Source organism: Shewanella sp. P1-14-1, assembly GCF_001401775.1.
Taxonomy (GTDB): Bacteria; Pseudomonadota; Gammaproteobacteria; order Enterobacterales; family Shewanellaceae; genus Shewanella; species Shewanella japonica.
In genome coordinates this window covers 115344-173014 of record NZ_LKTL01000003.1, presented here as the reverse complement: position 1 = coordinate 173014, position 57671 = coordinate 115344, and the positions used below count along the sequence as shown (strand labels likewise).

Annotated in this window: 51 protein-coding genes (2 of these 51 cut by a window edge); 29 read left to right on the top strand and 22 right to left on the bottom strand. The window is 40.7% G+C overall.

All coding sequences use genetic code 11. The features are described 5' to 3' along the window. Together AN944_RS03015 and AN944_RS03010 are read right to left on the bottom strand one after the other, a co-directional pair. On the bottom strand, positions 1-365 hold the 5' portion of the coding sequence (locus AN944_RS03015; RefSeq protein ID WP_055023104.1) for a Zn-ribbon-containing protein. 409 nt of this gene lie to the left of the window's left edge; the window shows 365 of its 774 coding nt (coding positions 1-365); the start codon lies at positions 363-365; its stop codon lies off the left edge, out of view. 79 nt (positions 366-444) lie between these two features. Beyond that, complete coding sequence (locus AN944_RS03010; protein ID WP_055023103.1) at positions 445-780, bottom strand: hypothetical protein; 336 nt, start codon at positions 778-780, stop codon at positions 445-447. Between the two features lie 194 nt (positions 781-974). Between AN944_RS03010 and AN944_RS03005 the strand changes: the two genes are divergently transcribed. Further along, positions 975-1361: a DUF3192 domain-containing protein gene (locus AN944_RS03005; protein WP_119968756.1), complete on the top strand. Its 387-nt coding sequence runs from the start codon at positions 975-977 to the stop codon at positions 1359-1361. A gap of 13 nt (positions 1362-1374) precedes the next feature. On the opposite strand, the gene AN944_RS03000 is transcribed toward AN944_RS03005, so the two are convergent. Continuing rightward, positions 1375-1605, bottom strand: coding sequence for a DUF2789 domain-containing protein (locus tag AN944_RS03000; RefSeq protein WP_055023101.1), 231 nt, complete (start codon positions 1603-1605; stop codon positions 1375-1377). Positions 1606-1732: 127 nt separating this feature from the next. Between AN944_RS03000 and AN944_RS02995 the strand changes: the two genes are divergently transcribed. Both AN944_RS02995 and AN944_RS02990 read left to right on the top strand, forming a co-directional pair. Then, positions 1733-2362, top strand: a complete 630-nt coding sequence (locus AN944_RS02995) for a GNAT family N-acetyltransferase (protein WP_055023100.1) — start codon at positions 1733-1735, stop codon at positions 2360-2362. 57 nt (positions 2363-2419) lie between these two features. Then, positions 2420-2743 carry a DUF962 domain-containing protein gene (locus AN944_RS02990; RefSeq protein WP_055023099.1) on the top strand — a complete coding sequence of 108 codons (324 nt, stop codon included), beginning with the start codon at positions 2420-2422 and terminating at the stop codon, positions 2741-2743. A 1660-nt stretch (positions 2744-4403) separates the two neighbouring features. Here the strand turns inward: AN944_RS02990 and AN944_RS02985 are convergent. Continuing rightward, positions 4404-4790 (bottom strand): DUF3301 domain-containing protein, encoded by a 387-nt coding sequence (locus AN944_RS02985; protein ID WP_055023098.1) that lies wholly within the window; start codon positions 4788-4790, stop codon positions 4404-4406. After that, the gene (locus AN944_RS02980; protein ID WP_055023097.1) at positions 4787-5812 is read right to left on the bottom strand and encodes a DUF3549 family protein; all 1026 of its coding nucleotides are present in this window, start codon (positions 5810-5812) and stop codon (positions 4787-4789) included. The genes AN944_RS02985 and AN944_RS02980 overlap by 4 nt, the downstream gene beginning before the upstream one ends. Positions 5813-5932: 120 nt before the next feature. Here AN944_RS02980 and AN944_RS02975 point away from each other — a divergent pair, with 120 nt between their 5' ends. After that, entirely contained in the window at positions 5933-6250 is a 318-nt protein-coding gene (locus AN944_RS02975; protein ID WP_055023096.1) for a YqcC family protein, read from the top strand. A 10-nt stretch (positions 6251-6260) separates the two neighbouring features. After that, a complete protein-coding gene (gene truC / locus AN944_RS02970) occupies positions 6261-7109 on the top strand; it encodes a tRNA pseudouridine(65) synthase TruC (protein WP_055023095.1) in 849 nt (282 codons plus the stop codon). A gap of 196 nt (positions 7110-7305) precedes the next feature. On the opposite strand, the gene AN944_RS02965 is transcribed toward truC, so the two are convergent. Next, entirely contained in the window at positions 7306-7488 is a 183-nt protein-coding gene (locus AN944_RS02965) for a hypothetical protein (protein ID WP_055023094.1), read from the bottom strand. 157 nt (positions 7489-7645) lie between these two features. Between AN944_RS02965 and AN944_RS02960 the strand changes: the two genes are divergently transcribed. From AN944_RS02960 to purU, 3 genes are all read left to right on the top strand, one after another. Next, a complete protein-coding gene (locus AN944_RS02960; protein WP_055023093.1) occupies positions 7646-8107 on the top strand; it encodes a flavodoxin in 462 nt (153 codons plus the stop codon). Continuing rightward, complete coding sequence (locus AN944_RS02955) at positions 8074-9531, top strand: PTS transporter subunit EIIC (protein WP_055023092.1); 1458 nt, start codon at positions 8074-8076, stop codon at positions 9529-9531. The genes AN944_RS02960 and AN944_RS02955 overlap by 34 nt, the downstream gene beginning before the upstream one ends. 259 nt (positions 9532-9790) lie before the next feature. After that, entirely contained in the window at positions 9791-10660 is an 870-nt protein-coding gene (gene purU / locus AN944_RS02950) for a formyltetrahydrofolate deformylase (protein ID WP_055023182.1), read from the top strand. Positions 10661-10765: 105 nt separating this feature from the next. On the opposite strand, the gene dapD is transcribed toward purU, so the two are convergent. The 3 genes from dapD to map are packed head-to-tail and all read right to left on the bottom strand — an operon-like array spanning position 10766 to position 15006. After that, positions 10766-11590 carry a 2,3,4,5-tetrahydropyridine-2,6-dicarboxylate N-succinyltransferase gene (gene dapD / locus AN944_RS02945; RefSeq protein ID WP_055023091.1) on the bottom strand — a complete coding sequence of 275 codons (825 nt, stop codon included), beginning with the start codon at positions 11588-11590 and terminating at the stop codon, positions 10766-10768. A 20-nt stretch (positions 11591-11610) separates the two neighbouring features. After that, positions 11611-14190, bottom strand: coding sequence for a bifunctional uridylyltransferase/uridylyl-removing protein GlnD (glnD, locus tag AN944_RS02940; RefSeq protein ID WP_055023090.1), 2580 nt, complete (start codon positions 14188-14190; stop codon positions 11611-11613). A 24-nt stretch (positions 14191-14214) separates the two neighbouring features. Next, positions 14215-15006, bottom strand: coding sequence for a type I methionyl aminopeptidase (map, locus tag AN944_RS02935; RefSeq protein ID WP_055023089.1), 792 nt, complete (start codon positions 15004-15006; stop codon positions 14215-14217). A 336-nt stretch (positions 15007-15342) separates the two neighbouring features. On the opposite strand from map, the gene rpsB reads away from it, so the two are divergent. The 17 genes from rpsB (at position 15343) to tilS (ending at position 35303) form a co-directional block, all read left to right on the top strand. Further along, on the top strand, positions 15343-16071 hold the full coding sequence (gene rpsB, locus AN944_RS02930) for a 30S ribosomal protein S2 (RefSeq protein ID WP_055023088.1): 729 nt from the start codon (positions 15343-15345) through the stop codon (positions 16069-16071). Positions 16072-16188: 117 nt separating this feature from the next. After that, positions 16189-17040 (top strand): translation elongation factor Ts, encoded by an 852-nt coding sequence (gene tsf / locus AN944_RS02925; RefSeq protein WP_055023087.1) that lies wholly within the window; start codon positions 16189-16191, stop codon positions 17038-17040. 67 nt (positions 17041-17107) lie between these two features. Continuing rightward, positions 17108-17836 carry a UMP kinase gene (pyrH, locus tag AN944_RS02920; protein WP_055023086.1) on the top strand — a complete coding sequence of 243 codons (729 nt, stop codon included), beginning with the start codon at positions 17108-17110 and terminating at the stop codon, positions 17834-17836. 127 nt (positions 17837-17963) lie between these two features. Continuing rightward, positions 17964-18521, top strand: coding sequence for a ribosome recycling factor (gene frr, locus AN944_RS02915; RefSeq protein ID WP_055023085.1), 558 nt, complete (start codon positions 17964-17966; stop codon positions 18519-18521). Positions 18522-18604: 83 nt separating this feature from the next. Beyond that, positions 18605-19429, top strand: a complete 825-nt coding sequence (locus tag AN944_RS02910) for an isoprenyl transferase (protein WP_055023084.1) — start codon at positions 18605-18607, stop codon at positions 19427-19429. A 21-nt stretch (positions 19430-19450) separates the two neighbouring features. Further along, entirely contained in the window at positions 19451-20308 is an 858-nt protein-coding gene (locus AN944_RS02905) for a phosphatidate cytidylyltransferase (RefSeq protein ID WP_055023083.1), read from the top strand. A 6-nt stretch (positions 20309-20314) separates the two neighbouring features. Continuing rightward, positions 20315-21505, top strand: coding sequence for a 1-deoxy-D-xylulose-5-phosphate reductoisomerase (gene ispC / locus AN944_RS02900; protein WP_055023082.1), 1191 nt, complete (start codon positions 20315-20317; stop codon positions 21503-21505). 14 nt (positions 21506-21519) lie between these two features. Beyond that, entirely contained in the window at positions 21520-22881 is a 1362-nt protein-coding gene (rseP, locus tag AN944_RS02895) for a sigma E protease regulator RseP (RefSeq protein WP_055023081.1), read from the top strand. Between the two features lie 30 nt (positions 22882-22911). Further along, positions 22912-25395, top strand: coding sequence for an outer membrane protein assembly factor BamA (bamA, locus tag AN944_RS02890; RefSeq protein WP_055023080.1), 2484 nt, complete (start codon positions 22912-22914; stop codon positions 25393-25395). A 56-nt stretch (positions 25396-25451) separates the two neighbouring features. Next, complete coding sequence (locus tag AN944_RS02885) at positions 25452-25949, top strand: OmpH family outer membrane protein (protein WP_055023079.1); 498 nt, start codon at positions 25452-25454, stop codon at positions 25947-25949. Further along, positions 25949-26968 (top strand): UDP-3-O-(3-hydroxymyristoyl)glucosamine N-acyltransferase, encoded by a 1020-nt coding sequence (gene lpxD, locus AN944_RS02880; RefSeq protein WP_055023078.1) that lies wholly within the window; start codon positions 25949-25951, stop codon positions 26966-26968. The genes AN944_RS02885 and lpxD overlap by 1 nt, the downstream gene beginning before the upstream one ends. A gap of 37 nt (positions 26969-27005) precedes the next feature. Beyond that, entirely contained in the window at positions 27006-27467 is a 462-nt protein-coding gene (fabZ, locus tag AN944_RS02875; RefSeq protein ID WP_055023077.1) for a 3-hydroxyacyl-ACP dehydratase FabZ, read from the top strand. Continuing rightward, on the top strand, positions 27464-28234 hold the full coding sequence (lpxA, locus tag AN944_RS02870) for an acyl-ACP--UDP-N-acetylglucosamine O-acyltransferase (protein ID WP_055023076.1): 771 nt from the start codon (positions 27464-27466) through the stop codon (positions 28232-28234). Before fabZ ends, lpxA begins: the two co-directional genes overlap by 4 nt. Positions 28235-28242: 8 nt before the next feature. Beyond that, positions 28243-29412, top strand: coding sequence for a lipid-A-disaccharide synthase (gene lpxB / locus AN944_RS02865; RefSeq protein ID WP_055023075.1), 1170 nt, complete (start codon positions 28243-28245; stop codon positions 29410-29412). Beyond that, complete coding sequence (rnhB, locus tag AN944_RS02860) at positions 29409-30038, top strand: ribonuclease HII (protein ID WP_055023074.1); 630 nt, start codon at positions 29409-29411, stop codon at positions 30036-30038. Before lpxB ends, rnhB begins: the two co-directional genes overlap by 4 nt. Positions 30039-30252: 214 nt before the next feature. Then, the gene (gene dnaE / locus AN944_RS02855) at positions 30253-33726 is read left to right on the top strand and encodes a DNA polymerase III subunit alpha (protein ID WP_055023073.1); all 3474 of its coding nucleotides are present in this window, start codon (positions 30253-30255) and stop codon (positions 33724-33726) included. A gap of 83 nt (positions 33727-33809) precedes the next feature. After that, positions 33810-35303, top strand: coding sequence for a tRNA lysidine(34) synthetase TilS (tilS, locus tag AN944_RS02850; protein WP_082419866.1), 1494 nt, complete (start codon positions 33810-33812; stop codon positions 35301-35303). Positions 35304-35478: 175 nt separating this feature from the next. On the opposite strand, the gene AN944_RS02845 is transcribed toward tilS, so the two are convergent. Continuing rightward, the gene (locus AN944_RS02845; protein ID WP_055023072.1) at positions 35479-36366 is read right to left on the bottom strand and encodes a GGDEF domain-containing protein; all 888 of its coding nucleotides are present in this window, start codon (positions 36364-36366) and stop codon (positions 35479-35481) included. 200 nt (positions 36367-36566) lie between these two features. Here AN944_RS02845 and AN944_RS02840 point away from each other — a divergent pair, with 200 nt between their 5' ends. Next, a complete protein-coding gene (locus AN944_RS02840; protein ID WP_055023071.1) occupies positions 36567-38519 on the top strand; it encodes a monovalent cation:proton antiporter-2 (CPA2) family protein in 1953 nt (650 codons plus the stop codon). A 114-nt stretch (positions 38520-38633) separates the two neighbouring features. Beyond that, positions 38634-41876, top strand: a complete 3243-nt coding sequence (locus AN944_RS02835; protein WP_055023070.1) for an SNF2-related protein — start codon at positions 38634-38636, stop codon at positions 41874-41876. A gap of 8 nt (positions 41877-41884) precedes the next feature. On the opposite strand, the gene AN944_RS02830 is transcribed toward AN944_RS02835, so the two are convergent. The 6 genes from AN944_RS02830 to AN944_RS02805 form a co-directional block, all read right to left on the bottom strand. Then, on the bottom strand, positions 41885-43105 hold the full coding sequence (locus AN944_RS02830) for a CDP-glycerol glycerophosphotransferase family protein (RefSeq protein WP_144430122.1): 1221 nt from the start codon (positions 43103-43105) through the stop codon (positions 41885-41887). A 106-nt stretch (positions 43106-43211) separates the two neighbouring features. Then, the gene (tagD, locus tag AN944_RS02825; RefSeq protein ID WP_055023069.1) at positions 43212-43604 is read right to left on the bottom strand and encodes a glycerol-3-phosphate cytidylyltransferase; all 393 of its coding nucleotides are present in this window, start codon (positions 43602-43604) and stop codon (positions 43212-43214) included. Between the two features lie 45 nt (positions 43605-43649). Then, positions 43650-45044: a sugar phosphate nucleotidyltransferase gene (locus AN944_RS02820; RefSeq protein WP_055023068.1), complete on the bottom strand. Its 1395-nt coding sequence runs from the start codon at positions 45042-45044 to the stop codon at positions 43650-43652. Between the two features lie 8 nt (positions 45045-45052). Beyond that, positions 45053-46966, bottom strand: a complete 1914-nt coding sequence (locus AN944_RS02815; RefSeq protein ID WP_055023067.1) for a WecB/TagA/CpsF family glycosyltransferase — start codon at positions 46964-46966, stop codon at positions 45053-45055. 266 nt (positions 46967-47232) lie between these two features. Further along, a complete protein-coding gene (locus AN944_RS02810) occupies positions 47233-48291 on the bottom strand; it encodes a glycosyltransferase (protein WP_055023066.1) in 1059 nt (352 codons plus the stop codon). 10 nt (positions 48292-48301) lie between these two features. Further along, positions 48302-49633 carry an oligosaccharide flippase family protein gene (locus AN944_RS02805; protein ID WP_055023065.1) on the bottom strand — a complete coding sequence of 444 codons (1332 nt, stop codon included), beginning with the start codon at positions 49631-49633 and terminating at the stop codon, positions 48302-48304. Between the two features lie 449 nt (positions 49634-50082). Here AN944_RS02805 and AN944_RS02800 point away from each other — a divergent pair, with 449 nt between their 5' ends. Next, the gene (locus tag AN944_RS02800; protein ID WP_055023064.1) at positions 50083-50442 is read left to right on the top strand and encodes a hypothetical protein; all 360 of its coding nucleotides are present in this window, start codon (positions 50083-50085) and stop codon (positions 50440-50442) included. 11 nt (positions 50443-50453) lie between these two features. Here AN944_RS02800 and AN944_RS02795 read toward each other — a convergent pair whose 3' ends face one another. The 6 genes from AN944_RS02795 to AN944_RS02770 form a co-directional block, all read right to left on the bottom strand. After that, positions 50454-51737 carry an O-antigen ligase family protein gene (locus AN944_RS02795; protein ID WP_055023063.1) on the bottom strand — a complete coding sequence of 428 codons (1284 nt, stop codon included), beginning with the start codon at positions 51735-51737 and terminating at the stop codon, positions 50454-50456. Further along, a complete protein-coding gene (locus AN944_RS02790) occupies positions 51677-53275 on the bottom strand; it encodes an exopolysaccharide biosynthesis protein (protein WP_235530839.1) in 1599 nt (532 codons plus the stop codon). The genes AN944_RS02795 and AN944_RS02790 overlap by 61 nt, the downstream gene beginning before the upstream one ends. Before the next feature lie 10 nt (positions 53276-53285). Then, a complete protein-coding gene (locus tag AN944_RS02785; protein WP_055023062.1) occupies positions 53286-54497 on the bottom strand; it encodes a polysaccharide biosynthesis/export family protein in 1212 nt (403 codons plus the stop codon). A gap of 55 nt (positions 54498-54552) precedes the next feature. Then, the gene (locus AN944_RS02780; protein WP_055023061.1) at positions 54553-54948 is read right to left on the bottom strand and encodes an STAS domain-containing protein; all 396 of its coding nucleotides are present in this window, start codon (positions 54946-54948) and stop codon (positions 54553-54555) included. Positions 54949-55565: 617 nt separating this feature from the next. After that, positions 55566-55964 carry an ATP-binding protein gene (locus AN944_RS02775; RefSeq protein ID WP_055023060.1) on the bottom strand — a complete coding sequence of 133 codons (399 nt, stop codon included), beginning with the start codon at positions 55962-55964 and terminating at the stop codon, positions 55566-55568. Positions 55965-56164: 200 nt separating this feature from the next. Beyond that, positions 56165-57352: a fused response regulator/phosphatase gene (locus AN944_RS02770; protein WP_055023059.1), complete on the bottom strand. Its 1188-nt coding sequence runs from the start codon at positions 57350-57352 to the stop codon at positions 56165-56167. 256 nt (positions 57353-57608) lie between these two features. On the opposite strand from AN944_RS02770, the gene AN944_RS02765 reads away from it, so the two are divergent. After that, positions 57609-57671 carry the 5' end (the start) of a PAS domain S-box protein gene (locus AN944_RS02765; protein ID WP_055023058.1) on the top strand. Its footprint extends 3426 nt past the window's final position, so the window shows 63 of its 3489 coding nt (coding positions 1-63); it begins with the start codon at positions 57609-57611; its stop codon lies beyond the right edge, outside the window.

Sequence of the window (57671 nt, the reverse complement as noted above, 5' to 3'; positions counted from 1 at the left end):
CGGATAGGTGAACACATATGCACATAGCTGGTATATAACACTTGCCAGCTAGGTTGCTCCGTATTGCTGACTTCAGAGTTAATATCTTGACCTATATATTTCTCGCGCGGGGCTAACAGTTTTGCGTCTGTTAATTGTTGTAAGGCTTGTTTAGTCCAAGGACTATTGTGACGAGTTGCTAAGCTGGTTTTTTCTGGCATCAACAATCGCACTTTAAACTCACCTTCGTTAAAGGCGACTGCAAATTCTCTTCCCAATATTTGACCGTTTGCTCGTAATGATTCGAGATAATGGTTGATGGCTTTTTCTGCCGCGGTGATGGTGGTATCCGCAAAACATTCAAATCTGAGCTCAGTGACAAACATGGGAGTTCCGTTAATGTGTAAAGTGTTTGGGTGTCGTTAAAAAGTCTTGTGGTCAATCTAATTTAAACTAATAACAGCCTTATGATTGATTTTCTAATTGGGTTATACGCTGTTCTAGTAATTCAATTTTTTTGTCAAAGTCAGCTTTCATTTGTTGGATTTGCGTTTGAAATAGTTGCTCAAGTTGTTGTCGCTCAGTATTGGCTGTTTGTTTGGTCGACTCTAACGCATCGCCTAAATCTGGCAAGGTTTGCCACTGATCTTTTGGGATAGCTTTAAACTGCTGCAAGCCTTGGATTAACAAAGGCATTGGCACTTTACCACCCAGTTTTCCTTTTACTAATGCCATCGTCGGAGTGTGGCCATTCATTGCAATGGTTTTGGCCGCTGCGAGGACTTGTTCGATTGGACTCATAATTAGTGAAAATCCTCAATGTTGATTGGTGAAAATGATGATTTAATCAAATTTTATTTTAAAAATATAATAAAATCAATAACATAACTTTTGGCATGTTTTTAGCTTAATCATAATGGACAACATTATAACGTATCTCAAAAACAGTTTGAGTAGAAATTACGTGAGAATCATTTTAATAATAAGGAAATATCATGAAAGCAAAATTGGGTTTAGCATTGTTAATGGCTGTAAGCAGTCTTTCATTGAGTGGTTGTGTGTTGAATGTGGGTGATCACGAAGGTAATCGCAGCAGTTCTTATTGGGAAAAACAACAACAAACTAATCGTACTAATTTATCTAAGTTGACGATTGGTATGGCGCGAGATCAAGTAACGACTCTAATGGGTACTGCTGATTTCAGTGAGGCTTATGTTACTCAAGCTGACGCAGACAGTCCGAAAAAAGAAGTCCATGTATTCTTTTATCGTACTCAGTGGAGCAAAGGTGATGGTAAAACCACTAAGGATGAATGTACTCCTGTGGTGATCAGTGATAATAAATTAGTTGGTTGGGGCGATACGGCTTACCAAAAAATCTAGACTGTAGTTACTGTTATTGCCTTAATAATACGTCCAGTTGGTCGACGAGTTCTGACCACTGGGCGTCTTGCGTTAAGGCCTCTGTAATAAATGCTTTTTGTGCTTCATTCCAAAAGCTAGCTTGGGTAATTGGTATTTCGTTAGGAATGTTATGCGTAGTAATAAAGTGCTCAATTCCAGTCGGTGATGCATCCAGTCCGAGTTGTTCAAATAGGTGGTTTAACGTTATTGAGGTGGTATCCATGATGACGACCTTATTAAGAAGTGAATGGACTTATCTGCATTAAGCCTAGGCGAGCGGATTAAAATTGCAATATGTTTCAAACTTGTTAACTTGTAACTATTCACTGAACTTCAATGAGACTGAAATTATGGAACAGACTACTATGGCGGAATATCTTGCAGTGTACCTGACAGCAGAAGATTTACGGGTGGCAGCGTCGATAATATACAACGCCTATCATGATGATCCGTTTTTCATTGAAGCTTTGTCCACGGCTAATAAAGCCAGTTACGAGCAAAAATTACGTGCCGCTATCAGGGAAGAATTAACTGAATTATGGCAGCAAGAGCAGCCTTTAATTGGCTGGTTTAATGGTGAAAGGTTGATTGGTGTTGCCTGCGTGATTACTCATCAAGTGCCATTAGGTGAAAGCCGCTATTGGCATTGGCGTTTGAAAATGGTGCTGGGAACCGGTTGGAGCTCCACGCAAGCCTTAATCAACAAAGAGAATAGTATTTTAGAAAGCCTACCAAGTAATCAATATGGCATTCTGCAGTTTATAGCTTTATCGCCCATTGAACAGGGTAAAGGGAATGGCGCTAAATTAATTCACGCTGTGTTAAGTTGGTGTGATGACCAACCTGAACTCGATGGTATCGGCGTGTTTATTAATAATCCTAAACACGGTGAGTTATTTATCCGTGAGGGTTTTCAGCACCTTTCTCAACTGACGATCGGCACTGTAGATGGTGAAGTATTGATATATTCGAGTAAATAACTCGGTTCGCAGTTTATATAGTGAGCGTATTGATTTAACCGCTAGGTAGGATGGAAAATGAGCACGAAAAAATACCAAGACTTTAATTCTTTTTATCCTTTTTATTTATCTCAACATCAAGATGTAACATGCAGACGACTTCACTATATCGGTAGCGGAATTATTGTAGTCATGTTGATTATAGTGTTGTTATCACAACAATGGTGGCTTTTATGGACATTGCCCGTAATTGGTTATGGCTTTGCTTGGGTTGGTCACTTCTTCTTTGAAAAGAATAAACCTGCCACCTTTGAGTACCCCTTTTATAGTTTGCTTGCTGACTGGGTCATGTTTGCACAAATGTTAAAAAATAAACTCGGCCTCAAGAAAAACTCAGGTTAAGTGTTAATCAGGAATGTAAGAGATCTCTCACCTTACTGTAGGTTTTAATATTCTTTAATCGAGTTAATTTCTTTTATTTAATTTTTATATTATTTTAAAACAATAGTTTAGTTGTTTTGGTTTGACGTTGGCTATTGTGAATATTTTGTTTCATCCACTTTTTTCCATTTTTCTATTACATGATTTCAATACAATAAAGTCACTAAGCAATTAATTGAATGACCAAACAAATCGTTACAGGAAGTAACTTTTTAAAAAGTCAGTGAACAGTAATAGTAGTGCTTAGAAAGTATTTGGCGATTAACACTCAGGATGAGAGTTATTGTTACGAATACATGTAATGGTTTTCAGGATGAAAGTAGGACACGCTCAAGGAGTGGGTAAAAGCTCAGTTAAGGATTAACTGAAACATGGATGACCCCAAGTCAGGAAGATATGGGTAGCAGGAAGCAAATACCAGGAAGGTAATTTTAGGAGTTAGATTCGGTCAAAAGGATTGACTGTTCAAAGGATTGAGAACTCAAGTATGGCTTAAAAGGCATATACAAGGATATTGAGTAAAAAAGGAATAAGGGAGCAAGGAGCAAGACGATTCGCAAGGATGGAGCAGGGAGCACAACTTAGCAGGATGGCTAACAAAGCGTAAAACTGGCGCAACCTTACATGTTAGGGTTGCGCTTTTTATTATATGAGATATTCATTTGTTAAATATGTGAACAGCTTAACTGCTTCAAAAGTGCATTTGTCTACCTGGTTTGTAAGAGATATCTCACAAGGGATGTAAGAATAATCGCTTTTAAAATAGACTTACACCAAGTGTTTTTTTTAAGTTACTGATAATTTTTACTTTATTATGTTTGTTTGAGATTTGTAGTGTTGTTTTTTTGTTAATCTGCTGTTTTGTGCATATTTATTTATTCGTACATCTCTTAAAATATACCCAAGCAGTAAATGCACGAGAGAGATAATTTGTTCATCAGGATGATGATTAAGAATTCACTTTCTCGACGACAGTAAAACAACCGTTATGGATAACGGCAGTGTCAAAGGATGATACTGACATCATTAAGATGAAGGGTTTTATTGTAGAAAAGGATTTTTAGGACATCAATAAAAGGATTTACGCTGTTATGGATAACAGTGATTGCATTGGATGCAAATAATTGAATCATGGATGTCATGGAAGAAAACCAAGGATGAATTAAAGGACACGCTTAAGGATTTGAGCAGGCTCGGTCAAGGGATAATCGAGTAAGAGGGACAGTACTTCAGTGTACAAGGAACATCAAGGATTGAATAAGGATAGCGCACGGAGCAAGTTAGACGCATGGATGGTGCAGGGAGCACAAAAATAGCAGGAAGGCTTAACAAGAGTACAAGAGGCCGCGGCAATTTATTGTCGCGGTCTTTCTTTTGGAATTTGTAAAGTTTGGACTCAAGTTTATTTTGGCAAGGTGAAGCGTTAATTACCGTTATTTTTTACTTTTTAAAGGCATGCATTGGTTTAGGCATTCTGGTGCAAGTGAAAACTCTACTTTACCTCTACTTTTACTATGACTTTTCACGCTTATTATCGTGTTTTTAAAAGTGTTAGCGACAGATATAAAAAACGCTATCAAAATGATAGCGTTAGTGATAATAAAGCGCATCAGTGTTGTTATTATCGGCATTTACCCGAATTGCAGCTCGAAGCACCGCCGCAACCACCAAATTTGCCTTTAGCCATTGGTGCGTCCATCCATTCAGGCTCTGGGAAAATTGGCCAATTAATTTTTTCAATTTTTTTGCCGTGCATGTTGATATGGCCACGGTATTGGTTAATACCGTCGGTGCTGAACTCAAACATGAATTTAGCTCGCCAACATAACCCTGTTGTACCGCCAATACTCGGTTTTGCCGACTCCATTGCGATAGCAAGCAGTTGAACCTTCTGACCGGCGCAAGACTTTTCAGCATAACGGCGGCTGATCTCTGCCATTTGGCGTAATTGCCAAAAAAATGCAGCGACCACTACAACGGCAACGATTAATATAAAATCTGACATCATTGGCTTACGGCCCTAAATAATCCGCCAATGGCGGAAGAAAGTGTGGCGCTGCGGTCGGTACTTCTTAAATCTAGTAATAGCGATTCTCGCAGGCTTGGTATTGCTACGATATCAGCAAATACTTGATTAAAGAAGTTTTGCGGTTGATTGGCTAAAACTTCTAGATAAAGTTTGCGAGTTGCATCATCTTTTAATGCTATCCAGCTTCTTGCTGCAATAGTGATCAATAAGTTTTCATCTAATTGCTGAAAATTAACCAACTGTTTAATGGCTTTTTGGGTCAATTCAGGCTGAGACGATAGCGCTCGCAGATAGATATGTTTGTGCTCAATGTCTGCTGCCGATAATTTATCAAAAATGGTTTCGGCCAATGAGTTTGAGATGGTGACATGTTCTAAACACTGACACACAGCAGCTTGTACTTCTAAAGGCGCGAATGAAAATGAAGCATTGATGTGTTTGTCATGATCAAATTTGTCTAAACGAACACAGACATCAGCAATGCCCTGTAAACCCAATTGTTGCCAATTATCGCTTTGGGCTTGTGTTTCACCTAACTGTGCAAAATATTGAGCCGCATATTCATATTGTGCAGATGCTTGTTGGCTTAGCTGTTTTTTTACCAATGCGTTAAATAATGCTAACTTTTCTTGGCTTGGTTTAAAGCTAAATGGGTGATTGGCATAGCGTTCTTGTTCTTCATCAGTTAACGCTTTTGTTGGATCACGTCCAAGTGCTTCTAAAATCATTTTAATGAACTGACTACGCTGAGCTGGTGACAATAAGCCACGCTCATCTAACGGGAGCTTTAAAAACCAAATAAAAGGTGGCTGCTCTTCACGCCAAAATACAATGGCAAATTGAGCGTGACCTTGAATTGGATATGGGTAAGGCGTGTTTAGCGCTTCAATTTGGCTAAATAGCACAGGGTCGATATTGGCTACTCTGCGGCCTAAATCATAAACCTGAAATTGGGTATTAGCAGTGTCGAGGAATTGGCTTAAGGTTTCGAGTTGTGTCATGAGAGCTTATTTTTCGCGATTAACTTGCCGCTATTATAGGGTTAACTGCCGCCTGATGATATGATTAGTCGCACAAACACCTGTGATATTTTTAAACCGTTTAAGCGATAATCTTCTGTTATGCCTTATATTCAAACTGTTCAATTACTAGAGTCGCTGGAACAGCAACTTAAAATCAATCATTTATGGTCAATCCAATCGCCATCTGATGCTGAGCTTGCCAGTGTTGCTCCATTTGCCTGCGATACGTTACGTTTCGAGCAATGGCTGCAATTTATTTTTATTCCTAAGATGTCGATGTTGATCCAAACACAATCGCCGTTACCTAGCAAAATTTCACTGGCTCCGATGGCTGAGCATGTGTGGGGCAATCGAACTGAACTCGCTGAGTTAACCAAGCTTTTAGCTGTATTAGATAATCTGTTAACGGGTCAATAAGGTGAAAGTGATGACTGAAGAAAAATACATAAGCCCGTTTGCTGATGATGAATATATTGGCACCGATATTGATTTTGCTGAAGACGCTGAGAATGATGAAGTCGCGCCAGAATTGGAAATATTATTTCAAGATGAGCATATCGTTGCGATTCATAAGCCTGCAGGTTTATTAGTTCACCGCTCTTACTTGGCAAGAAAAGAGCGATTTTTTGCGATGCAACTTACTCGAGATCTCGTCGGTTGTCATGTTTTTCCGGTACATAGGCTCGATAGGCCGACATCTGGTGTGCTGTTGTTTGCCAAAAATAGTGAAGTAGCACGGGCCTTGTGTGAGCAATTTGAACAACATCATGTGAAGAAACAATATTTAGCATTAGTGCGTGGCAATATGCATGAAGCAGCGAGACTAGATTATGCCCTTAAGGTTGAGCTGGATGATGTCGCGGATAAAAAAGCCCGTAAAGATAAACCTGCCCAAGATGCTGTTACAGACTATGAGCCGTTATTAAATGCTGAGATCCCTTTTAGCTCTGGCCGCTATCCTACCAGCCGTTTTTGTTTGATTAAATTAACGCCTCAAACTGGTCGAAAGCATCAATTGCGCCGCCATATGGCTCATTTGCGTCACCCCATTATCGGTGATACGACTCATGGCGATGGCAAACAAAATAAGTTTTTTAGAAGCCACTTTGAAATTAACCGACTTTGGTTAATTGCTAAGTCGCTGCAGTTTACTCACCCGGTGACCAACGAGTTAATGCATATTGAAACAGAGCTTGAGCAGGAATGGTCAACTTTATTTGACCAATTTGGTTGGCAAGAACATTTGGATATTGATACTCCCCTAGACATAGCTTAATTGGCTCTAGTCAATATAAAGGCTTGGTGTGGGCTTAATAAGGCTTGGTTTAGGCTTAGATTAGAAATATCAAAGAGATACTCAATGCAGTATCTCTTTCTAATGCGTTACATTATCTTTCCGCTCACAGCATACGTATCTTTTATGTACTTAATATAACCATTCTCGATACGGGTTTAGCGCTTAAGAGTCTGCGTTAACTGGCTTTAAAAGGTGCTTTGGTATGCTCAAGTAAAACTGATTTAAGCTTTTCAAACTCTTCAATCTTCTCAAGTGGCTTACTGGTATCTTGTTGCTCAGACCGAAAATAGAAGTTACGCCTAATGTGAGCGGACTTATGTTGCAGCTTAAACAATCTGTGCCTGTTGGCTTGACGCATAACAGTAACCTTAAGGTATATGTAAGTTATTACTTTTGTTTGTATTTCATACTTGCAGCTTAGCGTGAGAATACAGTATGGTGAAGTTATCAACCTCATGTCTTAGCCGCTAGCTAAGTGAATAATAGAAGTTAGTTAACTTGAAGAGAAGTATAACATGGAAAAAGTTAATTTAGTGTTTGGCACCGTATATGGCAGTGCTCAGTTTGTTGCTGAAACACTGGCAAGCAAAATTGCTGAACTTGATTTTGAAACTAACCTTATTCAATCATCTGATTTAACGGGATTTGTGCCTAAGGAAGATGAACTATTAATCATAGTTACTTCAACTACAGGTCAAGGTGATTTACCTGATGATATTGCGCCTTGGTTTGCTGAAATGAAGTCCGCAGCGCCTTATCTTCCTGGTTTACGTTACAGCATTATTGGTTTAGGTGATTCAAGTTACGAGACTTTCTGTGGCGCGGCTAAACAATTCGATGAATTATTTGCAGAACTTGGCGCCAAACCGCTAACAGCGCGTTTAGATATTGATGCATGTGAAACCATGGAGCCAGAAACTGACGCGGTGCAATGGATACCAACATGGCACTCAGCCGCTCAGTCTCTCAATCAATAAGACGATTAAGTCAGCAGTGGTTTAAATTTGCCCAGCGCCTCAGTCAGGCGCTGCTCATTCCTATTGCCATTTTACCTGCTGCTGGTGTGATGTTGGGCTTGTCATATAATCCACTTCCTTTTATTCCTCAAGAACTTGCGACGGTATTTTCAGCTGTTGGTAATTTAATCTTCACCATGATGCCATTGTTATTTGCGGTAGCAATTGCCATTGGCTTTTGTAAAGACCAAGGTATAGCGGCTTTTGTGGCGGTGTTTGGCTTTGGTGTTTTTATCTCGTCAATGGGGGCATTTACTGCAATTTATCAATTGCCTGCTCGACCTTTATGGGGAATTGACACCATAGATACAGGTATTGCTGGCGGTATTTTTGTGGGGGCGATGACATGTTTTGTGGTGAGAATGAGCCAAGATGTCAAATTGCCTGCGATGTTTTCATTTTTTGAAGGCCAGCGAAGTGCCGGTTTGCTGATTATTCCTTTTGCAATGGCATTGGCATTTTTGTTGGCTCACATATGGCCAACGCTCGCTTATCAGATAGATAGCTTATCACTATGGGCCGTTTATCAAGATCCTGCATTAGCTTTTGCCGTTTACGGCACGATAGAACGTTTTTTGATTCCGCTGGGGCTTCATCACATTTGGAATGCCCCATTTTATCTTGAAGTGGGTCAGTACTTTCATGAAGGTAAAATGGTTAGAGGTGAGATAGCACGTTATCTTGCTGGCGACCCTTTAGCGGGAAATCTAGCGGGAGGCTACTTGATTAAAATGTGGGGATTACCTGCCGCAGCGCTTGCGATTTGGCGCTGCGCTGATAAATCCGAACAAAATCGGGTTGCAGGAATTATGCTTTCTGCTGCGGCAACTTGCTGGCTGACTGGTATCACTGAGCCTATTGAATTTGCTTTTATGTTTGTCGCGCCGCTGTTATTTATTATTCATGCGTTATTAACTGGTGCGGCTTATGCGATTTGCATCTTGCTTGATATCAACCACAGTGTGGTGTTTTCTCATGGCTTGATTGACTTTAGCGTGTTATTTGCACAATCAAGTAATACCAGTTGGTTTTGGTTTTTAGGCCCATTAACGGCGTTTATCTATTATTTGATATTTAGGGTCAGTATTGTTGCGTTTAACTTGAAAACTCCAGGGCGAATAGCAGCAGAAGATACCGGAAATAAAGAAAGTTTACGTGCAATGGTCAGTGCATTGGGTGGTCCTGAAAATATCATTGAGCTTAATGCTTGTTTAACCCGCCTAAGAATAGCTGTAGTTGATCCTAAATTAGTTGATAAGCCACGTTTAATGAGATTAGGTGCTAAGGGAGTGATTAAAGTAGGTAAGGGCGTGCAGGTCGTTTTTGGCACAAAAGCAGAAAGTTTACGCAAGTTACTACAAAGGTACTTGGATACAAGGCAGTAATGCTTGCTCTGGCTTATATTTCATAAGGCTGGATTATCTTCTAAGTGAGCTGTATTATTGGTCATCTCTAGAGCGTATAAGATAAACAATTCATAATTATTCCTCCTTTAAATTAAAGATTCTGTATATGGCTTACCTTATTTATCAAATTACCCATAAATATTGATGTTCTTATCTTGTGCTTGCCCTAGCTGTGTTATTAATGAATTAATTTAGTTTGAAAGGCCTATTGGCAAAAATTGATGTGAGTCGTGTAGTTATGAAAAAAAACCAATCTGATACCCCTGCATTAAGTGTAGATCGTAAAATTCTTATTACTGATTGTGAAGATGCACAAGGCTTGATTGCCAAAATTACCGGGGTATGTTTTGCCCACCACCTAAATATTGTTAAAAACACCGAGTTTGTAGACCATCAACAAGGACGCTTTTTTATGCGTACTGTGCTTGAAGGTCATATTGATGATGATGCTTTGCTAGCCGATCTTAGGCAGGTGCTGCCTGAGCAAAATCATATGAAATTGGTAGATGCTGGTCGTAAGCGCATCGTGATCTTAGTGACCAAGGAAGCGCACTGTTTAGGTGATATTTTAATGAAGTCCTATTATGGCGGCCTTGATGTGGAAATTGCTGCAGTTATTGGTAATTACGATAACCTGCAAGCATTAACTGAGAAGTTTGATATCCCGTTTCATCATGTTTGCCATCAAGGGATTGATAGACAACAACACGAAATGGCCATTTTAGAAATCATTAAGCAGTACTCGCCTGATTATATTGTATTAGCAAAATTTATGCGTATTTTGACGCCAGAGTTTGTTGCTCATTATCCAAACACGATTATTAATATTCACCATTCATTTTTGCCAGCCTTTATCGGTGCATCACCATATCGACAAGCATGGGAGAGGGGGGTAAAAATTATTGGCGCAACTGCGCACTTTGTGAATAACTGTTTAGATGAAGGGCCGATTATTAAGCAGGATGTGATTAATGTTGATCATAGCTTTAGTGCAGAAGAATTGGCGCATAATGGCAGAGATGTTGAAAAAAGCGTTTTGAGTAAAGCCTTACAATTGGTACTAGATGAGCAAGTTGTGGTGTATGGCAATAAGACAGTGGTGTTCTAACTATGCTTGTATTTTGTTACTGCAAATAGTCACAGTAAAATGTTAAGTTTATAAAAAAGGCCTCATTACGAGGCCTTTTTTGAATCATTTATCAGATGATTAATATTAATCAACGATACGTAATAACTCGTTAATACCGACTTTTCCGCGGGTTTTAGCATCGACTTTCTTAACGATGATTGCCGCATATAAGCTGTAAGTGCCACATTTAGAAGGTAGGTTACCTGAAACCACTACAGAGCCTGCTGGTACGCGACCGTAATGTACTTCACCAGTTTCACGGTCAAAAATACGGGTACTTTGACCAATGTAAACACCCATTGAAATTACGCTGCCTTCTTCAACAACAACGCCTTCAACAATTTCACTGCGTGCGCCGATAAAACAGTTATCTTCAATAATGGTCGGGCCGGCTTGTAATGGCTCAAGTACACCACCAATGCCGACACCACCAGATAAATGCACATTCTTACCAATCTGTGCACAAGAACCAACTGTAGCCCAAGTATCTACCATAGTGCCTTCATCCACATAAGCACCTAGGTTTACGTAAGATGGCATGAGTACGGTGTTCTTTCCGATGAATGAACCTTTACGTACCGTTGCAGGTGGTACAACACGGATTGCTTCTTCTTTAAATCTTTCAGCTGTGTAATCAGAGAACTTTTGCGGTACTTTATCAAAGTACTTAGTGTCACCACCTTCAACCACTTCGTTGTCAAAGATACGGAAAGAAAGTAGTACTGCTTTCTTTAACCATTGGTGTACGTGCCATTCGCCATCAATCTTCTCTGCAACACGAGCTTGGCCTTTATCAAGCATGCTAATGACAGTTTCGATATCTGCACGAACACTTGGCTCAACTGTGCTAGGTGTGATGTCCTGACGAGCCTCAAATGCAGCTTCTATGCGTTGGCGTAATGCCTCCATTACTATCTCCCAAATTGTGTTTATTGATGTAAAGGTTGAGAAAGCGCTCCTGAAAGCGCTTCGGATAATTGTGTTTGTTGTTCTTCATTTAACGCTTGTCCATCTGAAGTTTGCAGAATGAAGAAGTCTTCAGCTCGTTCGCCAATAGTGGTGATTTTAGCTGATAATAACGTGGTATCGCAGCGATATAATACATCACCGACTTTGGCCAGTAATCCCGGGCTATCCAATGCAATAAGCTCCATCATACTTGTATCATGCTTTGCACCTGGCAAGAAACTCACTTGTGTACGAACGTTAAAAGGTTTCATGATACGGGCCATTTTCCTAAATTTAGGTGGTTTAGGTTTTTGGCTCGCTAATGCTTTTTCAAGCGACTTTTTAATCGATTGAATTCGCGAGAGCTGAGTGATGGGTTCGCCATCTTGCTCTAAGATAACAAAGGTATCTAGGGCGTAATCATCATTTGATGTCATGACATTTGCATCATGAACATTAATATTTTTATTGTCTAATACTGTCATCACCGTGGCGAATAACTTTGGCTTGTCTTTAGCATAAACAAATAGCTCGCTGCCGCCACGAGTCGTATGCTTTGAAATAAGCACTAATGGCTTTTGCTTGTCATGCTTGAGCAAGGCTTCTGTGTGCCACGAGACTTGATTAGGCTGATGGCGTAAAAAGTAATCGTCTTTAAAGCGCAGCCACAGCTCGTTGATGCTTTTTTGTTTAAGGCCACGTCTAAGTAGTTCTTTTTGCGCTTTTTGTTGGATTTCTAATACGCGATCAGCAACATCAATAGGTTTCTCTTTACCGCGCGACAGCACCCTTTGAGTTGAAAAATATAAGTCTCGCAGTAATGAACCTTTCCAGTTATTCCATGCTTTGTGATTAGTCGCGCATATGTCTGCCACAGTTAGACAGTACAAATAACTGAGATGCACGGCATCTTGCACTCTATCAGCAAAAGTGGCGACAACATCAGGATCAGAAATATCACGACGCTGCGCTGTTACCGACATCACCAAGTGATTTTCGACCAACCAAGCCACGAGCCGTCCGTCATGATCGCTTAATCCATGTAACTTACAAAAATCAAGTGCATCAGTCGCGCCGAGTTTACTGTGGTCTCCGCCACGGCCTTTAGCGATATCATGAAAGATTGCGCCTAGCACCAATAACCCTTTTTTTGGTAATTGGTTGATCAAAATCGCCCCGAGTGGAAACTCATCTTTCTGATCTGCTTGGGCAAATCGGTCGATATTCAGCAGCAATCGATGTGTATGTTCATCAACAGTGTATGCATGGAACAAATCAAACTGCATTTGGCCTTCAATTTTGCGCCACGCAGGTAAGTAAGAAGATAAAATCCCATGCTTATGCATTAATGACAAGGCGGCAATTCCACGAGGATGCTTTAATATTGCCATGAAATACTTGCGGCATTCAGGATTATCTTGCAAAGGACCTGTGAGTTTACGCCTTGCTTGCCTTAAAAGGCGCAACGTCGGGGCGTATATTCGTTGAATATTAGAGTTACGTGCCACTTGTAAAAAGAGATTAAGAATTTGTTCTGGCTGGTTTTCAAATACACTTTCATCCAAAACTTCAATATAACGGCCGCGGCGCTGAAATTGATTATTGATAGGGTATATCGTTAATGACGTCGTTTGATTAAGTGTTGCCCGTTTAAACAATTGCAACAGCATTTCATTCAGCTCCATCACACGTCTAACCGTGCGATAGTAACGCTTCATCATTTGCTCAACAGCCAGTTGAGTGGCATCTTCATAACCCATTGCTGTCGCTACTTGGCGTTGTAAATCAAATAGCAGCCTGTTTTCATTTCTACCCGACGTCATATGTAGAGCAAAGCGTAGTTGCCATAAAAAATCACGACATTCGAGCAGCTCAGTTAATTCAACAGGAGTTAGGAAATCATGCTCAACTAAATCTTGTAATGAGGCGGCATCAAAATGACGCATCGCTACCCAAGCAATGGTTTGAATATCTCTTAAACCGCCAGGGCAAGATTTGATGTTAGGTTCTAAATCAAAAGCGTTGGCTTTTTCGTGGCGCAGATCTTGTTCTTCTTTTTTGCCTAAAAAGAATGTTTGCGAAGGCCAGAAGTCAGGCTGGCGGATAGCATCGTATAATTCGTCGTATAAACCGCTATCACCCATTAATAACCTTGCTTCCAACAGATTGGTGGCAATAGTGATGTCTTGAGCACCTTGAGAAAGTGTATCTGCAATAGTGCGAACACTATGGCCAATTTCTAACCCAGAGTCCCACAGGTAAGTGATGAACTGACTAATGGCATCTTTGGCTTGCTGACTGGTTTCATCAGATTGGGATAGCAGTAATAGGTCGATATCTGAATGCGGATGCAGTTCTCCTCGTCCATAACCGCCCACAGCGATTAAGCAAATAGATGCTTGGTCTAAACCAAACTTTTGCCAGCTGTCGAGTAAAAGAGCATCAACAAATTGGCAGCGCTGCTGAACTAAGTCCGTAATTGGCTGTTTAGCAGTAAATTGCTCCAATAAGCGCTGGTTGAATTCGATGAGGGTGTTTTTTGCTACCAGCGCTGTGTTCATTGATGTCCTTATTGAGTGTTTAAGTTATATCGTTCTTGGGAAGTCTTCTTCGCCACGTAAGGTTAATACCTCAACACCAGTTTCTGTAACGAGTAAGGTATGTTCCCATTGAGCTGATTTTTTACCATCTGACGTGGTGACTGTCCAGTTATCTTCTTTATCTAAAACAGTTGTATAACGTCCTGCATTAATCATTGGCTCAATTGTGAAACACATGCCGGCTTTTAATACAGTATTGTCATTGTTTTTGTAGTGAACCACTTGAGGTTCTTCATGGAAGCCTTCACCAATTCCATGACCACAATAATCTTGCACAATTGAGTATTTGTCCAAGCCTGATTTACTTGCTTTGATGAATTTTTCTATTGCAGTACCAATTTCACCTAATTTAACACCAGGGCGTACTTTTTTAATCGCAAGATATAAGCTTTCTTGAGCGATACGAGCAAGACGTCTGTCTTTCGGGCTAACATCGCCAATTAAAAACATTTTTGATGTGTCACCATGGAAACCATCTTTAATGACAGTGATATCGATATTTAGAATGTCGCCATTCTTGAGTTGGTAACCGCTTGGAATGCCATGACAAACGACTTCATTGACTGAAGTACAAATTGATTTGGGGAAACCATGGTAATTTAATGGTGCTGAAATCGCGCCATGTTCTTCGGTGTATTTAGCGCAGATATCATTGAGTTCATCTGTGGTCACACCGACCTTGACGTGAGGTGCAATCATTTCCAGTACTTCTGCTGCTAATTTACCCGCAGCACGCATTTTTTCGATTTGTTCTGCTGTCTTGATGACTATGCTCATGAATATTCTCTTACCCTTGTATCGGTCAAAAAAGGCGTAAATAAATTTGTCAAAATTTGTGCTTTTTACCCAGTTATGGTATAAAGCGCGCCGTTATGTTTAAGTCTTAATGAACGAGTCATTTGAATTAAGTATAAATACTTTCTTCACTTACTGCTTCACTAAGCGTAAAATATGGCGGCCATTATACATGTTATAGATGGCAATTTAACTAAATACTAAATCACACACGTATCGACACATTCTTCGGGGTGCTCTTAGTGCGCTATTTTAGCAAGCAAGAGTCGAAGGTATGGGATTCGTGGAGGTCTAACCCCCCAAATTAAGGTATATAAAATGACTACTGTTTCAATGCGCGACATGCTTCAAGCTGGTGTTCACTTCGGTCACCAAACTCGTTACTGGAATCCTAAGATGAAGCCTTTCATCTTCGGTGCACGTAATGGTGTTCACATCATCAACCTTGAGCACACTGTGCCAATGTTCAACGAAGCATTAGCGTTCATTAGCAACGTTGCTTCTAAAAAAGGTAAAATCCTTTTTGTTGGTACTAAGCGCGCTGCTGGCGAAGCTATCAAAGAAGCTGCAATCTCTTGTGACCAGTACTACGTTGATCACCGCTGGTTAGGCGGTATGTTAACTAACTGGAAAACTGTTCGTCAGTCAATCAAGCGTCTTAAAGAGCTAGAAAGCCAGTCAGTTGACGGTACTTTCGACAAGCTTACTAAGAAAGAAGCGTTAATGCGTACTCGCGAGCTAGAGAAGTTAGAAAAATCTTTAGGCGGTATCAAAAACATGGGCGGTTTACCTGACGTATTATTCGTTATCGGTGCTGACCATGAGCATATTGCTATTAAAGAAGCTAACAACCTAGGTATCCCAGTTGTTGCTGTTGTTGATACTAACTCTGCTCCAGACGGCGTTAACTACATCGTTCCTGGTAACGATGATGCTATGCGTTCTATCCGTTTGTACACTACTTCTGTTGCTGCAGCTGCTAACTCAGGCCGCGGTCAAGATTTAGCTGTTCAAGCTGAGCAAGACGGTTTCGTAGAAACTGTTTAATAAGGTGTGATGGTTACCATCCCCCTTATGTACCAATAGTTAATTGGTGAACAGGGGCCTTATGGGCCCCTGTTTTTAAATGCAATATTAGACGAATTTAAAATAGAGGATTTAACAATGGCAATTACTGCTGCCCAAGTTAAAGAACTTCGTGACCGCACTGGCGCTGGCATGATGGATTGTAAGAAAGCACTAACTGAAACTAACGGTGATATCGAGCTAGCTATCGATAACATGCGTAAAAGTGGTGCTGCTAAGGCTGCTAAAAAAGCAGGTAACATCGCTGCTGAAGGTACTATCCTTATTCAAGCAGGTGAAGGTTACACAGCTTTATTAGAAGTTAACTGTCAAACTGACTTCGTTGCTAAAGATGCAAACTTCTTAGCATTCGCTAACGAAGTATTAGCTGTTGCAGCTGCTTCTAAAGTAACTATTGAAGATCTTAAAGCACAATTCGAAGAAACTCGTGTTGCGCTAGTAGCTAAAATCGGTGAGAACATCAATGTTCGTCGTGTTGAATACATCGATGGTGCTTCTCAATCTTCTTACCGTCACGGCGACCGTATCGGCGTTGTTGTTTCTGGTGAAGCTGACGAAGAAACATTAAAGCACATTGCAATGCATGTTGCTGCTTCTAAGCCTGAATTCGTTAACCCAACTGACGTTCCAGCTGATGTTGTTGCTCGTGAGCAAGCACTTCAAGTTGAAATCGCGATGAACGAAGGTAAGCCTCAAGAAATCGCTGAGAAAATGGTTATCGGTCGCATGAAGAAGTTTACTGGTGAGATCTCTCTTACTGGCCAAGCTTACATCATGGAGCCAAAGAAAACTGTTGGCGACATTCTGAAAGAGAAAGGCGCTACTGTTTCTAACTTCATCCGTTTAGAAGTTGGTGAAGGCATCGAGAAGAAAGAAGAAGATTTCGCTGCAGAAGTTGCTGCACAAATTGCTGCTACTAAAAAAGCATAAGTAATTATCTCTTCATCCCCTAAAGCCGCAGCAACCGCTGCGGTTTTGTTATAATCAGGAAAAAATTATGAGCACCAATCCAAAACCTGCATTTAGACGCGTTCTTTTAAAACTAAGCGGCGAAGCGTTAATGGGCGAAGAAGGCTTCGGCATTGACCCTAAAGTTTTAGACCGTATGGCTCAAGAAGTGAAAGAGTTGGTTGAGTTAGGTATTCAAGTTGGTGTTGTTATTGGTGGTGGTAATCTATTCCGTGGTGAAGGCTTAGCGCAAGCTGGAATGAATCGTGTTGTCGGTGACCATATGGGGATGCTTGCAACTGTGATGAACGGCCTAGCGATGCGTGATGCACTGCACCGTGCCTATGTCAACGCACGTTTAATGTCTGCAATTCCTTTAAAAGGTGTTTGTGATGACTATAACTGGGCAGAGGCAATTAGTTTATTAAAATCTGGCCGAGTTGTTATTTTTGCAGCTGGTACAGGTAACCCATTTTGTACAACTGATTCAGCAGCCTGTTTACGCGGTATCGAAATTGAAGCAGAAGTTGTACTTAAAGGCACAAAAGTTGATGGTGTTTATTCTGCTGATCCAATGAAAGATCCTGACGCAGTTAAATATGATACTTTGACCTATGACGAAGTATTAGAAAATGAATTCAAGGTAATGGACTTAGCGGCATTTACGTTAGCCCGTGACCACGATATGCCTATTTTAGTTTTCAACATGAATAAACCGGGTGCTTTACGCCGTGTTATCATGGGTGAAGATGAAGGTACGCATATTAAAACGAAATAATCTCATAAAGGTTATTTGTTTAAACTAAATGTATACCAATGAGCGAATATCGACATAGCAACGACTATGTGCCATTCTCAGATTATCGCTTAAGTAATAAGTATTTGTGACCAAAAGGATATTTATCGTGATTGATACAATTAAAGAAGATGCTCAAGAGCGCATGACAAAATGTGTTGAAGCTACTAAAAACCAAATGGCTAAGGTACGTACTGGTCGTGCTCACCCAAGCCTACTTGATTCAATTCAAGTGTCATATTACGGTGCAATGACACCACTTAAGCAAGTGGCAAACATTGGTATTGAAGATTCTCGCACATTAAATGTAACTGTTTTTGATGCCACTATGGTTCAAGCTGTTGAGAAAGCGATCATGAGTTCAGACTTAGGTCTAAACCCAATGACTGCTGGTAACGCAATGCGTATTCCATTACCTGCACTGACTGAAGAACGTCGTAAAGACTTCATCAAAGTCGTACGTGGCGAAGCTGAAAATGGTCGTGTTGCAGTACGTAATGTACGTCGTGATGCTATCAGTGAAGTTAAAAAGCTTGAGAAAGCCAAAGAGTGTACTGAAGATGACGTTCGCCGTAGCGAAGATGAAATCCAAAAGTTCACTGATGCAAGCATCAAGAATATTGATGGAATTTTAGCTGCTAAAGAAAAAGAATTGATGGAAGTCTAATTCTCAACCTAGCAAAGCTAGAGTTAAAGCGCCGTGTAAGGTTATACTACACGGCGTTTGTCTATTTGAAAGGGTTGTAATAGATGTCATCCACTGTTGGATATGAGCCAGAAACAAAGTCGAGTGCTGATATTGCGTCATCAGAACAATTGCCAGGGCAATTATCTGAAGCAGTAAAGCAGTCGCTACCTAAGCATGTCGCTATTATTATGGACGGTAATGGCCGCTGGGCTCAGCAGCAAGGAAAACCAAGGGTGTTTGGTCATAAGGCTGGTGTAAAAGCTGTACGCCGAGCTGTGAGTGTCGCGAGCCAACTAGGCATTGAGTCACTGACCTTATTTGCATTTTCAAGTGAAAACTGGCGCAGGCCAGATAAAGAAGTCAGTTTACTAATGGAGTTGTTTTTCTCAGTATTACAAAGAGAAATTAAACTACTGCATAATAACCATGTAAGATTAAATATCATTGGTGATACCAGTCGTTTTTCTGCACGTTTACAAAAACAGATTGAAAAAGCACAACAACACACTGCAGAAAATACCGGATTAGTGCTTAATGTTGCAGCTAACTACGGTGGCCGTTGGGATATTTTACAAGCAGCTCAAAAGCTTGCAGATAAAGTTGCCCAAGGCGAGATTGAGTCAAGTGAATTGACAGAAGAGTCGTTAAATCAACAACTGTGTATGAGTGAACAGCACGAAGTAGATTTAATGATACGAACTGGCGGTGATTACCGTATCAGTAATTTTATTTTATGGCAGGCTGCATATGCAGAATTGGTCTTTACTGAGACTTTGTGGCCAGACTTCAACGAGCAAGCTTTTAAAGATGCACTTGCCGTTTTTGCCAGTAGGCAGCGTCGATTTGGTTTGACTGGCAGTCAAATTGAAGAAATACGAGCTGTATAAAAAATTTAAGAGGCTTTTGCTTTGTTAAAACAACGAATTATGACTGTACTATGGCTCCTTCCATTAGTGATAGGTGCCATTTTCTTTTTACCAGCAGAATATTTTGCTTGGGCACTCGTGCCTGTTTTTATGATTGGAGCAAAAGAGTGGGGGAGTTTTATTGACCCACAATGTACAGTCACTCAATGGACGTTTACCGTCACGGTTTCGTTAATTCTTATTGCACTTAATATATTTGTTCCAGTTGAGGCATTATGGCTGAAAGGCCAAGTTCATCCTATCTTTTTAGCCGTCATTTCAATTGGCCTTTTTTGGTGGGTAATTAGCACCTTGTTAGTGTTTACTTATCCTAAAAGTGGCAGCATTTGGCAAGCCAGTCCGATGTTAAAATCAATGTTTGGACAGTTAACGTTAATTCCCTGTTTTGTCTCACTTATCACCCTCAAGTCAATCAGTGCTAATGTTGATCCTTACTTTGGTGGTACTTTAGTCTTTTTAGTCATGCTAATTGTTTGGGCAGCTGATACAGGAGCTTATTTTGCTGGTCGTTCATTAGGCAAGCATAAATTGATGCCGAAAGTGAGCCCTAATAAGACTTTAGAAGGCCTTGGTGGTGGTTTAGTTGCGACTATGGCGGTTGTGGCAGGTGTTATGTATTACTCACCAGAACAAGAGCTTGGGCTTGTCATTGCGGTTACCTTAATTACGGCAATAGCTTCAGCATTTGGTGACCTGTCTGAAAGTATGTTTAAACGAGCAGCTAATATAAAAGACTCAGGAAAAATCTTACCGGGTCACGGTGGTGTATTAGATAGAATGGACAGTCTGACTGCAGCATTACCTGTTTTTACTTTCATTTATCTCGCATTCTGGATTTAATCAACCATGCAAAATATGGTCATCCTTGGAGCCACGGGCTCTATCGGAAGCAGTACGCTAAGTGTTATCGAGCATAATCCAGAGCAATACTGCGTTTATGGTTTAGTTGCCAATGCCAGTGTAGAAAAGATGCTTCAATTGTGTCTGAAGCATAAACCTCGTGTCGCGCATATGGTGGATTCAACTGCGGCGCAAGCGCTTAAAGAAGCGATACCAGCGAACCTCAATATTGATGTCACCACAGGCGCCGATGAACTTGAAAGTCTTGTTACAGCCACTCAAGTAGATACCGTGATGGCAGCAATTGTTGGCGCAGCGGGGTTAATGTCAACTTACGCTGCGGTTAAAGCGGGCAAAAGGGTGCTATTAGCTAATAAAGAGTCACTGGTGATGTCTGGTGAACTTTTTATGAAGGCTGCCCGTGAAAATAATGCGACGCTACTGCCAGTCGATAGTGAGCATAACGCAATTTTTCAATGCCTCCCTGCCGATATTCAAGCAAATCTCGGAACCTGTGATTTAACGGCATCTGGTATTTCCCATATCTTATTAACGGGTTCTGGTGGACCATTTCTGACTTCAGATATTGCCGCTTTAAGTGCAATGACACCAACACAAGCATGTAATCATCCTAATTGGTCTATGGGACCTAAGATTTCTGTTGATTCAGCCACCATGATGAATAAAGGGCTCGAATTTATTGAAGCGCGCTGGCTTTTTAATACCAATAAAGAGCAATTGAAAGTGGTGATTCACCCTCAAAGCGTGATTCACTCCATGGTGCAATACAAAGATGGTTCAGTGATTGCACAAATGGGTAACCCTGATATGCGCACTCCTATTGCGCATTGTATGTCTTTTCCAGAAAGAATTTACGCTGGAGTTGAACCTTTGGATTTTTTCAAAGTCCGAGAATTAAGCTTTTGTGAACCTGACTACCAACGTTTCCCTTGTTTAGCTCTTGCGATGAAAGCATGTGAACAAGGTCAAGAGGCTACAACTGTACTCAATGCAGCAAACGAAATTGCTGTTGATGCTTTTTTAAATGAAAAGATTAAGTTTACTGATATCGCTCGTGTTAATGAGTCCTGTTTAGAACGGGTATCACATTCAGCATTAGGTACGATTGAAGATATTATGGCGTTAGACGGGCAAGCTCGTATAATCGCAAAAGAAGCAATCAAATCGATTAACTAGTTCGTAGGAGAACAATGTTAGATTTTTTATGGAACCTGGGGTCATTTATTGTCGCACTGGGTATTTTGATTACTGCACATGAATACGGACATTTTTGGGTTGCACGTCGTTGTGGCATCAAAGTAGAACGTTTTTCTATTGGTTTTGGTAAAGCCATTTGGCGTAAAGTGGGTCAAGATGGCACTGAGTATGTCGTTGCCATGATCCCTTTAGGTGGTTACGTCAAAATGCTCGATGAGCGAGTTGAGGATGTGCCTGAAGAGTTAAAAGATCAGGCATTTAATCGTAAAACCGTTTGGCAACGGATTGCGGTTGTGTCCGCAGGACCGATTGCAAACTTTTTATTTGCTATTGTGGCACTTTATTTAATGTATCTTATTGGGGTCCCTTCACTAAAACCTGTTATTGATACAACAAGAGCAAATACTCCAGCCGCTCAAATTGAGCTAAAAGAACCGATGCAAATTGTGGCAGTTTCTGGCCAGAAAGTTAGAAACTGGGAGGAAGTTAACCTTGCTTTAGTTGGCCATATTGGCGGTAAAGAACTGGACATTAGCTTAGTTCCTTTATCTTCGACAACAACATCGGAAAAAACTTACACACTAGATATCCGTGATTGGCAATTTGATCCAGACAAAGAGTCACCTATTGGGGCTATGGGTCTAGGAATATATCGCCCAGGAATTAAGCCTGTGATTGCGCTTGTAACCAACGGTAGTGCTGCCGAAATCGCTGGTTTACAGTTGGGTGACGAAATACTCAAGGTAAATGGTCAACCTTATCAAGATTGGAATGATTTTGTTGATGTGATACAAACGTCTGCAAACAAAGACGTTAACCTGACCATCGCACGTAACAATAAGCAATTAACTATCATTGTCACTCCGCAAGCACAAACAAATGCAAACGGAGAAACCATTGGCATTGTTGGTGTAAGCCCAACTCAAATTGATTGGCCTGAAAGTATGCGCTTCCAGCTTGAGTATGGCATAGTAGATTCCTTTGCTGCAGCTGCAGATAAAACCTGGCAACTGGTTGTTGTCAGCTTTAAGATGATTGGAAAATTATTTACCGGCGATGTGTCGGTGAAAAACCTGAGTGGACCTATATCAATAGCTCAAGGTGCTGGCACCAGCGCAGACTATGGATTAGTGTATTTTCTTGGGTTTATCGCACTCATCAGTGTGAACTTAGGGATTATTAATTTAATGCCTTTGCCAGTACTCGATGGGGGACACTTGCTGTATTACTTTATCGAAGTGATTACGGGTAAGCCTGTACCAGAAAAGGTTCAGGACATAGGATTCAGGTTTGGTGCAGTTATGCTGCTGTTGTTGATGAGCATTGCCATCTTCAATGATTTTTCCAGACTCTGAGCAGGGAACACAAATAATTAGAAGTGCTCTATGAGATTTAATAAACTTTTTGCCTCGATGATTTTAGTCGGTGCGTCATTTTCAGGCAATGGTGTGGCTGATACTTTCCAACCATTTGAAGTGACCGACATCCAGATTGATGGTTTACAGCGAGTTGCACTTGGTGCCGCCTTGCTTAGTCTCCCCGTTAAAGTGGGCGATACTGTAGATCAAATTAAATTACAGCAAGCGATTAAAAGCTTGTACGCCTCAACTAACTTTGAAACGATTAACGTTGCTCATGAAGATGGGGTGTTAATCGTTACAGTCAAAGAGCGTGCGACAATTAGTGCCGTGACCTTTGAAGGTAATAAAGACATTAAAGATGAGCAGCTTCAAGAAAGTTTAGATGGCTCAGGTATTAAAATAGGTGAGTCTCTCGATAGAACCATGTTATCGGGGATTGAAAAAGGCTTACAAGACTTCTACTACGGTGTCGGTAAATATGGCGCAAAAGTAGAAGCTGAAGTCATTAACTTACCACGTAACCGTGTTGAGCTGAAGTTTAACTTCACTGAAGGTCTTGCGGCTGAAATTCGCCAAATCAACGTGGTTGGTAACAGCGTGTTCTCAGATGCAGAATTGATCGGTTTATTAGAGCTTAAAGACTATGTTGCTTGGTGGGATTTATTCGGCGAACGTCGATACCAAAAGCAAAAACTACAAGCAGATTTAGAAACGGTAAAAACCTACTATCATAACCAAGGTTACATTCGTTTTGAGGTGACTTCGACACAAGTTGCGATGACACCTGACAGAAAAGGATTGTATATCACCATCAATGTTGATGAAGGTGAGAAGTATCAGGTTTCTGAAGTTAACTTAACCGGTGAGCTAATGGGCCGTGAAAAGTTAATGAAAGCGATTTTGCCGATTAAAGAAGGTGATACTTACAACGGTGGCGATGTTACGTTCACCGAAGAAATGTACAGCAAATACCTTGGCCGATTTGGTTATGCTTATCCAGAAGTGAAAACCTACCCTGAAATTGATGACGAATCTAAAGAAGTTGCGCTAAACATCAATGTTAACCCTGGTAAACGTGTCTACGTTCGCTCGGTTAATTTCACTGGTAATACAGTGACAAAAGATGAAGTAATGCGTCGTGAATTACGTCAAATGGAAGGTGCATGGTTAAACTCTGCACAAGTTGAACAATCAAAAGCACGTCTTAACCGTCTAGGTTACTTTGAGACCGTTGATACAGAGACTGTTCAGGTGCCTGGAAGTGATGATCTTGTCGATGTCGCATTTAACGTTAAAGAGCAACCATCGGGCTCATTTAACGCTGGTGTTGGTTACGGTACTGAATCTGGTCTGAGCCTTCAGTTTGGTGTTCAGCAAAGTAACTTCTTAGGTACAGGTAACCAAGCTGGCGTCAGCTTAAACACCAACAAATACTCTAAGAATGTAAACTTCTCTTACACTGACCCATACTTTACTAAAGATGGCGTGAGTTTAGGTGGTAGCATTTATTGGAATGAGTTTGATGCGAACGAGGCTAACCTTGAGCGCTATAAAAACAAATCTTATGGTATTGCATTAAATTCAGGTTTCCCGATTAACGAATACAACCGTTTAAACGGTGGTATTGGTTACCGTCATAACCAAATTTCAGAAATTTCTGCTTATGAACAAGCATTACGTTTCTATAATGTTTATCGTGAGTCAGATGATCCTAATGCTGATTTAAGTTTTGATAACTTTGAGCTTAATGGTGGTTGGAGCCGCAGTACATTAAACCGTGGTACTTTCCCAACCGACGGTTCATCACAGCGCTTTAGCGCTAAAGCGACCATTCCAGGTTCTGATTTACAGTATTTTAAGACAGATTTGGATACTAACTTCTATTTCCCATTAACTCGTAATCATAGCTTTGTATTATTGACCCGTGCACGTTTGGGTTATGCTAATGGTTATGGCCAGTTTAATGATAATGACCAAATTCTTCCTTTCTGGGAAAACTACTATTCAGGTGGTAGTAGCTCATTACGTGGTTTCCAGTCAAACTCTGTTGGTCCACGTTCATTCTATTTATACCGTGGTAGCGAACCATGTTCTCCAGATCCTTCTGGTGACAGCTGTTCATTACCGGGTGAGCCAAATAGAGTACAAGTGAGCTCAGGAAGATCGATTGGTGGTAACGCAATTGCGACTGCCAGTATGGAAATGATTGTGCCGACTCCATTCTTGGATGAAGCTTATTCAAATTCAGTACGTACCAGCTTCTTCGTTGATGCAGGTAACGTATGGGATACCGAGTTCGATTATGACTCGTATAGATATCTTCCAGCCGATGAGTTTGATAAATTGGAAGATTATAGTGACCCAAGCAGAATACGTGCCTCTTGGGGTATGAGTGTTCAGTGGCTATCGCCGATGGGACCTATGGTGTTTAGCTTGGCTTGGCCGATTAAAGAATACGAAGATGATGAAACTGAGATCTTTTCGTTCAATATTGGCAAAACGTTCTAAAACAAATACACTCGGCAAGTTTTGCTGATAATAACAAGGAGTCTATTTTGAAAAAGATGGTAAATCGCGCGTTAGTAACAATGGCATTTTTAAGTGCACCTATGATGGCACATGCTGAGAAAATTGCTGTGGTTGATATGGGCGAAGTGTTTGAGCAACTACCTCAACGTGAACAAATTTCACAATCACTAAAAACTGAATTTGGTGACCGTGTTGCTGAAGTACAAAAAATGCAAGAAGAAATGCGTACTATGGTTGAGAAGCAGCAACGTGATGGCGCGTTGATGAGCGACAGCCAAAAGACAGATCTTGTACGTCAAATGGAGTCGTTAAAATCTGACTTCCAACTAAAAGGCAAAGCACTTGATGAAGATATGCGTCGTCGTCAAGGTGAAGAGCAAAACAAGCTTTTAGTTAAAGTACAAGAAGCAATCAACACTATTGCACAGAAAGAGTCTTATGACATCGTTCTTCAACGTGGTGCTGTAATCTTTGTAAAGCCAGAAGCTGATATCAGCGACAAAGTTGTTCAAGCGTTAAGTAAAGGCAACTAATGAAAACTGTGACTTTAAAAGAGCTTGGTCAGCTGTTGGGCGCAACGATTTTGGGTGATGATTCTCTGGAAATAACCGGAGTTGCGACCCTTGAAGATGCTGCTTCAGATCAACTTTCTTTTTTAGCCAATAGTAAGTACCGTGCACAGCTTGAATCTTCTCAAGCTGGTGCGGTGTTATTGAGTGAAAAAGATGCCGAAGATTACTCTGGTAATGCTTTGGTTTTAAAAGATCCTTACGTAGGATTTGCACGCGTAGCGCAATTACTTGATACCACCCCGAAAGTGGCAACAGGTATTCATCCCTCAGCAGTTATTCATGCTTCTGCCCAATTAGGTGAGAATGTTGCTATTGCGGCGAATGTCGTGATTGATGCCAATGTGATTATTGGCAATGATGTGCAAATCGGTGCTGGAAGCGTTGTCGCAAAGCAATCAATTATTGGTTCTGGCACATGTTTGAAGGCAAATGTCACCTTCTATCATGACGTGATAGTGGGACAAAATTGTATCTTTCATTCTGGTTGTGTCATTGGCTCTGACGGTTTTGGCTATGCCAATGAGCGCGGTAACTGGATTAAAATTCCACAAACCGGTGGCGTGAGAATTGGTGATAATGTCGAAATCGGAGCTGGTACTACAGTTGACCGTGGCGCATTGTCACACACTGAAATTCACGATGGCGTTATCATCGATAACCAAGTCCAAATCGCCCACAATTGTGTTGTAGGCCAAAATACAGCAATTGCAGGGACATCTTTCTTAGCCGGTAGCTCAACTTTGGGCAAATATTGTATTGTTGGCGGCGGAAGTGGAATTGCAGGTCACCTTAAAGTGGCGGATGGCACACATATTTCAGGCAGTACCAATGTAACAAGCGAAATTCGTAAGCCTGGTCTGTATTCATCTGCTACAATTGCAATGGATAATAAGAGCTGGCGACGTAATACGGTTCGTTTCCGCCATTTAGATGAATTGTTCAATCGTGTGAAAGAGATTGAGAAAAGAATAAAAGATTAGCAGTAAATGGCGTTAACGCCATTTCGAGGAATTACGTGTGGCAAACCAATTGAATACAATGGATATTGAAGAAATTCTTCAATATCTTCCTCATCGTTACCCATTTTTACTTGTCGATCGTGTTTTAGATTACACCGTTGGTGAATCATTACATGCGATCAAAAACGTGACGTTTAACGAACCTTTCTTCCAAGGCCATTTTCCTGTTAAACCTGTCATGCCCGGCGTGTTAATTATTGAAGCAATGGCACAGGCTACTGGCTTACTTGCATTTAAAACCATGAGCCCAGATCCTTCTCCTGATGTGCTATACCTACTTGCTGGTGTTGATAAAGCCCGTTTTAAACGTGTTGTTTCACCAGGGGATCAATTACATTTTCACGTTAAAATGATTAAAGAGCGCCGAGGGATTGGTGTATTTGAAGGACAGGCATTTGTTGATGGTGAACTAGCTTGTTCAGCCGAAATAATGTGTGCACGCAGAGAGATTAACAAGTGATTGATAAGTTAGCATTCGTACATCCCGATGCAAAAATTGGTAACAACGTTACCATTGGTCCTTGGAGTTATATCGGCGCTGATGTTGAAATCGGCGATGATACTTGGATTAGTTCCCATGTGGTTATTAAAGGCCCAAGCGTCATAGGTAAGGGTAATCGCTTCTTTCAATTTTCATCTATTGGTGAAGAATGTCAGGACAAAAAATACGCAGGTGAGCCAACGACATTAATCATGGGCGACAACAATATTGTTCGTGAAAATGTCACCATTCATCGTGGCACGATTCAAGACAATAGTGAAACGCGTATTGGTTCGAACAATTTATTGATGGCTTACGTGCACATTGCTCATGATTGCGTATTAGGCGATAACATCATTATGGCTAACAATGCGTCAATTGCTGGTCATGTACACGTCGGTGACTGGGCAATTTTAGGCGGCATGACAGGCGTACATCAATTTGTTCATATTGGTGCCCATGCGTTTACTGCAGGTTCTTCTACTATCTTCCAAGATGTGCCGCCATTTGTGATGGCTGCAGGTAGCCCAGCAATCCCTCGTGGGTTAAATGTTGAAGGTCTTAAGCGCCGTGGTTTCACTAAAGAAACTCAACATGCTATTCGCCGTACGTATAAATCGTTGTACCGTAAAAACCTGACAATTGAAGAAGCATTAGCTGAAATTACAGCCGATGCTGAATCAGATGAACATGTAAAAGGGATGGTTGAGTTTATTAATGGCTCATCTCGCGGGATCATTCGATAGAAGATAACATGACAAATAATACCCCTCGTATATTTGCAATGGTCGCCGGAGAACTCTCCGGCGATATTTTAGGTGCAGGATTAATAAAGTCACTGCAAAAACAATACCCTGATGCACGATTTATCGGTATTGGTGGGCCACAAATGGAAGCGCTCGGTTTTGAGAGTTACTTTTCATTTGAAGAGCTTGCTGTCATGGGGATTGTTGAAGTCCTCGCGCGATTACCACGACTGCTAAAAGTACGCGCGACGTTAATCAAAAATATTTGTGCTGAAAAACCTGATTGTTTTATTGGCATAGATGCACCCGATTTTAATATTGGTCTTGAGCTTAAACTCAAAGCACAAGGGATTAAAACCGTTCACTATGTCAGTCCATCTGTATGGGCTTGGCGTCCAAAACGTATTTTTAAAATTGCAAAAGCAACCAACATGGTGCTGTCATTACTGCCGTTTGAAAAAGCATTTTATGACAAGCATCAGGTACCTTGTACTTTTGTTGGTCACACTTTAGCTGATGATATTCCCATGGAAAGCGACAAGCTTGCAGCCCGTGAGCAGCTTGGCTTAGATCCGCAAGCGGAATATTTAGCGATTTTGCCTGGTTCACGAGGTGGCGAACTCAAGCAACTTGCCGAACCATTTATCAAAGCTGCAGTCATTATTAAGCAAACCTATCCAGATATTAAATTTGTGACGCCTTTGGTTAATCAAGCTCGCCGTGAACAGTTTATAACGGCACTTAAACAGTTTGCGCCAGATCTTGAAATCGAATTGGTTGAAGGACAATCTCGTGCTGTGATGGCGGCATCAGATGCCATATTGTTAGCATCCGGTACAGCGGCGTTAGAAGCCATGCTTGTTAAGCGTCCGATGGTGATGTCATATCGTGTTAATGCGATGACATACGCCTTGGCAAAGCGACTGATGTTGGTCGAGCACTATTCTTTACCAAATTTATTAGCGGGTCGTGCGTTAATCCCTGAAATTGTTCAAGATGAATGTAACGAGAAGAATATTTCTGCAGCTGTGATTGAACAGCTAAATCGTGACTTTACGCCATTGAAAGCTGAGTTTGAGCAAATCCATGAAACCCTTCGCTGCAACGCCAGCGATCGAGCTGCAGACGCTGTTATCGAATTAATAAGCCACTCTCCACTGCAAGAAGTGAAATCATGAGCAGAATACCGACAGTCATTAAAGGGATTACACCTGAGCAAGTTGCGTATATCACTCGTGGTGTTGTTGCTGGTGTAGATGAAGTTGGCCGCGGTCCTTTAGTAGGGGATGTGGTGACTGCCGCTGTTATTCTTGATCCTAATCAGCCGATAGCGGGGTTAAATGATTCTAAAAAACTATCAGAAAAGCGTCGAGAGTTATTGTTTAACGAGATAACAGATAAAGCCTTAGCCATTAGTGTTGGTAGAGCAACGCCAACCGAAATTGATGATATCAATATTCTGCACGCCACTATGTTAGCAATGCAGCGAGCTGTTGCTGGATTATCCATTCAACCAGAAAAGGTTTTAGTCGATGGTAATCGTACCCCTGATTTTGGTATTCAAAGCCATGCGATTATAAAAGGTGACGGATTAGTAGCAGCGATTAGCGCAGCGTCAATTATCGCTAAAGTCACTCGCGATCGTGAAATGGATGCATTAGATGCCAGATATCCTCAATATGGATTTGCTAATCACAAAGGTTATCCAACAAAAGCTCACTTCGAAGCATTAGAAGCACACGGCGTACTACCTGAGCATCGCAAAAGTTTTAAGCCTGTGATGGCTATTCTTAATCAGTCATGATGAGCGATGACTTTTAGTTCATTATTTTTACCTCATTATTTTTAGATTATTATTTGTTACGAAGCCCTGTAATTTCAACTTACGAGGTCAGGGCTGAACCGTTGACTTTCCGCTTAGATTGATATTAATTTCGCTATTATAAATTGGCGTAGTTTGCTAATCTGGTCAGCGGTTTTTTCCTTTTAATCATGCATTTCAAAGATACTCATATTCTATGTCCGATCCTCGTTTCGTCCATCTCCGTGTTCACAGTGATTTTTCCATGTCTGATGGCGTGGCAAAAGTTAAACCTATTCTGGCGAAAGCCTCAGAACTTGGTATGGGAGCATTAGCAATTACTGACCAGAATAACTTTTGTGGTCTAGTAAAATTCTATGGCGGTTGTCATGGCGCGGGAATAAAACCGATTATCGGCGCTGACTTTTGGATGAAAGTGCCAGGTTTTGCGGATGAATACTGTGCTATTACCATTATCGCCTTAGACAATCACGGTTATCAAAGCTTAACTCAATTAATCAGTGAAGCGTATTTACGTGGCCAGCTTAACGGCAGAGTGGTCATCGATCAGGAATGGTTAGTTAAATTTAATCAAGGCATCTTGCTGATTTCAGGTGCTAAAGATGGCGATATTGGTAAAGCGCTATTGAAAGGTAACATGGCGCAAGTTGAAGAGCTGGTGTCATTCTATAAAACCCACTTCCATGACCGTTACTTTTTAGAGTTGATCAGAACGGGCAGACCGGATGAAGAACGTTATCTTCATATGGCTGTTAAACTGGCTTCAGAAAATGAATTACCTGTTGTTGCAACTAACCAAGTGGTGTTTTTAAAAGCCGACGACTTTGAGTCTCACGAAATTCGGGTTGCGATTCATGACGGCTTTACGTTAGCCGATCCTCGTAGACCTAAAAAATACAGTGAACAACAATATCTCCGAACCGAAGATGAAATGTGTGATTTGTTTGCTGATATTCCATCTGCATTATCAAACAGTGTTGAAATTGCCAAACGCTGTAATGTCACGATTCGTTTAAATGAATATTTCTTACCTAATTTCCCAACAGGCGATTTGACCATTGAAGACTTTTTGGTTGAAGTGTCTGAAAAAGGTCTGGAAGAGCGTTTAGAGTTTTTATTCCCTGACGAGCAAGAGCGTAAAGAGAAACGTCCTGAGTATGATGAACGTCTCGATGTTGAACTAAAAGTGATTAACCAAATGGGGTTCCCTGGTTACTTCTTGATCGTAATGGAGTTCATTCAATGGGGGAAAGATAATGGCATACCTGTTGGACCGGGACGTGGCTCTGGTGCCGGTTCTTTAGTGGCTTATGCGCTTAAAATTACTGACTTAGATCCATTAGAATACGATTTGTTATTTGAACGTTTCTTGAACCCTGAACGTGTATCCATGCCCGATTTCGACGTTGACTTCTGTATGGATCGCCGTGATGAGGTAATTGACCACGTTGCCGATTTATATGGCCGTGATGCAGTATCTCAAATTATTACCTTCGGTACGATGGCGGCAAAAGCGGTAGTACGAGATGTTGGGCGGGTGTTAGGTCATCCTTATGGTTTTGTTGAACGGCTTACCAAAATGATCCCAGCCGAGCCTGGCATGACACTGGCTAAAGCGTTCGAAGTCGAGCCGTCACTGCCAGAAGCTTATAATAGCGATGAAGATGTCAAAGAGCTTATTGATATGTGTCGCCGCCTTGAAGGTGTGACCCGAAACGCGGGTAAACATGCTGGTGGTGTTGTAATTTCACCGACAGTCATCACTGACTTCTCACCACTATATTGTGATGCAGAAGGCTTAAACCCAGTGACTCAGTTTGATAAAAATGATGTTGAAACGGCTGGCTTAGTTAAATTCGATTTCTTGGGATTAAGAACCCTAACTATTATCGACTGGGCTTTGCAGATGATTAACCCTCGCTTAGAAAAAGCAGGGGAAGAACCTGTCAGAATTGAATCCATTAGCTTGACTGACCCTAAATCATTTAGATTATTGCAGCGTTATGAAACCACGGCGGTATTCCAGTTGGAGTCTCGTGGTATGAAAGACTTGATTAAACGTCTGCAACCCGATTGTTTTGAAGACATGATTGCATTAGTGGCGTTATTCCGCCCAGGACCTTTGCAGTCCGGCATGGTAGACAACTTTATTGAGCGTAAGCATGGCCGTGAAGAAGTCTCATATCCTGATGCAGAGTATCAACATGAGTCGTTAAAAGACCTACTAGAGCCGACATACGGTATTATTTTATACCAAGAACAGGTTATGCAAATTGCGCAGGTATTGGCTGGATATACCTTAGGTGGCGCGGACATGCTTCGTCGTGCTATGGGTAAGAAAAAACCTGAAGAAATGGCTAAGCAACGGGGTACTTTCGAAGCTGGCGCAATTAAGAATGGCGTTGATGGGCCATTGTCGATGAAAATTTTCGACTTGGTAGAAAAGTTCGCGGGCTACGGTTTCAACAAATCTCACTCGGCTGCTTATGCGCTTGTTTCTTATCAAACCTTGTGGCTAAAAACCCATTATCCTGCAGAGTTTATGGCAGCAGTAATGTCCGCTGATATGGATAACACTGATAAAATTGTGATTTTGGTTGATGAGTGCGAGCGTATGGGCTTGCCAATTATTCCACCTGATGTGAATAAGGGATTGTTCAAGTTTACTGTCGATGACGACTTAAACATTGTTTATGGGATTGGCGCGATTAAAGGGGTGGGTGATGGCCCTGTAGAATCGATTTTAAATGCGCGTAAAGATGGCCCATTTACCGATTTGTTTGATTTCTGTGCTCGTATCGATCTTAAAAAGCTAAATAAGCGGGTGATTGAAAAGTTAATTTGCGCAGGAGCACTCGATAACTTAGGTCCACATCGTGCGGCCATGATGGCGACCTTACCTGAAGCGATTTTAGCTGCTGCTCAACATGCGAAAGCTGAAGCAATTGGCCAGAATGATATGTTTGGCTTACTTAATTCTGAGCCAGAAGATAACAAACAAAGCTTTGTCGAATGTCCTACATGGCCTGACAAAGTTTGGCTTGAAGGCGAGCGTGACACATTAGGTTTATACCTTACTGGTCACCCAATTAATCAGTATTTAAAAGAGTTAAGACAATACACTTCTGGACGATTGAAAGACGTTCACCCAACTGATCGCGGTAAAACCGTTAAAGCTGCAGGGTTAGTTATTGCCACTCGAGTGATGATCACCAAGCGAGGCTCAAAAATGGGCTTGGTCACTCTTGATGATAAAAGTGCGCGATTAGAAGTCATGTTGTTTACTGAGGCATTTGAGAAATTTAATCATCTTTTAGAAAAAGATCGTATTTTGATTTGTGAAGGTGAAGTGAGCTTTGATGACTTTGCTGGCGGTAACCGAATGACTGCACGCAATATTATCGAAATCGGTGAGGCGAGAAGTCACTTTGCTAATGCGGTAGAAATTAATGTTACTGCTGAGGATATTAACCCTGAGTGGCTGGAAAAATTTGAACAAGCGCTTTCGCCTTGGAAAAATGGTAGCGTACCAGTAGTGATTAATTATCAGCAGCGTGAAGCCGCAGGGCAATTACGTTTAGGGGATGAGTGGCGTGTTAATCCTACCGATGAGCTGATGTTAGCAATTGAAAGCTTGGTCGGCTCGAGTAACGTTAAGATTGTTTTTTAGTGTTAACTCTGCGTAACTTTGTCGTGTTAAGTGCGCTGAGTAACGCACTGGATTAATCATAGTATGTTAAAAGGGACAAGCTGATGAAAATCATTAATATCTGTGAAGCGATTAAGCAGCACACATCAGCTTTGTTACCGATTAACAGCCCAGCTGGTGCTGTTAATGCTGCTCATCATTCACCGAATAAAATTGTGCTGGCATACAGCGGCGGGGTTGATTCTGAGTGTCTTTGTTACGGCTTGAGCCAGTTTGCCCAGCAAAACCCGCATATTTCATGTTTATTGGTCCATGTGCATCATGGTTTAAGCCCAAATGCAGATGAGTGGGCGCAGCACTGTGTATCACAAGCGAGTCAATATCAACTCCCTATTCAAGTAGAGCATGTCTCATTGACTAAAACATCTCGGACGAGTCTTGAAGCAATCGCCCGAGATGCTCGCTATCAAGTTTTTAAAAAGTACCTTAATCCTGGTGATATTCTCTTAACGGCCCATCATCAAGATGATCAGCTTGAAACGTTATTACTAGCGTTAAAACGTGGTCAAGGCCCGAAGGGATTGGCAGCTATGGGGAGCATTCAAGCATTTCATCAACAAAGTTGGGTCATTAGACCTTTACTGGGCTTTTCTCGTAGTGACATTGAGGCATTTGCAATCGATAAGTCATTAATTCATATCGAAGATGAGAGTAACTTAGACACCCAGTATGATCGAAATTTTCTGCGTCAAGATATCATTCCTAGACTAAAGCAACGTTGGCCGAGTATTGCTGCAACAGCATCTCGCAGCGCGCAGCTTTGTGCGCAGCAGCAATCTATCGTTGACGCTGAAGTGACTCAGCGACTTCCTGAATTCATTACATACTCTCCGAGTTTTAGTTTATCAGGCCCTGGTTTAGCGCTATTAACATTCAAAGAACAATCAAGTGAATGGCAAAACTTGCTGTTACGCGGTTTTATTTTAGCTCAAGGCTACAAATTACCGTCTCAGTCGCAGCTTGAGCAAATTGTGAGTCAACTATTGTACGCTGCTAATGATGCTAACGTAGATGTCCAGTGTGCTGGATATTCGATTAAACGTTTTGCTGGATGTGCCTATGTTGTACCCAAGATCAGTAAAAAGGACTTAGAGGAATCACAGAGCATTGATGCTGAGTTGCTGACTAATGCGATTCAGCGGTTAGACATGCGAACTGAAGAGGTTTGTACTGTTGAGTTATCCAGTCTATCTATTAATAATTTAGAAGGTGAGCAATCACCCCAACCTTTACATGTTTCAGTGGGAGCGAGTACTCAAGGAGCGCGACTATCGATAACGGATTTAACCTCGGTTAGCATTGCCTTTACAGCGAAAGGGAGTACCCGCTGTCAACCCCACTTTAGGGATAAAGGACGAGAGCTTAAAAAGATATGGCAAGAACTTGCCGTTCCGCCTTGGATGAGGGATAGAGTAGCTTTGGTTTTTTATGGCGAAGTGTTAGTTGCCGCGATTGGCTTGTGGGTCGATAAACGCTACTTAGCTAAAGCTGATGAAATCGGTTTACTATTAAACTATAAAATGCAGACATCAGATTAACGTTTACAAACAGTTACTGCATTTCTTCAAGGTAACTTAGTATAAAACGGCAATCTTTTTACTCACTAAGAACGCTCAACGTTAAAGTGATTCGCTAATATAGCTGAACACTCACAATTATCTTTGTGATTTATTATCAATAATTTAACTCTGTTAAGTTTTGTCTATTCATACCTTAGTCATTGCAAATTCTAAAACAATTTCTGCCCGCATCTTTGGCTTCATATAACGCCATGTCAGCACTTTCATACAGTTTATCTTGGGTTTGTGCGCCACTTGAACTTGCCACGCCTAAGCTGCATTTAACTTGAAAAGTGCTCATTAACGGATGTGACTCCATGGTGTTAATGATACGCTGACACAAAGGCGTCATTTCGAGTGCATTTCCTTGAGCTATAATTATAAATTCGTCACCACCAATACGAAAAGCTTGATCGGTATTTCGAATAGCGTCATTAATCAGTTCAGCAAATGAAGATAAAATCGTATCGCCAAGTTTATGTCCGTGTTGATCATTTACACTTTTAAAGTTGTCTAAATCGAGCACAACCAAAGAGATATCACCTTGGTTTCTGTTGGCTCTGGCCAATGCGCTCTTGATACTTTGTCGATAATAATAGCGATTACCTAAGCCTGTTAATGCATCAAACATGGCTTGATTCGACATTTGACTGTACTTAGTTGCATTTAAAAATGGTTGGCAAAACAATTTTTCAATTTCATTAAGCTGTATTAATTGGTCGGGTGTTAATGGTGAGCTAAGGTAATATTTGATGCTATAAGGCTCACCAAAGCCGCTAATCACTCTTTGTTGATTAAGTCCATGACAACGGCCCCAGTTTAGTTTTAGCTGGTGATTCAGTTGTACACCTTGGATCGGCAATAATTGGCCTAGTGATTTGCCGTAACTGGCAAAGACCGTTCTTGGCTCTAAACTTGCGTGCATTTGCTGCAAGATTTCCATCAAATTATTATCTGAGTTGTGATCTTTGCCAGCTGTGTAAGGCGCTGATTTTCCCCAGTTTTGTTCTGGATATGGCTGTGAAGCTATGGCGTAATCCATTTTTACTACCTCATTTGATGCAAATACATGCGAATGCGAAACATATAAATAAAATTGTTTTTACCTGTATCAAAATGTAAGCAAAAACTGTGCCTGATATTTTTAGTTACTAATTATCATAAGGTTATTGTTAATTGGTTTTATTGTTAATAGACTGTTTCATTGAATCGCTATTTTATTGACTCGGAGAACTCGCATTTATGGAGCACAGCATCTTTATCCATATTCTCTCAATGCTCGTGATAGCTATTGTGGCTATTTCACTGCTAAGGCGATTTGGTTTACCTCCCATTCTTGCTTACCTACTCACAGGAGTAGTGAGCGGTCCTAGCGGTTTTCATTGGTTCACCCAGCAGCAAATGCATTCAGTGGCTGAGCTTGGCGTTGTGTTATTGATGTTCAGTTTAGGGCTTGAATTCTCTGTACCTAAGTTGTGGTCAATGCGAAGAACGGTATTTGGCTTAGGTAGTGCGCAAGTTACCTTTACTGCGCTGTTAGCTGGTTTGGTGGCACTGCTATTTGGCCAAGATATGATTTCAGCCATTGTTATTGGTTCTGCAGTTGCATTGTCTTCAACGGCGATTGTATTAAAGCTGGTTAACGAGCAAGGGTGGATGCGAAGACGTCACGGCGAGCTCTCTGTCAGTGTGCTGCTCTTTCAAGATATTGCAGTGGTGCCGCTATTAATTATCTTACCTTTACTATCAACCAATGGTGAGCCGATAGGCTTTCTAGATATTGCTTGGGGTATGCTTACAGGCATTTTGGCATTCATTGGTTTGATGTCTTTCGGTAAGTGGGTGTTACCTCGAATTTTTGACGAAGTAGCCCGTTCTCGTTCAAATGAATTGTTCGTGTTATCCACCTTAGTTGTTGTATTAGTCACAGGAGCCTTTACTCAGTGGTTAGGTTTATCGATGGCGCTCGGTGCTTTTATTGCGGGTATGTTATTGGGTGAGAGTCAATATCGTCGTCAACTTGAAGCTGATATAAGACCATTTAGAGATCTCTTAATGGGTCTGTTTTTTATCTCTATCGGTATGCTGCTAGATTTTACGATTGTTGCGCAATTTTGGTGGCAAATTCTATTAATTTTAGTTGCTGTTTTAGTGACTAAAACTGTCGTGGTATTCGGTATTTTAAAGTTGGGCGGTGAACAGTTTAAAGTGGCGTTAAGTACAGCCATTAGCTTGGCACAAGTGGGTGAGTTTAGTTTTGTACTGTTAGCTTTGGCGGTTAATTATCAGCTATTAGAAACTCAAATGAGTACCATTTTTGTCATGGTGGCCGTTTTGTCTATGTCAATTGCGCCTTGGCTTATCAGAAACAGTGTTGATATAGCGCAGGCTATCGAAGGTAAAACATCACGTAAAAAACAGATTGAAGATGAGTTTCAATTGCCGCCACCAGAAGACGGGGATTTAGTATTAATTCTTGGTTACGGCCGAGTGGGGCAAACCATCGCCCGATTTTTGAAAAAAGAAGCAGTGCCATTTGTGGTGTTAGATCTTGACCCTACGAGAGTGTCAGAAGCTAAGAATGCTGGCGAACCTGTATTTTTCGGTGACGCTTGTAAAATGGGGTTATTAAAACAAATTGGTATACGTCGTGCCAGCATGGTGGTCATTACATTTGGAGAGTCTCGCCAAGTGGAAGATTGCCTGGCACTGTCGCGCAAATTGGCGCCAGATACTAAGATTTTAGTGAGAACCACGGATGATGCAGAGCTTGATAGTTTAAAAGAGATGGGCGCCACGCAGGTTATTCCCGAAAAGCTTGAAGGCAGCTTAATGCTGGTATCCCAAGTGCTATACAAATGTGGGGTGCCACTACCAAGAATTATTAAGCGATTAGAATCAGAAAGGCGTAACCATTACCAATATCTTCATGGCTTTTTTACTGGAGCTGAGACGGATATGACCTTAGAGCTACTGCATGCGGTGTCGTTAGATACTGGTTCTAATGCGGTTGGTAAGCGCATCGCTAAAATCCCTTGGTCTCAGTTTGGTGTTGAACTTAGAGCGGTAAGAAGGAAAGGCGAGGAGATAAGTCCTGCACCAGAAGACTGGGTTTTCGAGCGTAATGACATCATCATGTTGGTTGGTAAACCACGCTCAATAGAGGCTGCAGAAGAGTATTTATTGCAAGGTTGATGGTTTTTTTTGAAGATGGCTAATTACAGTAGAATTTTGCCATCTTCTTCCATACAATGGCTAGTTACGTTTGTTGTTGAGTAGCCATGTGGTTACTGCTTGTATGGGATAGTCATGTCGGCCAAATTGTTTAATCTTCCTATCAAAATAAGCTTAGAGTTGATTGCTAAGTTATTTTCATCAGTTCAATTACAAAAAGCGCAGAATTATCTCATTGAAGGCCGAGTGCTTGAAGTGCACGCAAGCCAAGAAAATCATAATGTTGAATCTTATGTGGCTGGCTCTGCGATCGAGCCTTATCGCCAAGACATTACTCTGGTAAATGTTAATCACAAAATCGTGATGAAATCACATTGTACTTGTCCTGTCGGCTCCAACTGTAAGCATGTTGCAGCCGCCTTGTTAGCGCTAATTGATAAAAAACCAGTTGAAGAACAACGATTAAGCCAGTGGTTGATGCAGCTTGAAAAGCAAGATTTAGTGCACGCCACAGAAGAAGATGAAGAAAAAGATCGAATTATTTTCACGCTTTCTAGCGACCATCATGGCATTTTTGTCGACTTTAAGCGCAGTAAGCTAAATAAAAAACAACAGTTTAATAAGGGCAGTAAAATTGCCTTAAATGATGTTAAATATCATCTACCTTGGTGGATCAGTCCTGAAGATAGTCAGATTATTAGCTTGCTGTTATCTTCTTCAAAAAGTGCTTCAAAAATATACCTTGAGGGCGAAATTTGCGCTCTTGCATTAACAAAAATGCTTGAGCTTGGTACGTGCTTCTGGGAAGAGAATCGCACACCTTTAACGTTAACTTCTAAACTGGCTCCTGATTTTGTTTGGCAAGAAACTGACGCCCGTCATACTCAAATTAGCATGAGTATGCCAGAGCTAGATAATTGGGAGTTTATCGCTACCAACCCACCAATGTTCGTTGACTTAGATTATTTAAAAGTTGGCTATTTAGACACGGATTTATCAGTAGATAAATTAAAGCTGCTGCAACAAATGCCGCCAGTGCCATTAGATAAGGTGGATGATATTAGCGATAAAATGCTGCGTCATTTTTCACCTAAAAGTGTGCCAGTTCCCAGTGAGATTGAATTTCATGAGATAGAAGATCCGCTCAAAGTCTCGCTAACCTTTACGATGGCACAGCTTGATGACAGTCCTATGATGCAGCCTGTGCTACAAGTCGAGTTTCTGTATGGTGATATCAGCATTGCTGGTAGAAAAAGCCGAGAGAAAATTAACCTTATCAAACAAGGTAAGGTGCAATATCAAATACATCGAGAGCTTGAGTTAGAAGCTCAAGCACTTGAATGTCTCGAAAGCCTACAGTTACAGGCGATTGATAACAGTATCCTGACCTATAACAATCAACATGTTAGCTATTTTAGCCTTGGTTTAATGCCAGAGATGGTTAACGAGTGGGCGCAACTCACGACTTTTGGCATTATGACCTTAGAAGATTTAGGCTATAACGTGGAATTTGCTGCTGACTTTGACTTAAATATTGTTGATGCAGATATTGAGGTAGATTTAGATGACGATGAAGATAGTGGTTGGTTTTCGTTATCGTTAAATGCTGATATCGAAGGGCAGAGTGTGCCGCTGTTGAGCCTTGTTGCCCGTTGGCTCCAGCAAAATGGTGAGCCTGATGATGAGCAAGAGCTTATTTTACCTGGGCCAAATGGACGGTTTGTCAAAATCAAAGCCAAAACAATTAAGCCGCTAATTTCGGTGATTCAAGAGTTATTTCAGCGAGGCGGTGGTGATGTTCTCGAAGTCCCACGTAACCGAGCTGATTTGCTTAATGAATTGTCAGAAAGCGATATTAGATTACTCAATGGTGAAAGAGTCAGGCATTTAGCGACAAAGTTAGCCGAGTTTAAAGGGATTGAGTCAGTTGCATTGCCCACAGGGCTTAATGCCACTTTGCGAGACTATCAAAAACTAGGGTTTGATTGGTTGTGCTTTTTAAAAGAATATCAACTGGGCGGTATTCTTGCTGATGATATGGGCTTAGGTAAGACGTTACAGACATTGGCATTTTTATTAAAAGCCAAACAGATGAAAGCGCAAAATATTGACTCGAGCAGCACGACGTCATTAACACCAAGACCGAGTCTTATCGTTTGTCCTACTAGTTTAGTGGGTAACTGGTATAAAGAAGCGCAAAAGTTTACTCCCGAGCTAAAAGTGTTGGTTATTCATGGCAACAAGCGTCAAGCATTACTCGAAAAAATCGAAGAGTTTGATGTCATTATCACCACATACCCTCTGATTTTACGTGATGAAATGGTGTATAGCGAATATAGCTTTGAGCACATTATTTTAGATGAAGCACAACAAATCAAAAATGCGCAAGCAAAGGTGACTCAAGCGTTAAAGACTTTTAAAGGTCAATTCCGTTTGTGTTTGTCAGGCACACCGTTAGAAAATCATTTAGGTGAATTAAAGTCGTTAATGGATTTTTGTTTACCAGGATTATTAGGCCAACATGCTTACTTTAATAAAGAGTTTCGTGGCCCAATTGAGAAACAAGCTGATACTGAAAAGTCAGCTATTTTGCTAAACCGAATTGCGCCATTTTTACTACGTCGTACTAAAAACGAAGTGATGTCGGAGTTACCTGAAAAAACCATCATAGTACAAACCCTTGAACTGGAAAAAGATCAACGTAACTTATATGAAAGTATCCGCTTAGTGATGGAGAAAAAACTGCGAGAACTGTTTGCAAAACAAGGTGTTTCAAGCAGTCATATTGAGTTTTTAGATGCGTTATTAAAACTACGCCAAGCCTGTTGCGATCCTAGACTGGTTAAGTTAGAACAAGCTCAATACGTTGAAGATAATGCGAAGTTAACTTGGCTGACGCAAAACGTGCCAGAAATGGTTGAAGAAGGCCGAAAGATCCTAATCTTTAGTCAGTTCACAGGTATGCTGGCATTGATTGAACAAGAGTTTATTAATATGGGTATTCCATATAGTAAATTAACTGGTCAAACTCGACAGCGCCAAGATGAAATCGACGCGTTTCAAGAGGGGGATGTGCCGGTGTTTTTAATCAGTTTAAAAGCGGGCGGAACTGGGCTTAATTTAACCGCTGCAGATACTGTGATTCACTTTGATCCATGGTGGAACCCCGCAGCAGAAAAACAAGCGACCGACCGAGCGCACCGCATTGGTCAACTAAATCCAGTATTTGTTTATAAGCTAATTGCTCAAGGTACAGTTGAAGAGAAAATTCAAGAAATGCAGCAACATAAACAAAGTCTTGCAGATAGTATTCTCGCTGGAAGTGCCAAAAGTCAGTGGCAAGGCAATGCCGATGACTTACTGGCACTATTGAGATAATGCAGCTGCTAAGATTGACTGACTAAATTATCAAGTACAGTAAAGCTTTCAATATGCTGATATTGCCAATAGAGCTGAGTTAACTCAGCTCTATTTTTTTTGTGTGTTAACGAGGCAATATTGGGGCTTTCACCCATGGTGTGCAAATACTTTAACAGTACATCAAATTCAAAAATGACTTCGCCTGCCATGGGGAGGCTCTCTGCGTAGGGGTAACACTGGCGGCTATCAGCTTGATATTCTCGATGATCGAATTGAAAAAACACAATGTCGGCTCGGGTCTGCAACATGTCTATGTATAAAGATGAATAGTCTGTGATCAGTAAATCAACGTCATTGATGATTTCATAAGTATCTTGCCAATCAGAGATATTAATAATATTCGGATAGTGACTAATATCATTGGCTAAATCAGCTTCATTAGGGTGTAAGCGCAATAATAATAGCTGCTTATTGTAGACGAGTGCTTCCGATAAGCTCTCAAAATTAATGGCTTGTAGATAAGGGTTAGTGTGAGCTTCCCTATCACTCGCAATGCCACTGTCTCGCCAAGAAGGGGCGTACAATAACACCTGTGACACATTATTATTCTGTTTCAATGTTTGTATTATGGATGTTGATTTAGGGTATCGCTGATAAAAATCTGTACGAGGATTGCCCGATAACAACATATGGTGCTCGCTAATATGAAAAGCTGTAGCAAATAATGCTGAGACTAAATCGCTTGGAGCAATCATGTAATCTGGAGCAATTCTTTGCTGGTGGTATTGCGTTAAGGAGACAAACTTTTGATGCAAACTCTGAGGGTGATAAATCGAGAATAATGGGCCGTTATTGATATCATATTCAATACGTTTTAATGGCGAACCATGCCATAAATTAATCTTGACAGCTCCTTTGGCAAAGTACTGATTCACATCTCCAATATAGCTGTTATACACGTAATATTTGGCAGTAAGGGCATGGAAAATGCCTTTTATACTCCAACGATAATAAGCTTCATAACCTTGAATGGTCAGTTGAGCAATAACATCTTTGTCACCGGAAATCCAAATAGAGCGAATCGTTTTTGCTTGTTGCCAATGCAGGTATAGGTACTTACTATTATCTGCGAATTTGTTTTTATAGCTTCCCATCACAGCCTTTTGAGTTCTTGGAAACAAGGCTGCAATAAAATAGATGGATTGAGTGACTACAAACCTGATGCTGTTGACAATGTATTGGCCCAATTTATGATCCCATAACAATTGAAAAATCCGTTAAATACAGAATAGCACTAATCAAGTTAACTGCCAGATATAAAAGAAATTTATTAAAAATGTTACCTGCCTGCAATTAAGCAGGCACTGCAAGATTATTTTTAATTTCAGTCGTTGAAATATCATCGGTACGAGTAAGATATAACACATCACATTGACTTTTTAGATGATCAAATTGACCTTCCCAGTCGTCACCGATAGCAAAAACATCGACATCAAATTTCTCTATATCGGTACTTTTTTGTTGCCAGTTTTGCTCAGGAATGACTTTAGATACATATTTACAAGCAGCAATGATTTCACTGCGTTGCTCATAACTGAAAAATGCAGCTTTGCCTTTCATTGCATTAAATTCGTCGGTGGACACCCCAACAATAAGTTGGTCACACATTTCGCTTAAACGAGCCAGTAATCTAACGTGACCAAAGTGAAATAAATCAAAAGTACCGTAAGTTATAATCGTTTTCATAATGATATTCCTTAATCGTATTCATGCGATAAATGAGTATTAGGGTTAACCTTTTATAACGATGTCCGTATTGGCTTTATTCATTTGCTGTTGCAACAGGTTGACTAAATATTGTGGTTTATTCGCTTGTTCAAATTCTATTTCAACCATTTGGACTTCTTCGATTGGGGTTGTTTCATCAAAATTAAGTTGTACTGGTCCATAAACACCATATGGCGTAGAACTATTGATTTTGCTTTGGAATTGCGTTGAGGCACCAAATAAGTTGAGGTCTCCTTTTGCAGCACTCCAAAGTTGAGGTAATAATGCAAAACTAGGGCTAGCAATATTGAACTTGTGTACTTTAATCGGTTGATTATCATTGCTAACAACGGTGTCAGTTACTATGGGTTTTCTGGGTTTATTAATGCATGCACATAAAAATAACGTCAGTAAAAGTGGCGATAATAGGACGTATAGTATGAGTAATCCTGCACGCTGAACTAACGTATTGTATTGCGTTGGCTCTTGAACTGACTTGGCAATAAGACTGGGATCTTCAATACGAGTCCAGCTATTGGTTTGCGGGTCTATCATCAAGTCTTGCGAGATGATTTTATTGTTTACACTGAGCTGTGGTCCAACATATGAGTTAGGTAAAATGATGCTGTTTTGAATGGTGCTATCTTCAATAAAGCAGTACTCACCGACAACTACGCCTTCAGTAAGCGATGCTTTTGGAGATACTTTTGTAAACTCGCCGATGGCGCCATATACATCTGTTTTTGATAAATCAGGTAATTGACATTGCGCTTCAACAATCAAATGTTGCTTGGTATTGTTTGTCGCTATCGCACGACCTTTAACGCAAAAATCACGACTGTTGATGACATATTCAGATGCTTCAACATAGGCAGCTAAACTATCTAAGTAAAAGCATTCACCATGAAGTAACTGCGCAACACTATCTGCATGGTTAACTTCTTTCGTCTCAAGCGGCCAGTTCATTAACTCATGATGTTTCCAACCAGCGGGTAGCATCATCATTGCTGGATTACGCTGTGACATTTTTGCATGCACAAACTTTGATGGCATTAGACTGGCAAATTCAATAAAACGACCCAAACAAGGACTGCGTAACATATCTCCACGAACCACCAATGCTTGGGTGTCTTTGTTGATACTCATGCGAGACAGCACACTATTAACTTGCTCTTCAGGTTTGCTTAAGAAGTAATCTATTTTTAATCCCCATTGCTGACCATTTCCGAGTTGGCTTTCGATTTTTTTTGCGTCGCTACAGATGACTAGCTTCACGTCGGTAACACCTGCTGACGCTAAGTCTTCTAAGGTATATTCAACCAATGCTTTATTAGCAACGGGCAAAAGCGCTGGGCAGTATTGTTGATTTAAAGGGGCTAATTCATTGCCTGTACGATTTGCAAATACGATAGCTTGCATAATGTCTCCTAGTAGGCGCCGCGCGCCAAAAGTACTGCCGGAATGGTTTTCAATAACAAGCTGATATCTTCTTTTAGTGATTGCTTGTAGATATAGTCAATGTCGAGTTCTACTTGCTTATCAAAAGGGATATCTGAACGTCCGCTAACTTGCCATATGCAGGTTATACCTGGTTTAACTCCCAATCTGCGACGGTCACTTAACTGATATTGGCTTACTTCATTAGGTAGTGCAGGTCTTGGGCCAACTAGTGACATATCACCAATTAATACGTTCCAAAGTTGCGGTAATTCGTCAATTGAAGCCTTTCTTATCAGTTTTCCTATCGTGGTGATACGCGGATCTTTTTTCATCTTAAAGATTACGCCACCTTGCATTTCATTGTTTTTCTTGATTTTTTCTAGTCTTTCTTCTGCATCAATATACATTGAACGGAACTTCCACATCGTGAATGGTTGATTATTACGACCACTTCGAGTTTGTGAAAAAAAGATTGCTCCTTTTGATTCAACACGGATGCATAAGGCGGTGAGTAGGAACAAAGGCGCCAATAGGATTAGCAAAATGCTAGCGGCCACAATATCAAATGTGCGTTTTGCAAATTGACCACATTTGATTCCAAAGAAATACCAGCGACGCTTATTTTGGTTGTTCACTTGGCCTAGATTAGTTGCAATGTTTGTAGGTGCTTGTTCAATAGATGCATGACTTAAACGTTTTTGCTTTAATACTCGAGCGATAAAAAGTGGGTTACCAACCACATAACGTTTCCACATACGTGTTGGCTCTTGGGCTAAGCGCCATACCCACTCCATACCGACTTGTCTTACTGCAATTGGTGCTCTTGAAACGTTATTGGCAAAGAAGTCAAATAATCCACCCACACCAACAGCAACTCCAACGCTAAGTGCTGATTTATGCTGACGTATCCAAGCCTCTTGTTTAGGTGCGCCCATGCCAACTAACAAGATGTGCGCTCCAGATTGATTGATTTGTTCAATAACTTGCTGCTCATTTTCATCGGTTAAGTAACCGTGGTGACAGCCTACAATCTCAAGGTTTGGATATTGCGCAGCCAAGTTAGCTGCGGCTTCGTCGGCAGTGTTACCTTTGCCTCCTAAGAAGAATAATTTGATGCCAATTAAGGATGCTTTCTCGCAAAGTAATGGCAGCATATCTGTGCCGTTAACATTATCTTTAAGGCCGATATGATGTAGCTGGCAGGCAATCCTAATACCGCTTCCATCAGCAAACACTTGATCGCATTGATTTACCGTATCGCGATAGTCAGAGTCACTCGCTGCAATGTTTAAACAATCGGCATTTACGAAAGCAAATTGTTTAGTGCTAGTCGATTGTGATGAATGGATAAGTAACTCAATACTTTCATCCATGGTGTTGTTATCGATATCGACACCTAAAAGATTAAACTGTTTTGGGTAGTTTAATTGTGTTGAAACAACCACTAACTTGCTGATTAGGCATTTAAAAATGTTCGATACATAACCGAAGAGGCCAAATGTTGGCACTGTATTGGGGTTAGTATTGATATGCGTAATGCCCATACGGCGCTGCATTTGTTCAACTGATAAGATCCCTGGGCGCTGGTTAGCGTGGCTTGGCTCAAATACGGCGTACTCAAATGACGTACCTAACAATCCAACTTGGCCTTTTAAGACACTAAACAGCAAAGGGAGTGTCGAAAATCGGCCTTGTGAGAATGTCCGAATCGCAACTTCCTTTCCACCAGAATGAATAAAAAGTGTTTCGAAAATAGGGTGCTTAGAACAGGCAAGGAATGCCACTTTCACTAGCCAAATCGGGCTTGATAAGATCAGAATGCTGCATGCCACAACCCAGTCGAAAACTAAGATGCTAATAGGCGTTTTATGTGAATGAGTGTTGTTAGGTGCAGTTTTCATATGTTGCCTCACACAGGATCGACGTAATTGATACCTTGGTAAAGCAGGAAGTGTTCCAACTTTTTAAGTTGTTGTTATTTAAGTGGTTGTATTGGCTTTTACTGTGTTGAGGAATGGTTGGTAACAGGCGATTACCATAATGAAAAAGTCGGCTTTGCAGATTGCAAACAAGTCTGCAAAGCCAAACAGGGAAGCTTTTTCATATATCGATAATTCACTCAAGTTTATCTTGGCCTTATAAAGGCATTTTAAGGTCAGTGATGCGTTTACAGTTTGTTGTCTTGCATAAACTCACTTGATACGCCATCTTTCGCAATGCGAAGTTTTTGCATCATGCTAATACATTTTTGACCGACGCCTTCGATAACCAGGTATCCCCAAGAAGGCATTACCCATTGCGCATAAGCTGCAATTAAAGTGGTTACTGTACGACCCGTTTCAGATTGCAAAATACTTGGTGAAGTCGAAATCGCTTGGTTTACCAGTTTTACCGCAGCACCACCATCACCTAAGCGAATCGCTTGTCTTGATAAATAACGTAACTGGTAAGCACGCGCAGCTTTCTCATGGCGTGCAAGTAGCGTAGGGGCGAAATCACGTGCTTTTTCAATCATCTTTTCCCACGAAGCATATTGCTTCATTAGATTTGCAGATAAACCACCATGATTAAGACGGTAATACGTTAGTGGCTCTGGTAAGCCTTCAATTTTCCAAGAGGTAGTTGCAGCAATACGTAACCAACATTCAATATCTTCAGATTGACGGAAGCTCTCATCAAAATAACAGCTATAACGTTCTGCTGTACTCATTGATTGGTAGCGAATGTCATTTAATGTAGTACGGCGAATGACTGGTGCGCTGCCATTACCAACAGGGTTGCGACATAATAAGTGGGCAGCATCAATATCAGTTAGTTTTGGCATTTGATAAAAATCAATAAACTTGCCTGTGTAATCAATGAAACTTGAGCGAGAAAAGCTAACACCGATTTGTGGATCGCTTTCTAAATGTGCCACGTGACGAGCTAGTTTTTCTGAGTGCCATAAATCGTCGGAATCAATAAAAGCGATATACTCACCTAGTGCATGACGTATCCCCGTGTTTCTCGCTGCTGCTAACCCTTTATTTTTAGCGTGACGAATAATGTGCACACGTGGGTCACCAACAAATTGTTTACAGATTTGGATACTGCGGTCATCGCCGCGGTCATCAATAATAAGTAGTTCAAAATTATCAAATGTTTGACTCAATACAGATTCAATTGCTGATTTAACGAATTTTTCAACATTATAAACTGGCATGACGACTGAGATTCTTGGAGACATAGTGTTTTCCTTAACTGTTTATAACAGTTGATTGAGTAAAAGTGATGCGGCTGCTGTACCAGCAAAGCCAAGGCATGATGATTAAGTAAGTCACCATTACGCTGCATGCGACGGTGGTTAAATCAAACTGGCTAGCGATACTGATAACCAGTGTTAAAAGGGCGGTGATAGAGATATTTAGTTTGAAATTTAAATGGCTGTGTCCATGTGCCAACAGTAGTTGGCTGGCTGCTTCAGCCATCGGACGAACTAAACCGCTTAAACATAAAAATACGAAAACCGAAATTGCATCTGTGCTTATCCATTGCTCGCCGTAGACAAAAGGGACATACAATGGCGCTAAACTGGTTTGTAAGATAATGATTGGCGCAGCAATCGCGGTGATTGCTATGACACTACTACGATATTTCTGCTGTGCTGACTGTTCATCTGATGTTGGGTTACTGCCGCAAATGTGAGAGTAAAAAGCAGTGCCAAAACTTTGTACTAGACCAAGACTGACGCCCAAGCTGACGTTGTAAGCAAAGAAGTAAACGCCAAGAGCTTCAACACCCATGAAATAGCCAATAACAAGGTAATCAATGCTCTGTCTTAGGGTATTAATTAAGTCGCTTAAACTTACTGGTACACTAAAGTTAAGCAGTGCTTTAACTTGATTGGCAGACGGCTTTTGAGTGCTTACTGGTAATTTAGTGTCTTTTTTATGGATGTATATCCAAACCAATACCATCACCACTTTTGGGATAATAATGGCCCATAATCCAAAACCGCTTAAGGCTAAGGTTGCTGTTAACACGCCGTCACCTATGGTTTGCCATAAGTTAGCACTTGCCACTTTACGCATATTGTTATTACGTAAGTTGGCCGTTGCGTACATCATCCCAAAAGGTAAAAGTAGGTAGCTTGATGCAACAAAGATAATTGGCAGCACTAATTGCGTATCTTGATAGTAATATGCAAGTGGAACACTGATTAAGCTCATTAAAGCAAATGCAATCACACAGCTGGCAAGGTTGATAAGGTTAGCGCTGGCAAGGTTGTCACTAAAGTCGCTGTCATCCATACGAATTAACGCAGCGGAAGTGATACGTCTTGTAGGAGTGCAGATTAATTCAAATAAGGTTAAGACGATTGCGACTTGACCAAATATCTCTGGGGTCAATAATCGAGCCGTTATAACGCTTGCACCTAGTCTCACCACTCGACCGCTGAATTGTGCACTAGCTAACCATAAAAGGTTTTTACCTAATGAACGTATGCCTTGATTAAGCATCTCATTAAGCGCTAGCTTTTGATTCAGCATTTGCTTCGATTGTGATTGAAGCTTAGTGATGTTCTGCATGACCGCTATCCTTGATATTAAATTGCATTTTGCTGTTTAGCATTGAGAGCAAGTTGCGTTGATACCTAGGTATTACAGTTATTGTGCCAACTTTTAAGTTATTGATTTTGTGTTATTTTGTTTTTAATTTTTAAAGATTAATATGTGAAGTTAGCATTTTGAAAGTGGAGGATTGCAGAATGCAATTTGCAATAAATCTGCTTTTTGGGGGAAATTTCACGCTGTCAGTAAGCAAGTCAGGGGCTTGATGTCTGTCTAGCTCAAGTAATGAGTATGCTAATAATTTAAAAACGTGATGGATATGACTTCATATTAGGTGACTTAATATTAGGTGACTTCATATTAAGTGACTTCATATTAAGTGACTTCATATTAAGTGACTTCATATTAAGTGATATTTAAAGATAAACTTGTGCTGAGATAGAGCGATTAACCTTGAGGTATAAATAGTGATTAAAGTAAGAACAATAAAAGTAAAAGTAGCAAAAGCAATCAAAACGAGCTTCCCAGACCTAAGGTTATTGATTGGTACATTTCTGGTATCTGGGTTTCTGATAGGTTGTGGTGAAGAACAAGACGTTGCTGCAAAAGCACAAGTTTCGGTAGAAATGCAGGAACAGTGTGGAGAGCAAGAGTTTTTAGTTATTGCTGAAAAAGTGAGTGCTGGTGACGGCCAAGGACATGGTCCAGATATTGGCTCAGATGAATGGCAATCAGTCATTGAATTTAAACTTGGCATTAGAGGGCAGGCAGACGTGCCTGCAAGAGATGATGTTCAATGGTGCCAATTTATTCTTAAAAAGCTATAAGCATTCATTTGTTATGGAGCATCCAGTGCATCTGCTTTAGCAAATACGTCGTCAGGCTCTTCAGCGCGAAGGGCCATGCCTAATACAATAAGACCTGGCCAAAATAAATAGGCGAGAATTTCTAAATTTTCCCCAAAGGTATACAGTCCTAGCATAAGTAAGATAGCCATGCCTACTTTGGCTAATGGGTTGCTAAAAAGGCGTATTAGCAAGGTGATAAAGGTGACTAACATAGGGATGGCTAACGCGACAGCACCTACGACCCCTTTAACAAATAGCAATCCGTACCAAGTGTGATGCGAACCTATCGGCATATACTCCACCATATGTGGGCCTCGCTCGACAATACCATGGCCAAAAACAACTGCTTCGTTCATCCACCGTTCAACAGCAATATCTGCCAAAGCTTGTCTTACTCGAGTAGAGTCGGCACGAGCCGCTTTAACGGCATCGATACTTTGCTCAATTTTAGAAATGGTGGATTCACCGATAACACCGACAAATAACATCACAGGGCTGAGCAATAAGTACAACCAAGGAGAACGCACAAATCTCAGCGTGGTAAAAAAGCCAATTAATGCAAGGTAGCAGACAATGGCAAGTCGAGACTGTGACATGAGGATCATCAGTAAACTGCCGCCGTAGCCCCATCTTCTCCATGTTGCATTTTTTTCTTGTAAGGCAAAAATAAAGTACAAATTCCCTAGCATCCCCAGTGCAGGTGCCCACGGAGTAAATAGTCGCCAACGGGGGACACCGCTTCCAGGGTCAATTTCATAAAGGCTGACACTAAAAAACTCAGGCCCTGGGCCACCAATGATGCTTAAAGGGGAAACATATAAAGTGCTAGGTAAACCAGCGACCCAAGCAAATACAAACACTGGGAATAACATGATGGTATGTTTGCAAACTCGACAACTTGCGCGGTAAATAATTTCAGGTCGAATAGGTAAGCAACCGATTAAAGGGAATATCGCTAATAAAGCCCAACCTTTAGCCCAGCCAATGGAGGATTTTATAAGTTTGCCCGTGCCAAGGCCAAACTGCAGGTGCCCAACGACCAACGCAATTAACATGACCCACATGCCTAGTACCCAAACATAATGTGTGATGCTAATACGAAATGCGGGTTGGTTATCTAACTTTTTGACAAGAAGTCGCAAAAATAGAATCCAAGCAATCACAGGTGCAATGACGTAAAGCGCACCTAATAACCAGAATAAGTAACTAAAACTTATGCAGTTGTAGATGATTTTTTCGTCAACATTTTCCGTAATAATGGTTTGCGAATCCATAAAATGCTTAGTCCTACTAATGACATGAATGATGCACATATACCGCCGAAAATAATCAAAATAATGGCGAGTTTATCGGGTGATGCAGGCAAACTTGGTGCTGACAGTAACTGCAACATTGGGTAAGCGGTGTAAATATCTGATTTACCAACATCCATTTTTGCCATGGCTGAAGTTAATACTGCCGAAGCTAATTGATGTTCACGCTGTAAGTCTGCAAGTTTCGCTGCATCGTCATTGCTGTGTTGTAAACGTTGTTCCCATTGATTGATTTGAGCAGTTAACGAGTCAACTTCTGACTGGGTCGCTTTGCGATTAGAGGCGAGTGTGATGAACTCTTGCATCATTTCAGCTCGACCATCAACGTCATCAACAGTGAGCATCATGAGTAGTTTTTCATCTTGAAAACCGATCACGGTATTAAAGCGTTTTTTCATGCTGTCTAAAATACTGTCTAACTCTGCTTTTAATGACACTAAAACAGGATGGCGGGCACCTAATCTGCCAGCATTTTCGATATACATAGTGTTTGCTGTATTGTGCTTTTCAACTAATTGTTGGAACAATTTGTCATTATTTAGCTTTAGCAACATTGCTGCTTGGGCATCACTTAAACCCAAGTGGTTTTCGTATAAAAAGTAACTTGCATTTAACCCTTGTAATTCGGCAAGCATAGTGACTTTACTGTGTCTCAGACGTTCGATAGTAATCGCTAACTCTTTAAATTGGTCAAGTGTGACTAAGCCGCGCTCAGATTGAAAATCTAAAAGTTGCTTTTGGGTTTCTTTTACTCGAGTTGAATAACTTTTAAGGCCTTCTTTTATTCCGATTTCACGTAAAGCAATTTCGTCGGCGCGTAAATCATCTAAAATATTTTGCAACGAGCGATACATTGCCCAGCCTCGCTCTTGAGCTGCTTCTGGACTGTCAGCTTTAATACTGTATTCCATTAAGCCTGTTTGACTAGGTAGTTTTAGTTTAGGCTTTTTAATGGCTGATGCTGAAACATCAAGGTAGTGAGCTGCACTTTGCATTAACAAGGTGCTCATTGAAATTGCTTTGTAGTTTTCTCGTGGATCGATGGCAGAGCTCATGTAAGGCGAAATACTAGAGGTACTTGCTTGACCTAAGCTATCAAGGCTTAAAGATGATCCCGCCGCTGCACCAGGTAAAATAAGTACCCACTTGCTTACGTATTGCGTTGGCGTGAGCATAATGAAAATGCCTGCCAGTAACCAGATGATGAGTAATGCGCCAAAACCTGTTTTAAGGTAAAGGCGTTTACGCAATTTAGGCGTCAGTTTACTGCCTTCTAATGTGGCGCGTTTTATCCAATATAAGTAAGCAAGTTCAGAGAAACTTGTTTGCTCACTCGTTTCGTCATTGTTGTCGTCGGCTTTTTCTTGTTTAGTATTTTGTTGGTCAGTGTGTTGCTGGCTATCAGCAATGGCTTTTTCAATAGCTTGTTCTATAACAGGAGCCGCTTGTTGGCTATCCGTGCTGGTTTGAGTCTTATCTTCATCATGAATTCGGCTCATTGCTGACTCCTTACAACCATCCAATAAGGGTGGTTGGTACGACTAACTCAGTCACTGTTCTTGCTATTTCGCGCATGTTGGTAACACGAGAGTCATAACATGCAAGACCATCACCAGGAAGTAACACTGGGTTTGATTGATCATTCCAAGCGCTTTGTATTAGTCCATCAATTGAACGCTCAACAACATCAATTTGATTTGAAAGTGGATTTTTGGTTACAAGTATCACATATCGACTTGCGTTAGTTGATTGCGCACCACCCACACAGTTAGCTGCGATAGCCCCATTGAGTAAGCGAGTACCATATGGAAAACGTGTTGCTTCACGATCGACCGCTGACTGACTGTTTGAGCTAGCTGGCTGTGTTAAGTTTGACATAAATACCCTGATCCCTGGAGCTGTCAATTGTGAAGGTCTAGCAAGTTGATCATTAAATGAATGTGTCGATGGAACATGAACATGATCGCCAGCCATTAATGTCATGCTGGGTACTTTTTCACCTGTTAGCATACCACGTAAATCCATATTGAAAACCTGACCATTACGGATAACTTTAATCGCAGAAATATCAGCATCAGGGCGCACACCACCTGAAGATTTTACAGCGGCACCAATACTACGGTTAATGGCTTGGTCACCAGCATAATTACTACCGTCATCTTTTAGTTCTATCGGTAGTTTTTTATTGATCATGTGTTGACCAGGTTCAAATACCGCACCTGAAGTCGTAATTTCAATTGGCGCCCAGCTGATAGGTAAAATACTAATGCGCACTGCGTGAGCTAACATTAATCTTTCATCAATGAGTAGCTTATTGATATATGTATTAAGCTGCTTAAGTGTTAAGCCTTTTGCTGCAATTGCAGGTAAGTAAGGTAGATAAATATTACCATCGGCATCCACTTCAACATCTTTACTGAATTCTTCACCGTTTAGGATGTTAATCGAGATTTTGTCACCTACTGATAATGACAATGCTTGATTACTTGCATCGACAATCATGGCTTTGTCACCAAAGATTGGCGCGGTTGGAAAAGTGGTATGGTTTGAGGTAACCGCACTGACTTTTCGATTGTAAGGTGTTTGCTGACCAAAATAGTGACAGCTAGTAAGTTGCTTTTCTAAATCACAAACGTCCTGTTGCGCTGGCTGCGAAGGGGTGACGCAAGCGGTTAAACTTGCGACCATTGCGATTGAAATTAGAGTATTAATCATTTTCATTGCGTTATTCCCTTTACGTTTAGTTTAGAAAAATTTCAGTTATTGTCAGTTTTTATTAACTGGCTAAATCAGCGATGACACGTTTATCAAAATCAGACTCTTCGACAATGCTGCTGTGACGTAAAAACTCGAGTGCTAATTTTTCCGTTTCAAAGATTTCGAAAATATGATGTAAACGTGTTAGTTCAATCAGTGATCTCACTGCGGGTGTTGGCGATAACAAAACAATGTTGCCTTGATAATTGAGTGCTTGATTTCTTGCAGATATAAGCACTGATAATCCACTAGAGTCGATATATTCAAGGTGCTGCATATCGATGACTAAACGTGTGTGACCTCTATCGATATAATCAACAAGTGCGGCTCTATAAGTTGGTGTGTGCGCCATAAACATTCTTATTGGTAGGGTTACTACGCTCGCATGTTGCGCTACTTTTAATTCAAATTTCATAACGTGCTCCTAGACTGTAATGATGCTTCTATATGTATTGTTTATTTGAAGCTTGTAGTCTTTAATAGCAGGTACTATGCCAACTTTTTATTCGTTTTATTTCAATTGTTTATGTGTTTGTTTTGTTTTTTCGCTATTTGGGTTTGCTGTTTGCGAAGAGGAAAATTGCTGTTTGCAACAGAGGTTTTTGATGATATTTGCAGTTTGCAATTTGCAAAATGAACGCATATCAATTGATCTGAGGCAGAACTGTGATTGGCTATTACACGTTTAAGAGGCTGGAATGTTGATGTTTAAATATGGGGATAAAGCGCAATACTGAAGTTATGTGTTAAGTGATATAAAAGGGTAAAGAAGCAGGCCCAATAAAAGGGAAATATAAATAAGAGGCAAAGAGAAGCAAGTGGTGAGAGAAGTAACAGTGTTTCGATTCTAAAAATGATTATAGGAACGAGAATACGGCATTAGAAGTTGCAATAGTGGAGTGGTGGCAAATAGTAAGGCTACAAGCTTAAACAATAATGATGGAGGTCGAATTCAGTATCATTCAGCAATAAGCTTGTTCTATGTAAACTTGTAGCCAGTCTTGCTCGGGGCTGCGCAATTTTTGTTGGTCATCAAATTGCTGCCTTTTCTAATGAGAGTCGCAGATGAGTGCCTAATACGGTGGCTTTCTTGTTTACCTTGTCCATCCATTGATCCATGATCCACAGGCCTCTGCCATTAGGTCTATCGTTAGTCGGGCACTTTTTAGGCGCAGAAAGCTCAACAAACTCTGCTGTATCAAGAATATCAACGACGATATTGTCTTTGTTGTTTTGCACTAACAAGGTCACATCCTCTGTGTTATCAGGGCAATGCTGCGATACATTATTAACGGCCTCCAAGATACAGAGCATTAATTTGAACCTTTGCAGAGAGGTAATTTCGTTGGCAATTAAAAAGGCCTCAACTTCATCATAAATCTGTTCAGGTGTCATGAGCTGTAAGTTTAAATTCATTTGTAAACTATTCATTGTTAGTCCTTAAAAGTGGCTATAGCACTTCATGGGTTAGGTTACTTTGCAGTAAATGATTTAGTTATCAACGTTGGCATCAATCAATCTTAATTATCTGATTGTCTTGTATCTTGGCATCACAGATCCAAAATAGCGTTAGCCTGTTCATTGCGATACTTTTCTCATTACTATGCCTTTGTAATTCATAAGCTTAGTGACTAAGTTTCGGGTGCTGTAAACAATAACAGCGACATATCATCCTGAGGTTGATTTTGCTTCCATAGGTTTAATACATAAGTAAGGTGTTTAAGTAGTTTATTGGCAGGCAAATTTTTGGCTTCTGCACAACGCTGCTTGAAACGTGCTAAGCCAAACATGCCATGTTGTGGATGATTGACTTCATAAACACCATCTGAAAAAAGTAGTAACTGTTCGCCAGGATAAAGCTGATACTCACCGGTTGAATATTGACTGTTTTTATCAATACCAATAGGGAGACCAGAAGGCACAGATAATGTTTGGACATCATTTTTGGAAATGATTAAAGGCATTGGGTGGCCTGCACTAGACATGTAAACCTGATGAGTTTTAATATTGATTTTACCAAGGATCACCGTGGCAAATTGGCCTAAATTAGCGGGGTCATCAAACAATAAGTTTAATCTGTGCATTAACACTTCTGGTTCAAGCTGCCAATCCATTCTTTGAGGAGATAAGCCTTGAGCTAGGGTGAAACTTAGCATTGCAGCTCTAGCGCCATGACCCGATACATCAATCACATAAAAACCAATCCACTCTTCATCAATTTTAAAACACTGAAAAATATCGCCAGCAAGTTCTGCTGCAGGTTCAAAAAAATGCTTAACATGCCAATTATCGAATGATAAATCTTCTTTGGGCAGTAAAGATTGTTGTAAAGTCGCTGCTTGCTCAAGCTCAGTTTGCTTGTTGTTTAATTCAATTTCTAACTTTTGGTTATTCTCTAATATTTTTTTTTTGGCTTGTATTAACCTCACAGCGGCTAAAACTTTCACCTTTAAAACAGAGGCTAAAAAAGGCTTAGTAATGTAGTCATCAGCACCAGTTTCCATGGCATAAACCATATCTTCAGTTTTATCGTTACCAGTAAGCAAAAGGAAAAAAGCGGGATTATTTGAGGCTTTTAAACGTTTACATAATTCTATACCCGTCATATTGGGCATACGCCAATCACTGATGATTAAGTCAAAATCATGCAGTTTACAGGTATCAAGTGCTGTTAACCCATCTTCACATTGAGTTATTTCAAACTCGATGTCATCAGGTTGAAAGCTTTGGAGTAAACTTGCTATGTAGTAACGCTCACTAAAAGTGTCTTCAACTAATAATATTGACAACCTTTTGGGCGTTGTACTTGCATTTTGCATAGCTGTTTCCTAAAAATATAGAGATATGTCTGATAAAAGCAATTACTGTACCTAAATTTTTTTAGTGTTTAATATCAGTGTTATAGCGTATGTTGTTATTTAGGTTTATTCATGTTTTTTCATTTTGCGAATAATTTTTTGCAAAATGCAACAAGGTGATTCATAGTGAGTTGTGGCGTGGTTATTGTCAGCTCTGTCAGCGCTTTTTCAGCTTGAAAACATGGATTGATTTGCAAAATGCAATAGGAGAAGGAATTTGTCTTTCAGATTAAAAGCCATCATTGCGATTGGGTTGATGCAATCAGCATTGTTATTGATG

Coding starts and splice junctions, on each gene's coding strand:
- AN944_RS03010 (WP_055023103.1), bottom strand. CDS start 780: ATGAGTCCAATCGAACAAGTCCTCGCAGCGGCCAAAACCATTGCAATG.
- AN944_RS03005 (WP_119968756.1), top strand. CDS start 975: ATGAAAGCAAAATTGGGTTTAGCATTGTTAATGGCTGTAAGCAGTCTT.
- AN944_RS03000 (WP_055023101.1), bottom strand. CDS start 1,605: ATGGATACCACCTCAATAACGTTAAACCACCTATTTGAACAACTCGGA.
- AN944_RS02995 (WP_055023100.1), top strand. CDS start 1,733: ATGGAACAGACTACTATGGCGGAATATCTTGCAGTGTACCTGACAGCA.
- AN944_RS02990 (WP_055023099.1), top strand. CDS start 2,420: ATGAGCACGAAAAAATACCAAGACTTTAATTCTTTTTATCCTTTTTAT.
- AN944_RS02985 (WP_055023098.1), bottom strand. CDS start 4,790: ATGATGTCAGATTTTATATTAATCGTTGCCGTTGTAGTGGTCGCTGCA.
- AN944_RS02980 (WP_055023097.1), bottom strand. CDS start 5,812: ATGACACAACTCGAAACCTTAAGCCAATTCCTCGACACTGCTAATACC.
- AN944_RS02975 (WP_055023096.1), top strand. CDS start 5,933: ATGCCTTATATTCAAACTGTTCAATTACTAGAGTCGCTGGAACAGCAA.
- truC (WP_055023095.1), top strand. CDS start 6,261: ATGACTGAAGAAAAATACATAAGCCCGTTTGCTGATGATGAATATATT.
- AN944_RS02965 (WP_055023094.1), bottom strand. CDS start 7,488: ATGCGTCAAGCCAACAGGCACAGATTGTTTAAGCTGCAACATAAGTCC.
- AN944_RS02960 (WP_055023093.1), top strand. CDS start 7,646: ATGGAAAAAGTTAATTTAGTGTTTGGCACCGTATATGGCAGTGCTCAG.
- AN944_RS02955 (WP_055023092.1), top strand. CDS start 8,074: ATGGCACTCAGCCGCTCAGTCTCTCAATCAATAAGACGATTAAGTCAG.
- purU (WP_055023182.1), top strand. CDS start 9,791: ATGAAAAAAAACCAATCTGATACCCCTGCATTAAGTGTAGATCGTAAA.
- dapD (WP_055023091.1), bottom strand. CDS start 11,590: ATGGAGGCATTACGCCAACGCATAGAAGCTGCATTTGAGGCTCGTCAG.
- glnD (WP_055023090.1), bottom strand. CDS start 14,190: ATGAACACAGCGCTGGTAGCAAAAAACACCCTCATCGAATTCAACCAG.
- map (WP_055023089.1), bottom strand. CDS start 15,006: ATGAGCATAGTCATCAAGACAGCAGAACAAATCGAAAAAATGCGTGCT.
- rpsB (WP_055023088.1), top strand. CDS start 15,343: ATGACTACTGTTTCAATGCGCGACATGCTTCAAGCTGGTGTTCACTTC.
- tsf (WP_055023087.1), top strand. CDS start 16,189: ATGGCAATTACTGCTGCCCAAGTTAAAGAACTTCGTGACCGCACTGGC.
- pyrH (WP_055023086.1), top strand. CDS start 17,108: ATGAGCACCAATCCAAAACCTGCATTTAGACGCGTTCTTTTAAAACTA.
- AN944_RS02910 (WP_055023084.1), top strand. CDS start 18,605: ATGTCATCCACTGTTGGATATGAGCCAGAAACAAAGTCGAGTGCTGAT.
- ispC (WP_055023082.1), top strand. CDS start 20,315: ATGCAAAATATGGTCATCCTTGGAGCCACGGGCTCTATCGGAAGCAGT.
- rseP (WP_055023081.1), top strand. CDS start 21,520: ATGTTAGATTTTTTATGGAACCTGGGGTCATTTATTGTCGCACTGGGT.
- bamA (WP_055023080.1), top strand. CDS start 22,912: ATGAGATTTAATAAACTTTTTGCCTCGATGATTTTAGTCGGTGCGTCA.
- AN944_RS02885 (WP_055023079.1), top strand. CDS start 25,452: ATGGTAAATCGCGCGTTAGTAACAATGGCATTTTTAAGTGCACCTATG.
- lpxD (WP_055023078.1), top strand. CDS start 25,949: ATGAAAACTGTGACTTTAAAAGAGCTTGGTCAGCTGTTGGGCGCAACG.
- lpxB (WP_055023075.1), top strand. CDS start 28,243: ATGACAAATAATACCCCTCGTATATTTGCAATGGTCGCCGGAGAACTC.
- rnhB (WP_055023074.1), top strand. CDS start 29,409: ATGAGCAGAATACCGACAGTCATTAAAGGGATTACACCTGAGCAAGTT.
- dnaE (WP_055023073.1), top strand. CDS start 30,253: ATGTCCGATCCTCGTTTCGTCCATCTCCGTGTTCACAGTGATTTTTCC.
- tilS (WP_082419866.1), top strand. CDS start 33,810: ATGAAAATCATTAATATCTGTGAAGCGATTAAGCAGCACACATCAGCT.
- AN944_RS02845 (WP_055023072.1), bottom strand. CDS start 36,366: ATGGATTACGCCATAGCTTCACAGCCATATCCAGAACAAAACTGGGGA.
- AN944_RS02840 (WP_055023071.1), top strand. CDS start 36,567: ATGGAGCACAGCATCTTTATCCATATTCTCTCAATGCTCGTGATAGCT.
- AN944_RS02835 (WP_055023070.1), top strand. CDS start 38,634: ATGTCGGCCAAATTGTTTAATCTTCCTATCAAAATAAGCTTAGAGTTG.
- tagD (WP_055023069.1), bottom strand. CDS start 43,604: ATGAAAACGATTATAACTTACGGTACTTTTGATTTATTTCACTTTGGT.
- AN944_RS02820 (WP_055023068.1), bottom strand. CDS start 45,044: ATGCAAGCTATCGTATTTGCAAATCGTACAGGCAATGAATTAGCCCCT.
- AN944_RS02815 (WP_055023067.1), bottom strand. CDS start 46,966: ATGAAAACTGCACCTAACAACACTCATTCACATAAAACGCCTATTAGC.
- AN944_RS02810 (WP_055023066.1), bottom strand. CDS start 48,291: ATGTCTCCAAGAATCTCAGTCGTCATGCCAGTTTATAATGTTGAAAAA.
- AN944_RS02805 (WP_055023065.1), bottom strand. CDS start 49,633: ATGCAGAACATCACTAAGCTTCAATCACAATCGAAGCAAATGCTGAAT.
- AN944_RS02795 (WP_055023063.1), bottom strand. CDS start 51,737: ATGGATTCGCAAACCATTATTACGGAAAATGTTGACGAAAAAATCATC.
- AN944_RS02790 (WP_235530839.1), bottom strand. CDS start 53,275: ATGAGCCGAATTCATGATGAAGATAAGACTCAAACCAGCACGGATAGC.
- AN944_RS02785 (WP_055023062.1), bottom strand. CDS start 54,497: ATGAAAATGATTAATACTCTAATTTCAATCGCAATGGTCGCAAGTTTA.
- AN944_RS02780 (WP_055023061.1), bottom strand. CDS start 54,948: ATGAAATTTGAATTAAAAGTAGCGCAACATGCGAGCGTAGTAACCCTA.
- AN944_RS02775 (WP_055023060.1), bottom strand. CDS start 55,964: ATGAATAGTTTACAAATGAATTTAAACTTACAGCTCATGACACCTGAA.
- AN944_RS02770 (WP_055023059.1), bottom strand. CDS start 57,352: ATGCAAAATGCAAGTACAACGCCCAAAAGGTTGTCAATATTATTAGTT.